Source organism: Pantoea ananatis LMG 2665 (assembly GCF_000710035.2).
In the GTDB taxonomy this organism is placed as follows: Bacteria; Pseudomonadota; Gammaproteobacteria; order Enterobacterales; family Enterobacteriaceae; genus Pantoea; species Pantoea ananatis.
Map to the genome: position 1 here is coordinate 459,341 of NZ_JMJJ01000006.1, position 57,518 is coordinate 516,858.

General features: G+C 54.5%; 54 protein-coding genes and 1 pseudogene (2 of these 55 running past the window's edge). 14 read left to right on the plus strand and 41 right to left on the minus strand.

Annotation, left to right across the window (positions count from 1 at the left end; genetic code table 11):
- The 15 genes from EL29_RS15655 to yihU all read right to left on the minus strand — a co-directional run.
- Nucleotides 1–1,027 carry the 5' portion of a DgaE family pyridoxal phosphate-dependent ammonia lyase gene (locus tag EL29_RS15655; protein WP_019104892.1) on the minus strand. Its footprint begins 89 nt before the window's first position, so only the first 1,027 of its 1,116 coding nucleotides appear in the window; its start codon is at nt 1,025–1,027; its stop codon lies off the left edge, out of view.
- Nucleotides 1,011–2,144: an EF_0837/AHA_3915 family putative deacetylase gene (locus EL29_RS15660; protein WP_013027352.1), complete on the minus strand. Its 1,134-nt coding sequence runs from the start codon at nt 2,142–2,144 to the stop codon at nt 1,011–1,013. The genes EL29_RS15655 and EL29_RS15660 overlap by 17 nt, the downstream gene beginning before the upstream one ends.
- 54 nt (nt 2,145–2,198) lie before the next feature.
- Entirely contained in the window at nt 2,199–2,843 is a 645-nt protein-coding gene (locus tag EL29_RS15665; RefSeq protein WP_013027353.1) for an EF_0833/AHA_3914 family membrane protein, read from the minus strand.
- A 13-nt stretch (nt 2,844–2,856) separates the two neighbouring features.
- Entirely contained in the window at nt 2,857–3,633 is a 777-nt protein-coding gene (locus EL29_RS15670) for a DUF4311 domain-containing protein (protein WP_014604922.1), read from the minus strand.
- A gap of 33 nt (nt 3,634–3,666) precedes the next feature.
- Entirely contained in the window at nt 3,667–3,963 is a 297-nt protein-coding gene (locus EL29_RS15675; protein WP_013027355.1) for a DUF4312 family protein, read from the minus strand.
- A 3-nt stretch (nt 3,964–3,966) separates the two neighbouring features.
- Complete coding sequence (locus EL29_RS15680; protein ID WP_013027356.1) at nt 3,967–4,323, minus strand: SFCGS family glycine-rich protein; 357 nt, start codon at nt 4,321–4,323, stop codon at nt 3,967–3,969.
- A 27-nt stretch (nt 4,324–4,350) separates the two neighbouring features.
- Nucleotides 4,351–4,695, minus strand: coding sequence for a glycine dehydrogenase (locus tag EL29_RS15685; protein WP_013027358.1), 345 nt, complete (start codon nt 4,693–4,695; stop codon nt 4,351–4,353).
- 294 nt (nt 4,696–4,989) lie between these two features.
- The gene (locus EL29_RS15690) at nt 4,990–6,426 is read right to left on the minus strand and encodes an MFS transporter (protein ID WP_014604920.1); all 1,437 of its coding nucleotides are present in this window, start codon (nt 6,424–6,426) and stop codon (nt 4,990–4,992) included.
- A 45-nt stretch (nt 6,427–6,471) separates the two neighbouring features.
- Nucleotides 6,472–7,866 (minus strand): MFS transporter, encoded by a 1,395-nt coding sequence (locus EL29_RS15695; protein ID WP_028715844.1) that lies wholly within the window; start codon nt 7,864–7,866, stop codon nt 6,472–6,474.
- Between the two features lie 46 nt (nt 7,867–7,912).
- On the minus strand, nt 7,913–8,806 hold the full coding sequence (locus EL29_RS15700) for a sulfite exporter TauE/SafE family protein (protein WP_014604919.1): 894 nt from the start codon (nt 8,804–8,806) through the stop codon (nt 7,913–7,915).
- A gap of 14 nt (nt 8,807–8,820) precedes the next feature.
- The gene (locus EL29_RS15705; protein ID WP_014604918.1) at nt 8,821–10,878 is read right to left on the minus strand and encodes an alpha-glucosidase; all 2,058 of its coding nucleotides are present in this window, start codon (nt 10,876–10,878) and stop codon (nt 8,821–8,823) included.
- Between the two features lie 35 nt (nt 10,879–10,913).
- Nucleotides 10,914–11,762 carry an aldose-1-epimerase gene (locus EL29_RS15710; RefSeq protein ID WP_015699439.1) on the minus strand — a complete coding sequence of 283 codons (849 nt, stop codon included), beginning with the start codon at nt 11,760–11,762 and terminating at the stop codon, nt 10,914–10,916.
- Between the two features lie 33 nt (nt 11,763–11,795).
- The gene (gene yihS, locus EL29_RS15715) at nt 11,796–13,037 is read right to left on the minus strand and encodes a sulfoquinovose isomerase (RefSeq protein WP_014604916.1); all 1,242 of its coding nucleotides are present in this window, start codon (nt 13,035–13,037) and stop codon (nt 11,796–11,798) included.
- 13 nt (nt 13,038–13,050) lie between these two features.
- Nucleotides 13,051–13,926 carry a sulfofructosephosphate aldolase gene (yihT, locus tag EL29_RS15720; protein WP_015699437.1) on the minus strand — a complete coding sequence of 292 codons (876 nt, stop codon included), beginning with the start codon at nt 13,924–13,926 and terminating at the stop codon, nt 13,051–13,053.
- A gap of 23 nt (nt 13,927–13,949) precedes the next feature.
- Nucleotides 13,950–14,846: a sulfolactaldehyde 3-reductase gene (gene yihU, locus EL29_RS15725; RefSeq protein ID WP_028715845.1), complete on the minus strand. Its 897-nt coding sequence runs from the start codon at nt 14,844–14,846 to the stop codon at nt 13,950–13,952.
- 165 nt (nt 14,847–15,011) lie between these two features.
- Here yihU and EL29_RS15730 point away from each other — a divergent pair, with 165 nt between their 5' ends.
- Entirely contained in the window at nt 15,012–15,908 is an 897-nt protein-coding gene (locus tag EL29_RS15730) for a sugar kinase (RefSeq protein ID WP_013027367.1), read from the plus strand.
- A 34-nt stretch (nt 15,909–15,942) separates the two neighbouring features.
- Nucleotides 15,943–16,740: a DeoR/GlpR family DNA-binding transcription regulator gene (locus EL29_RS15735; protein ID WP_128574250.1), complete on the plus strand. Its 798-nt coding sequence runs from the start codon at nt 15,943–15,945 to the stop codon at nt 16,738–16,740.
- A 36-nt stretch (nt 16,741–16,776) separates the two neighbouring features.
- Here the strand turns inward: EL29_RS15735 and cybC are convergent, their stop codons facing one another.
- Nucleotides 16,777–17,163: a cytochrome b562 gene (gene cybC, locus EL29_RS15740; protein WP_013027369.1), complete on the minus strand. Its 387-nt coding sequence runs from the start codon at nt 17,161–17,163 to the stop codon at nt 16,777–16,779.
- 95 nt (nt 17,164–17,258) lie between these two features.
- The gene (pmbA, locus tag EL29_RS15745; protein WP_013027370.1) at nt 17,259–18,599 is read right to left on the minus strand and encodes a metalloprotease PmbA; all 1,341 of its coding nucleotides are present in this window, start codon (nt 18,597–18,599) and stop codon (nt 17,259–17,261) included.
- A gap of 113 nt (nt 18,600–18,712) precedes the next feature.
- Here pmbA and yjgA point away from each other — a divergent pair, with 113 nt between their 5' ends.
- Nucleotides 18,713–19,258 (plus strand): ribosome biogenesis factor YjgA, encoded by a 546-nt coding sequence (yjgA, locus tag EL29_RS15750; protein WP_028715846.1) that lies wholly within the window; start codon nt 18,713–18,715, stop codon nt 19,256–19,258.
- Nucleotides 19,259–19,343: 85 nt separating this feature from the next.
- On the opposite strand, the gene mpl is transcribed toward yjgA, so the two are convergent.
- Nucleotides 19,344–20,699: a UDP-N-acetylmuramate:L-alanyl-gamma-D-glutamyl-meso-diaminopimelate ligase gene (mpl, locus tag EL29_RS15755; protein WP_014604911.1), complete on the minus strand. Its 1,356-nt coding sequence runs from the start codon at nt 20,697–20,699 to the stop codon at nt 19,344–19,346.
- Between the two features lie 167 nt (nt 20,700–20,866).
- Between mpl and fbp the strand changes: the two genes are divergently transcribed.
- A complete protein-coding gene (gene fbp / locus EL29_RS15760) occupies nt 20,867–21,874 on the plus strand; it encodes a class 1 fructose-bisphosphatase (protein WP_006118345.1) in 1,008 nt (335 codons plus the stop codon).
- Between the two features lie 34 nt (nt 21,875–21,908).
- On the opposite strand, the gene EL29_RS15765 is transcribed toward fbp, so the two are convergent.
- The gene (locus tag EL29_RS15765) at nt 21,909–23,468 is read right to left on the minus strand and encodes a methyl-accepting chemotaxis protein (protein WP_014594710.1); all 1,560 of its coding nucleotides are present in this window, start codon (nt 23,466–23,468) and stop codon (nt 21,909–21,911) included.
- A gap of 179 nt (nt 23,469–23,647) precedes the next feature.
- Here EL29_RS15765 and EL29_RS15770 point away from each other — a divergent pair, with 179 nt between their 5' ends.
- The 3 genes from EL29_RS15770 (at nt 23,648) to ppa (ending at nt 25,199) form a co-directional block, all read left to right on the plus strand.
- Nucleotides 23,648–24,058, plus strand: coding sequence for a lysozyme inhibitor LprI family protein (locus tag EL29_RS15770; RefSeq protein WP_022622415.1), 411 nt, complete (start codon nt 23,648–23,650; stop codon nt 24,056–24,058).
- 60 nt (nt 24,059–24,118) lie between these two features.
- Nucleotides 24,119–24,568: a DUF441 domain-containing protein gene (locus EL29_RS15775; RefSeq protein WP_028715847.1), complete on the plus strand. Its 450-nt coding sequence runs from the start codon at nt 24,119–24,121 to the stop codon at nt 24,566–24,568.
- A 100-nt stretch (nt 24,569–24,668) separates the two neighbouring features.
- Nucleotides 24,669–25,199, plus strand: a complete 531-nt coding sequence (gene ppa / locus EL29_RS15780; protein WP_013027376.1) for an inorganic diphosphatase — start codon at nt 24,669–24,671, stop codon at nt 25,197–25,199.
- Nucleotides 25,200–25,343: 144 nt separating this feature from the next.
- On the opposite strand, the gene EL29_RS15785 is transcribed toward ppa, so the two are convergent.
- From EL29_RS15785 to tamA, 4 genes are all read right to left on the minus strand, one after another.
- Entirely contained in the window at nt 25,344–26,825 is a 1,482-nt protein-coding gene (locus tag EL29_RS15785) for a glucosyltransferase domain-containing protein (RefSeq protein WP_013027377.1), read from the minus strand.
- 348 nt (nt 26,826–27,173) lie between these two features.
- Nucleotides 27,174–27,530 (minus strand): gamma-glutamylcyclotransferase family protein, encoded by a 357-nt coding sequence (locus EL29_RS15790; RefSeq protein ID WP_013027378.1) that lies wholly within the window; start codon nt 27,528–27,530, stop codon nt 27,174–27,176.
- A 2-nt stretch (nt 27,531–27,532) separates the two neighbouring features.
- Entirely contained in the window at nt 27,533–31,300 is a 3,768-nt protein-coding gene (gene tamB, locus EL29_RS15795) for an autotransporter assembly complex protein TamB (protein ID WP_028715848.1), read from the minus strand.
- Nucleotides 31,297–33,012 carry an autotransporter assembly complex protein TamA gene (gene tamA, locus EL29_RS15800; protein ID WP_176019129.1) on the minus strand — a complete coding sequence of 572 codons (1,716 nt, stop codon included), beginning with the start codon at nt 33,010–33,012 and terminating at the stop codon, nt 31,297–31,299. The genes tamB and tamA overlap by 4 nt, the downstream gene beginning before the upstream one ends.
- A gap of 163 nt (nt 33,013–33,175) precedes the next feature.
- On the opposite strand from tamA, the gene EL29_RS15805 reads away from it, so the two are divergent.
- Complete coding sequence (locus EL29_RS15805; RefSeq protein WP_155270047.1) at nt 33,176–33,343, plus strand: hypothetical protein; 168 nt, start codon at nt 33,176–33,178, stop codon at nt 33,341–33,343.
- A 182-nt stretch (nt 33,344–33,525) separates the two neighbouring features.
- Complete coding sequence (paeA, locus tag EL29_RS15810) at nt 33,526–34,845, plus strand: polyamine export protein PaeA (protein ID WP_013027381.1); 1,320 nt, start codon at nt 33,526–33,528, stop codon at nt 34,843–34,845.
- A gap of 32 nt (nt 34,846–34,877) precedes the next feature.
- On the opposite strand, the gene ytfK is transcribed toward paeA, so the two are convergent.
- Entirely contained in the window at nt 34,878–35,084 is a 207-nt protein-coding gene (gene ytfK / locus EL29_RS15815) for a stringent response modulator YtfK (RefSeq protein ID WP_003855513.1), read from the minus strand.
- A 313-nt stretch (nt 35,085–35,397) separates the two neighbouring features.
- Here ytfK and EL29_RS15820 point away from each other — a divergent pair, with 313 nt between their 5' ends.
- A complete protein-coding gene (locus EL29_RS15820) occupies nt 35,398–35,955 on the plus strand; it encodes a YtfJ family protein (RefSeq protein WP_024471139.1) in 558 nt (185 codons plus the stop codon).
- A gap of 37 nt (nt 35,956–35,992) precedes the next feature.
- On the opposite strand, the gene cysQ is transcribed toward EL29_RS15820, so the two are convergent.
- Nucleotides 35,993–36,736, minus strand: coding sequence for a 3'(2'),5'-bisphosphate nucleotidase CysQ (gene cysQ / locus EL29_RS15825; RefSeq protein ID WP_014604907.1), 744 nt, complete (start codon nt 36,734–36,736; stop codon nt 35,993–35,995).
- Between the two features lie 294 nt (nt 36,737–37,030).
- On the opposite strand from cysQ, the gene EL29_RS15830 reads away from it, so the two are divergent.
- Nucleotides 37,031–38,971 carry a bifunctional 2',3'-cyclic-nucleotide 2'-phosphodiesterase/3'-nucleotidase gene (locus EL29_RS15830; protein ID WP_028715850.1) on the plus strand — a complete coding sequence of 647 codons (1,941 nt, stop codon included), beginning with the start codon at nt 37,031–37,033 and terminating at the stop codon, nt 38,969–38,971.
- 36 nt (nt 38,972–39,007) lie between these two features.
- Here the strand turns inward: EL29_RS15830 and fklB are convergent, their stop codons facing one another.
- On the minus strand, nt 39,008–39,628 hold the full coding sequence (gene fklB, locus EL29_RS15835; protein ID WP_014604905.1) for an FKBP-type peptidyl-prolyl cis-trans isomerase: 621 nt from the start codon (nt 39,626–39,628) through the stop codon (nt 39,008–39,010).
- Between the two features lie 220 nt (nt 39,629–39,848).
- Between fklB and EL29_RS15840 the strand changes: the two genes are divergently transcribed.
- Complete coding sequence (locus tag EL29_RS15840; protein WP_024471140.1) at nt 39,849–40,514, plus strand: LysM-like peptidoglycan-binding domain-containing protein; 666 nt, start codon at nt 39,849–39,851, stop codon at nt 40,512–40,514.
- A gap of 15 nt (nt 40,515–40,529) precedes the next feature.
- Here the strand turns inward: EL29_RS15840 and EL29_RS15845 are convergent.
- The 6 genes and pseudogenes from EL29_RS15845 to yjfP form a co-directional block, all read right to left on the minus strand.
- Nucleotides 40,530–41,512 (minus strand): annotated as a pseudogene (locus tag EL29_RS15845) (EamA family transporter).
- A 125-nt stretch (nt 41,513–41,637) separates the two neighbouring features.
- Nucleotides 41,638–42,087, minus strand: coding sequence for a 50S ribosomal protein L9 (gene rplI, locus EL29_RS15850; protein WP_013027389.1), 450 nt, complete (start codon nt 42,085–42,087; stop codon nt 41,638–41,640).
- 38 nt (nt 42,088–42,125) lie between these two features.
- On the minus strand, nt 42,126–42,353 hold the full coding sequence (gene rpsR, locus EL29_RS15855; RefSeq protein WP_000135199.1) for a 30S ribosomal protein S18: 228 nt from the start codon (nt 42,351–42,353) through the stop codon (nt 42,126–42,128).
- Between the two features lie 4 nt (nt 42,354–42,357).
- Nucleotides 42,358–42,675, minus strand: a complete 318-nt coding sequence (priB, locus tag EL29_RS15860) for a primosomal replication protein N (protein ID WP_013027390.1) — start codon at nt 42,673–42,675, stop codon at nt 42,358–42,360.
- Between the two features lie 6 nt (nt 42,676–42,681).
- Entirely contained in the window at nt 42,682–43,077 is a 396-nt protein-coding gene (rpsF, locus tag EL29_RS15865; RefSeq protein WP_013027391.1) for a 30S ribosomal protein S6, read from the minus strand.
- A gap of 273 nt (nt 43,078–43,350) precedes the next feature.
- A complete protein-coding gene (gene yjfP / locus EL29_RS15870) occupies nt 43,351–44,100 on the minus strand; it encodes an esterase (RefSeq protein ID WP_028715851.1) in 750 nt (249 codons plus the stop codon).
- 156 nt (nt 44,101–44,256) lie between these two features.
- Between yjfP and EL29_RS15875 the strand changes: the two genes are divergently transcribed.
- Both EL29_RS15875 and bsmA read left to right on the plus strand, forming a co-directional pair.
- A complete protein-coding gene (locus EL29_RS15875) occupies nt 44,257–46,188 on the plus strand; it encodes a methyl-accepting chemotaxis protein (protein ID WP_013027393.1) in 1,932 nt (643 codons plus the stop codon).
- Nucleotides 46,189–46,245: 57 nt separating this feature from the next.
- Nucleotides 46,246–46,572, plus strand: coding sequence for a biofilm peroxide resistance protein BsmA (gene bsmA, locus EL29_RS15880; protein WP_014594721.1), 327 nt, complete (start codon nt 46,246–46,248; stop codon nt 46,570–46,572).
- Here the strand turns inward: bsmA and EL29_RS15885 are convergent.
- The 9 genes from EL29_RS15885 to hflX all read right to left on the minus strand — a co-directional run.
- Nucleotides 46,546–48,174: an isovaleryl-CoA dehydrogenase gene (locus EL29_RS15885; protein WP_028715852.1), complete on the minus strand. Its 1,629-nt coding sequence runs from the start codon at nt 48,172–48,174 to the stop codon at nt 46,546–46,548. The two genes, bsmA and EL29_RS15885, sit on opposite strands and share 27 nt — an antisense overlap.
- A gap of 85 nt (nt 48,175–48,259) precedes the next feature.
- Nucleotides 48,260–48,994 (minus strand): 23S rRNA (guanosine(2251)-2'-O)-methyltransferase RlmB, encoded by a 735-nt coding sequence (rlmB, locus tag EL29_RS15890; protein WP_028715853.1) that lies wholly within the window; start codon nt 48,992–48,994, stop codon nt 48,260–48,262.
- Between the two features lie 68 nt (nt 48,995–49,062).
- Nucleotides 49,063–51,498, minus strand: coding sequence for a ribonuclease R (rnr, locus tag EL29_RS15895; protein ID WP_013027397.1), 2,436 nt, complete (start codon nt 51,496–51,498; stop codon nt 49,063–49,065).
- A 16-nt stretch (nt 51,499–51,514) separates the two neighbouring features.
- Complete coding sequence (nsrR, locus tag EL29_RS15900; protein ID WP_014604899.1) at nt 51,515–51,958, minus strand: nitric oxide-sensing transcriptional repressor NsrR; 444 nt, start codon at nt 51,956–51,958, stop codon at nt 51,515–51,517.
- Between the two features lie 221 nt (nt 51,959–52,179).
- A complete protein-coding gene (locus EL29_RS15905; protein ID WP_013027399.1) occupies nt 52,180–53,478 on the minus strand; it encodes an adenylosuccinate synthase in 1,299 nt (432 codons plus the stop codon).
- A 166-nt stretch (nt 53,479–53,644) separates the two neighbouring features.
- On the minus strand, nt 53,645–53,845 hold the full coding sequence (locus EL29_RS15910; RefSeq protein WP_013027400.1) for a DUF2065 domain-containing protein: 201 nt from the start codon (nt 53,843–53,845) through the stop codon (nt 53,645–53,647).
- Between the two features lie 55 nt (nt 53,846–53,900).
- Entirely contained in the window at nt 53,901–54,905 is a 1,005-nt protein-coding gene (gene hflC / locus EL29_RS15915; protein ID WP_013027401.1) for a protease modulator HflC, read from the minus strand.
- A 3-nt stretch (nt 54,906–54,908) separates the two neighbouring features.
- The gene (gene hflK / locus EL29_RS15920) at nt 54,909–56,141 is read right to left on the minus strand and encodes an FtsH protease activity modulator HflK (RefSeq protein ID WP_013027402.1); all 1,233 of its coding nucleotides are present in this window, start codon (nt 56,139–56,141) and stop codon (nt 54,909–54,911) included.
- Nucleotides 56,142–56,307: 166 nt separating this feature from the next.
- Nucleotides 56,308–57,518, minus strand: partial view of a ribosome rescue GTPase HflX gene (gene hflX, locus EL29_RS15925; protein WP_013027403.1) — the 3' portion only. It continues 70 nt past the right edge of the window; 1,211 of the gene's 1,281 nt are visible here — the last part of the coding sequence; its start codon lies off the right edge, out of view; its stop codon occupies nt 56,308–56,310.

A 57,518-nucleotide genomic window follows, 5' to 3' on the forward strand; every position in this document is an offset into this window, starting at 1 on the left:
CGCCCTCATTGGCTTTGTAGCCACGGAAGTAAATGGCGATATCACCGTTTTTTAGCGCCTGCACCAGATCGCCGGTCTGATGCCCGATTGTGGTCTCATCGAATTTGATCTCTGCCCGGGCAATGTCGCGCCCGGCGGCATCCCATACAACGCGCGCACTGACGCCATCCAGACCGTTAAGGTTGTTGATGAAAGGCGTCATTTTTTCCACCATCTGGGCGCCGGTGGTTTTCGGCAGGGTCAGGTAGGATTCAATGGCCTGGGTCAGTCCCAGAATCCCCTCTTTGCCCACTTTCATGGTGCGGCCAATGCCGTTGCTCTGGCGCTTCACCCACTCGACAAGCTGATGTTTCCCGATAACCAGGCCGCTGGTGGGGCCTTCAATGGCTTTGGCCCCGCTGTAAATAACCAGATCGGCACCCGCCTGGTAATAGCACTGCAGATCTTCCTCAGCGGCGGCATCCACGATAAGCGGCACGCCATGCTTACGTGCCACCTCGGCGGCCTGCGCCACGCTCAGGTGGCTCTTTTGTACACAGTGATGGGACTTCACATAGAGAATGGCCGCCGTCTGGGCGGTGACTGCAGCGGAAAGCTGCTGTGGCGAGCACTCGTTACTGTAACCCGCCTCAACCGTCCGACCGCCGCCCAGCGCAATCATGCTGCCAACGGGCGCGCCGTAATTCACGTTATGCCCTTTTGGCACCACGATGTCGTGCGGCACGGTCAGCGGTGCGCTATGTAAATTATCCAGCAGCCAGTCGTCATCTTTCACAATGACGGCAGCCACGCTTTGGGCGATGCCCGCAGAAGCACAGGACACCACCAGCGCATTTTCCACCTGCAGCAAATTAGCGATGTAAGCCCCGGTCTTATCAACCAGGTCCTTCACTTCAAAATAGTGCTCCAGGCCGTATTTAACCGTATCAACCACGTCGCTGGCCGGTGTAGACACGCCAAGAATGGTCATGCGGCCAGAGGCATTAATGACCTGCTTCAGGCCATATTTCTCATACAGTGAAGACATTGTGTTTTTTCCCTTCTTCAGTCATCCAGCACTCACCGGCGACGATAGCCGCCAGAGGAATCAATTGGCGATCGCCCTGCTCCGCCAGCCCTTCCGCATCCACAAACGACACGGATTCGTGCGCCACGGTAAACAGGGTAAAGTCGGCATCAAGTCCGGGCTCAATAGCACCTTTGCTGCGTAATCTCAGCCCGCTGGCCGCCTGATGCGTTACGCAGGCAATAATCTGTGGCAGCGTCATGCCTACATTGAAAAATTTCGACATCACGTGCGCCAGGGTATAAACCGGTCCGTTCAGACGATTGCGGCAGTAGATGTCTGAACTGATGGTGTCAGGCAGAATGCCTTGGGCAATCGCCGCGCGCGCCACCTCAAAGCTGAAGCTGGCACTGCCGTGGCCAACATCAAGCCGCAAGCCCCTTGCCAGTGCCTGTTTTACCGCTGCACGCAGTTGCCCTTCGGGCGTCAGGATGCGGTTTGGCTTGCCGTTGTAGCAGTGGGTGATGATGTCGCCGGAGGTCAGCAACGCGGCGATTTCATCGAGGTTGGGGGGATTGTTACCAATATGCACCATCAGGGGCAGGTTGCCATTTTCCTGCTGAATCGCCTTCGCCAGCACCAGCGGCCGAATGCCGTTTTCGCCCACCACGCTGCTGCTCATCCGGGCTTTAAGCCCGACGATAAAATCGGGATGACGTCTTACCGCATCGGCAATCGCCGGGCGATCAATCTGGGTCATGTCCGCCAGTTCATTTTGGGTAACGATGCCGGTGCGGGCGATATTCAGCAGCGCAAAAACCTGGGTGGTGACCGCTTGCGTGCGCTGTCTGAAATCATCAATGTCGTCTGCACCTGTACTGCCTGCATCGACAACACAGGTGACGCCGCTTTCCACGCCAATCCGGTCGGGATGATCGTGATAGATGGGCGATTTTTCATAGCAGTGTACGTGGGAGTCGATCCAGCCCGCACTGAGATAGCAATCCACCGCCAGGGTTTGTTCCACTTTTGCCCTGCCGGTTACCTCACCCACGGCGGCTATTTTTCCGTCGAGTATGGCGATATCGATCAGACGTTCATCCGGCAGTCGCGCCCGACGCAGAATCAGATCGTACATAGGAATCTCCTTTGACTGCCCCGATCGGCCTTCACCAATCGGGCATTAACGCGATCAGATCGCGACCGGAAAAATCGCGCCGAGGATCATGGCACCGAGGATCGCCCCGCCGGTGATCGGTTTGTTCCACAGATAGAACACCAGCGCACCCAACAGCGAACCGAGACCGATAGGAATGGAGGCGCCCATGGCGGCCAGGATAATCAATGGCCCCAGGAAGCGTCCTGATGCATTGCCCGCGCCCATCATCACGTCCGCACCATAGGTGCTGTTGCTTTGATTAATGGTGAACTTACGCGCCAGAATGATGACGTAGCCTATCGCCACACCGATAACCAGACCGGTGACCAGCGAAGCCGCAAAATTCGCCACCGGGAAGACAAAACCGGCGCCCAGCAGCAGCGCGGGCACGCCCAACCCGACGCCGGTCTGGATGGCACCACCGATATCCAGAATCCCGACCAGCGATCCTTCAATGATGCGGGCGAACAGAAAGCTGGCACCGAAAGCGGCCACCGCGCCGTAAACGCCGGTATCGATGCCCGCCCGTAACATCGAGACGAAGGCCACTTCGTTAAAAGCGCCGATACCGTACAGGTAGTACATATGGGTCCCGGCAAACACGCCGGAGGAGAGCAGACCGACAAAAATCGGGAATGACCAGTCGGCATACCAGAAACCTTTGTTTGATTCTTCCATTGCAGACGCTCCGTTATTTGCCGCTCAGGCTGTTATGAATACTGTCGAGCCAGCCAGGAATGCCGAGCTGGAAGGATTGCAGCATCTTCATATCGAAACCGCGGAAGAAGGCGCTGAGAACAAACAGGGCGACGATGGCGGTCATCATGATTTTGGTCACTTTGTTCCAGCCGCTCTCTTCAACCCCTTTACCAATCAAAATGCCCAGCACCAGGCCCGGTACGGCATTGCCCATAATCAGCTGTGCCAGACCGCCGAAGATGGTGGCCCAAAAGCCCGATTTCTTACCGGCGTCAATTGCCGCCAGCCAGAAGATCACCGGCATGACCGTGTTCACCAGCAAATTAGCGGCCGGTACCAGCACCTTTACCGCCGTGACCTGCAGAGCCGCCGGAACAGCAGAGGCGGTCGAGTTGAGAAAAGCCACCACCACCATGCCGATGATGCCGCAGGCGATAGCCATCTTTTTCGGGTCGTGTAGCGTCTCTGCCACATTGCGGTTTTTGATCATGATCGCCGCCGCGCCCCAGTTGGGGATGATGCGATGATCCACGTCCTGCGTGAACGCACCCGCCGCCACGGAGGAGGCCCAGGCGTTAAAGAAGAATCCCAACCCAAAAGAGAAGTGAGAGGCAGGATCGCCTTCACAGGAGTTAAGTTCACCCAGTGTGCGAAAGGCGCCCATACCTTGTGTCGTCGGGGCATGGAACATGCGGGCGGCACCGGCGCCCACACCGACGCCCACGAGGCCGCCGATAATTAACGACTTGAGCAAAATGATGAGAAACATCCTCTTTCCTTATATGTGTTGTTTGAGGCTGACTTACACGCGGGTGAACTCGACCTTATCGCCGTCCAGGCAGGTCACGTTAATGGTGACCTCCAGGTCGACGCTGAAGAGCCTGCGCTCGCGTGCCAGGAAAAAGAAAAGGAATTTTTCGGTTGTGACGCGTTCCCGCGCGCGCACCACCTTTACGTCCTGCGGTTCAATGCGCAGCAGAATCTTATTGGCGTTGCGCAGGACTTCGTGCTGTACACGACTCAGCGCATCTGCGAAGGCTTTCGCCTTGGTGTCGCCCTTACCGCTTACGGCAACCGAGGTTGTAAAGGTCTCTTTCATTCCTTATCCACCGTGTTTTTTGTTCCAGGCCTGAACCAGACGTTCACCCAGCTCTTCTTTGTCCATAAAGCCGAAGCCCAGCACGTTCGCGCCTTCATTAATGGCGGTTACGCCTTCATCCACAGAGCGCATACCATGTTTGGCCTTATAGCCGTATTTGTTTTGCGCCGTAATCGCGCCTGCCCCTCCGCTGCCGCAAAAGGAGATACCGAAATCGGCATTCTCTGCTTTCATGACGTCGCCCAGCTTCATGTCTGCCGCGACGCCCGGCACCACAACGGCACGGCCACCGGCTTTTTCTACGCCAGCCGCCACTTTTTGTCCTTTACCTAAACGATCGCCGATCACTACGGTTACCATATGTCTGTTCCTCTCAGGGTTGGAAAATTAGTCGTTCTTCGCCACTTCAAAGTGGACAGAAAGCAGCCAGGCTTCTTCTGGTGGCAAATTGCCAAACAGGTCCACCACCTGCTGTGCCAGCGCCATCGACTCTTTGGAAATTTCGTCAAACAGCTCAGCCTCAACCTCTGGCAGACTCTCGCCGGTGACGGATCGCAATGCCATTGCCCGCACGTGCGAAGCCAGCATTTGTATCTGCACGGCATTCGGCTGGATGGCCCGCTCGGCAAAAAGCACCTCAATCTGCGCCATCACGCGATCCGTCAGGGCCTGAATCCTTTGCTGTTCGTCTTGTGACGCATTCATCGCTACCGCTCCCTTACCCGTACTCATCGTCTGCTTCCCATTTCGCGCTTAGCGTGATCTCAAACTAACCAGAGGCGGCAGCGCTGTGGAGAACGACTTTTTCCGTTTCGAAGTGGAAATCCGGCCCTTGTGAGTGATCCGGAACGCAAACTTGCGCGTTCGCTTAGGGGAAGAATTATTTTTAACAGATTAAACAGTGAGTTAAAAAAGGGATATCACACAGGAAAGGCGGCAGATGAGGAATAAACAGAAAACCGGGTTGCTGGTCAGCCGTCACAAAACTGGCAAACAGCAACCCTGAGGGCAAGGTAACAGAGAAACTTATGACTCAGCGTCAGTGGGCTGACGTAATGGCGTAACGCGGTTTTTGTCGTCAACGGGCTGGAGGCGATGCGTTTTACGTCGGCTAATGGCGGCCACGATCAGGGCAAAACGCGCTTCATTCAGCTTGTAGCAGAAGCCCATGATCAACGCCGCCGCAATCGCCAGCGAACAGGGCCAGATAAAGATCAGCTGCCTTAAACCTGCCAGCGTGCCATCGCTTTGTACGGCATTGGGCACGTAGCCTATTTGCGTCAGCATCAGACCGGGCAAAAATCCTGCCAGCGCGGCGGATATCTTGCGAAAGAAGGTGTAGCCCGTGTAACAGGCACCTTCTGCCCGAATGCCGGTTTTCCACTCCCCGTACTCTACGGTATCCGGCACCAGCGCCCAGTTAAGGCTATTAACGAATGCCGTACCGAAAAACGCCACGCAGGAGAACATGACGAACAGCAGAGAGCTGCTTCCCCAGAGAAAGTTACCCAGATCGCCCAAGGCCCAGAGGATGAGTCCCCCCAGATAAACCTGTTTCTTACCAAACTGTTTTACCGCTGTGGGCACCAGCAGTACGCCCACCAGAATACAGCCCATGCTGAAGAAGCCCATCCAGGAGAGCAAATGAACATCGTTCAGCACGTACTGCGTGTAGTAGACCTGAATGGCCAGCTTGATATTAAACGCCGCCAGGGTACAGAGGTTCGCGAGGCACAGAACCAGCAACGGCGGATTGTGAAAGATGGCGCGGAAGGCCGTTGCCACACCGGGTTTATGATGCGTCGGGGTGAGCTCAACATAGCGCTCTTTAACCCCGCTGTAACAGAACCACATGCACAGCAGCCCGGCGACCACAAAGACGGCGGCGGCAACCTGATAGCCCAGCGCACTTTTGCCAACAAACAGCGACTGAATGGGCATAAAGCACACGGTGCAAACCAGTAATCCCACCGTTGCCCCGCCCTGCCGCCAGGCGGCGAGGTGGGCGCGTTCGTGGGGATTTTTGGTTATGGCTGGCACCATTGCGCCATAGGAACAGTTCATCAGGCTGTAAAACAGACCAAACGTCATAAACAGGGCGGTCGCGATCGTTGTCTTTATCGTCAGGCTAAAGTCGTTAGCAACAAACTGTGCCGCAGCCACCAGCGCTACCGGCAGCGAGAAATAGAGAATAAAAGGTCTGAATTTTCCTCTCGTGCCAATATGGCGGCGTGAATCCAGCACAATGCCGGTGAACATATCGGTTAGGGCGGTAAAGAATTTCGCCACCAGGAAAATCACCCCGCCGTACCAGGCTGGCATGCCCAGCTCATCGGTGTAGAACTTGAGTAAATAAAGCGTCCCGATAGTCAGCATCAGGTTGGAGCCAAAATCACCGACGCCGTAAGCCACCTTCTCACGCAGCGGGAGTTTCAGCGTTAATGGATCGGAGCCTGTCTTCATAAGTGATCCTTTTAGCGCCGCGACCGGCGCAGTCACAAAGCCAAATTAGCGCTGACGCTTACGTGCATCGATCTCCTCAATGATACGGACATACATCTTCTCATTGAGATTGTAGAAGCACCCCATGGCCACGATGGTGATCACGGCCAGCGCACCGGGATAGATGAACATCAGCTGCTTCAACCCTTCTACCGTTCCGGACGACTGAATCACGTTGGGCACGTAGCCGATTTGTGTCAGCATCCAGCCGGGGAAAAAGCCGGCCAGCGCCTGTGAGACCTTACGGAAAAAGGTAAAACCGGTATAAACCGTACCTTCAGAACGAACGCCCGTCCGCCATTCCCCGTACTCCACCGTATCGGAAACCAGCGCCCAGTTAAGGCTGTTGACAAAGGCTGAGCCAAAAAAAGCCAGACAGGAATACGCGACAAAACTGACCGAACCGCCGCCGAAGAAATAGTTGAGCAGATCGCCCGCGACCCAAATCAGCAAACCGCCGATATACACTTTTTTCTTACCAAAGCGCCTGACCGCGCCGGGCATCATAAATACGCCAATAAAAATGCACCCCATGCTGAAGAATCCCATCCATGACAGCAGAATGGGATCGTTCAGCACGTACTGGGTGTAATAAACCTGGATCGCCAGTTTGACGTTAAAGGCGCCCAGTGTGCATAAGTTGGCAATGCACAGGATAAACAGTGGACGGTTGCCCGCGATGGCACGGAACGACGCTAACAGTCCCGGTTTCTGCGTGGGGCTGCTGGCGGGTTGCTCGACATAACGCTCTTTTACGCCGGCATAACACCACCACATAAAAAATAAGCCAAACGCCGAGAACAGCGTGGCCGCAACGACATAACTCAGCTGCGGATTGCCTTCAATCAGGTTCATGACCGGTACAAAACCCACGGTACAGATCAGCAAGCCCAGCGTTGCGCCGCCCTGCCGCCACGCGGCCAGTGCGGCACGCTCGTCGGGGTTTTTCGTCATCGCGGGCACCATCGCACCGTAGGAACAGTTCATCATGCTGAAGAACAGGCCATACATCATAAACAGCACTGTGGCGACGATCGTTTTTCCGGTGACGTCAAACGGCGTACCCACAAAATTGGCGATAGCTAACAGGGTTACCGGAAAGGCCGCGAACAGCACGAAGGGACGGAACTTGCCTTTCGGGCCAATCCGACGCCGCGAATCCAGCATGATGCCGGTGCCCATATCGGTAAAGGCGGTAAAAAACTTGGCCACCAGGAAAATGATGCCGCCGTAGGTTCCCGGCAGCTCCAGCACGTCGGTATAGAACTTCAGGAGGTAGAGCGTACCGATATCTAATAAAATATTTGAACCCAGATCGCCGATGCCATAGGCGACTTTCTCTTTGAAGGGCAACCGTAACGTCGCCGGTTCACTGCCGGAAGCAAGATGGTGTTGGCTCATGATTTCTCTCCGCTGCCCCACTGAACCTGTCAGCAGGGCCGCTTTTTCAGGATGGTTTTGAAGCGTTTTGTTGCTCGATTTCAGCGCGAATAGCGGCCACTTTTTTACCAAACAGCAGCTGCATGACGGCCAGCAGGCCAAATGAGGGCACCAGTACCTGCCAGGCCGGGATATCCAGAGCGCCTTTGATCAGCATGGAGCCCGAAGCAATCAGCAGGAGAAACACCATCAGTCGGAAAGCCCGCACGGAGATACGCTTGTGCACATACTGGCCCACTAACGATCCAAGGATCATGGTAGGAATGCAGAACATCACCAGCTTGACCGTTGAGACCGTTAAAATGCCGCTGGTGGTCAGGCCGCCAATAATGGCGATGTTATTCGCGGTAAAAAATGCATTGAGCGTGCCGCGAAAAGCAGCGGGTGCCAGATTCCTTAACATGCCGTAGATCACGACGGGCGGACCGTTGGTGGCAAACGCCGAGCCGAGCGCCCCGGCGATAATACCGGTGGGCATCACTATCCAGTTTTTGTCATAGACAGGCAGACGAGGAATAAACAGGCTGTAGAACGAATAAAGGATCAGGAAAACGCCCAGCCCGGTTTTCATCACGTCGTCCGGAAAATTGGACAGCGCGTAAATGCCCAAAGGGATACCGGCAAAGGAGAACAGGATCAGCACCAGGGCTGACTTCCAGTTGGTTTCCTTGCGAGACAGCCAGGTGGCATACAGCGCCGTTGCCGTCCCCACAATCACCGACATCGGTGCAGCCATTTTGACCGGCAGCAGCAACGTCACCAGCGGCATCGTAACCAGCGCGCCACCAAATCCAGCACAGATGCCAATAAAGGTGTACAGAAACATAATGGCAATAATGATGCAGACGACCTCAGTGGTGATTTCCAGACCTTCAGGTGTAAGTAGCGTAAAGAAATCCATAATCCTTTCTCCCGCTACTGTGGCAATATCTGACTGCCAGCAAGCCGTAATGAAGCAAACAATGACTGCCATTCGCTGTCTGCCCGATAAAATACCGGCGGCTGCCCCATCGGCGCGGCGACAGTGATATCCCCGCCGTTTAACGTTTCTCCGGTCCACATGTTGACCCAGCGGTCTTCAGGCAGATAGAGCGACCAGTCGCGGCGGCCCTCTTCATAAACCGGTGCCACCAGCAGGTCACGCCCCAGCAGATATTGGTATTTGAGCGTGTAGGTGCGGGCATCCGCTTCATAGTGCAAAAACAAAGGGCGCATAACGGGTAAGCCCGAGTGGGCATTCTGCGCGACAGCCTGCTTGATATAAGGTTTTAAGGTGGTGAAGATCGTGGACATGCGGGCAAAGTGGGCAATGGTTTCTTCATCGCTGTCAAACTGCCAGTTATCGCCAGGACGGTTCCCTTCATGGGTGCGCATCATCGGGGTAAAAGCATTGAAGTCACACCAGCGAAGCAGCAGTTCTTTACTGCGTTTCATGCCGTACAGCGTGGTGTAGCCACCGATGTCGCTGTGATGCAAACCGTGGCCGCTCATCGCCAGTGACAGCGCGGCGGGCACCACCGAGGCCAGGCCATCGTCCAGGCTCCAGTCAACATTTTGATCCCCGGCCCACATCATCACGGAGTATTTCTGACTGCCGGTGTAACCCGCACGCATAAAGAACAGCACGTCACCGAGTTTGCCGGTTTCTTCCAGCGCCTCGTAGTTACACTTCGCCCACAGCGCGGGCCAGGCATTGTGCATGATTTCGGCGCTGACGCCGTTGTGCAGATACGTGTCCGTTGGCAGGTACTCCCCAAAATCCGCCATCCAGCCGCGACAGCCCAGGGCAATCAGATTGTCTTTGATGACGCCTTTGAACCAGTGGTAAGCCTCCGGATTCGTGAGATCGACGACGCCCGCATAAAACTCACCAAATTCGACGTGGTAATCGTCCCCAGCCGCATTTTTGGTCAGATATCCTTTCCGGGCGGCCTCTTCGCACAGGTTACGGTCGCTGGCAACGTAAGGGTTGATATAAGACAGGAACTGTACGCCTTCCGCTTTCCACTGCTGAATGCGCGCGTCCAGTTGGGGATAAAGCTCGCTGTCCCACTGCCAGTTCCACATCACGCGTTTGCCGAAGGAGGTCATCCGGATGCCGGACCAGTCCTGCGCCCAGATGCCATTCACTTTCACGCCCGCCTGACGCATTTTGTCCAGCTTCTGCTGGCAGATGTCGGTGCCGCCCTGGATCCCCAGCGTGACGCCATCGTAAACCCAGTCCGGTAATACCGGCTGACGCCCCAACAGGGCACTCATTTTTTCCAGCAGGGCGATGTAGGTATCGGCACATTCAAAACGTAACGTGGCGTTATTTTCCCAGAAAGCCAGTTCATGATAATCCGCTGCGCTGAAGTCAAAATTCATGTAGCCGCTGTTATCCACATGGCAGTAATACTTCTGGCTGCTGACAAAGGTCGGCTGTGGGAAAAAGGTCCAGTAGTAATCTCCGCCGGCATTCTCTGCACAGTCAGCCTGCCAGGTGACCACGCTTTTCTTATTGCGCCCGACGCCCTGTTCGCTGGTCCAGAGTGGAAAAGGTTTCCCGCGCAAATCAAAACAGGAAAACTGCTCGCCACAGCCGTAGATATGATCGTCGTCCAAGGCTGACAGCCTCAGCCAGATACGGTTAAGCCTGTCGCTGTCGTTTGTCAGCGTAAGCAACAGGCGGCCGTTTTCATCTGTGCCGATGATCAGCGTGGCGCTAAATACCTCTCCGCGTGAGAAGCGCACCGTCCAGCCGGTGTCCTGCGCAGTCACAACGGCCGAGGTTAACGCCAGTTTTTCATTCAACCGGTCTTTAATACTGAAATTGCCGCGAAACATGTCGATATCGGCGTTGCCATTGCCTATCCACAGACAGGGTTTTTCCTCGCTGTGGCTAAGAATTTGTCTGTTTTGATAAGTCAGTGAAAAGCCGTTACCGGCGGCAGTCAGCTTTACGCCTGCCGTCTCAGGATGTTGTAAATGCATTCTGACCTCTGCGTTGTAGGATAAAAAAATAAGGTTTAGCGTGATTCGTGCTGGTCACAGCCAATCGTGAACGTCATGAGATGGCGCGCCTGTGGCGCAAGAAAAATCACATCAATGCCAGAATTGAACGCGTCAGGTGGACAACTCATCGGCTCGGCTGCCAATCCCGTGCGGCCAAGTTTTTCGCCGCTGTAAATTTGCAACCAGGGTTGATCGCTGCGTAAAAAAACCGAAAGTGCCTGCTGTGGACAAGTTAATCTCACCTCCCATTCGCGTCCGGCTGCGCGGGTGTTAACACTGCAGTCGATCTGCGTCGACGCCAACCGACGCGGGGTAAGAAAATCCCCTTCTGCAATCGCGGCCGGTAGCGTAAGCAGGCAGTGATCCACCAGGGTCATGTTGCAGGTCAGATAAGGATGCGAACCGACACCGTAGGGCGCGGGTTGATCGCCTACGTTCTGGCTGCTGATACTGACCTGCAGGCCCTGTGCGGCATCAAGCCGGTAAGTCACTGCCGATAGCAACGCAAACGGATAGCCGTAACTGGGCGGCAGGAAAACCGTTAAGGTCGCCTCGCTGTCGGTGTGTTTGGCGATCTGCCAGTCACGCCAGGCCAATAAGCCGTGAATGGCGGTAACGCCTTCGTGGTCATTGATGGGTAGCTGAAGCAGCTTGCCGTTATGTTTCCAGGTTCCTTTCGAGACGCGATTCGGCCAGGGAATCAGGACTTTGCCCATATGCGCCAGCGGCATTGCCTCCGGAGGATGTGGGAGCACCAGATGGCGGCCCGCGTGCGTCAGCTCAGCCAGGCCAGCGCCTACGGTGACGATTTTTGCCTGATATTCTCCAGCGTGAAGAACAAGGGTTTGTCCGCTGCTGTGCATAGCTGGTACTCCCGTTAGTCTGTTTTTCAGGGGTTATTTCGCATTACAGTCCAGTAATCCTGCCGCTACGGCGGGTGCCAGCCCCGGTGCCAGAGGAAGGCGCGGGATCACCAGGCAATGCAGCAGGTGATAGATATCCTGTTTGCCGTCCCACACTTTGGTGGTCACCTTGTTTTCGCAATCCAGCTCTTGCCACCATGAGCCATTCTCGAAATCCATCATGTAAGTGATGCAGTAATCCCACCATTTCTGGTACCAGGCTTCGTATTGCGCCTCGCCAGTGACCGCATACAGGGCGTAAGCCGTGCCCATTGCCTCAACCACGGGCCAGCGCACTCTTTCACTCACTACGGGCTTGCCATCCCAGTCCACGGTGTAAACAAACCCGTCTGCGCCATCGGGCGCCCAGGCATCGCGGATAGTGGCGTCGAATAAGCCTTTCGCATCTTCAATAAGCCAGGCCGGCGGCGTTTCGAAGCGCGCTTCCAGCGCAGCATGCAGATGCAGCATCAGACGTCCCCATTCAATCCAGTGTCCGGGCGTGCCGCCATAAGCCCGGAAGCGGTGAGCGGGATTCTCTTTGTTGTAATCGCGTAATGGGTTCCAGTCAGTGTCGAAGTGTTCATTGACGCGGTACTCACCGCTGCGCGCGACGTCGTGAATAATCACCGAGGTGACACGCAGCGCGCGATCCAGCCATTTCTTGTCGTGCGTGACGTCATAGACAATCAGGAAGGCTTCAACGGCGTGCATATTGGCATTGCCGCCGCGGTAGTCTTCTGTCTTGCTAAAGGCTTCATCCCAGGACTCCAGGCACATCTGTTCGTCTTCACTCCAGAAGTAGCGATCGATCACGTCGATCGCGTCATCCAGCAGTTGGCGGGCGGCAGGATGCCCCGTAGTGACCGCACTGGCAGCGCCCAGCAACACGAAAAAGTGCTGATAACCCTGTTTGGACGCATCAACGACGCCTTCATCGTTTACGCAGGCATACCAGCCGCCGTACTGTTTATCGCGCAGCGCACCATTCAGGGCGTTAATGCCGTGATCGACCAGTTGATAAGCTCCCGGCCGTCCCATCGAGGCCGCAACGGCATAGACATGCAGCATGCGTGCGGTAATCCACAGGTGCGTGCCCATCTCGGGTTTTACCTGCCCGGTATTCCCCAGCCAGCCAAATCCGGTGGCGACCGCTGCGTTTTTACCAAAGTCGAGAATCCTGTCCGTTTCCTGTTCGAGCCAGCGGTTATGACTCAGCGTGTTAAACCATTTCATTTGCGTTGCCCTCTTAGCGTTTAGCCATCATTTCATCTACGATCTCACCCAGCCGTTGCAGCCTGGGGACGGAGACATCCCGCAACATCAGGTCGGTATCCGGTAAGCCAATGACGGAAGACCAGACGGCTCGCCCGGCCAGGAAGCCCGATGCGCCCGCCTGCATCGCCACCCGCACGGCGCGCGGGAATAATTTTTCATCAATGCCGGACGAGAGAATGACCCACGGCATCGCGATCCGATCGTTGAGCTTTTGCGCGGCCGCCAGCAGATCCGACTGTGTACCTTTGCCGTACAGGGGCATTTCCACCTTGTAGAGATCCGCGCCGCTGTTGCCCAATTCTGTGGCCGCGTCCAGGATCGCCTGCTCGCGATCAAAGCGATCGCCACGGCGCGGTGGCCTGACTACCGGTTCGATAATGCTGAGCAGGCCATGGCGGTGGCAGCGGGTGTTGAAGGCCTTAACCATGTCGAGACGTTGCTGCGGATCTTCATCGCTGCGCCACAGCACCAGCAGCTTCAGCGCCTTCGCGCCGTCACGCTTCATCGCCACCGGATCGACGTTGTTATCGATCGCCACGCTGTCCACCGGAATACCATTGCCCGGAATGAATTCATCCGCCGCGACGATAAGGCCGCAGCCGGGGGCAACCGCTTGCCGTTCGACGATGTGCGGGAAACAAAACTGTTGATCAATCAGGATCGCCGAGGCATAGGGCGATAACACGCTGGCGGCATTGACTTTAAACTCGGTCAGCACGCGATCGCTGACGGGTAGTGACGCGCCAGCGGCCGCGAACATCAAACGCATGGCCTCACGCTGATCGACTGCGAGCATGGCGAAACCACCTGAAGGTCGGGTGATGTCTTTAAGGGTGTAATGAGTCATGCTTCTTTCCTCTGAATTAAGCGTCACACTGTGTGGGGAGAAATTAGGCCCGAGCTGGCGCGAACATGTTCAAGGATGGCGGTCCAGTCCTCGCGTCCGCGTCCGGCAGCGCGGGCCTGGTTGTAAACTTCACGTGAGGCAGCCCCGAGCGGCATCGGTACATGCAGCTGGTTGGCAACATCCAGCGCAATCCCCAGGTCCTTATGCGCCAGATCGATCATGAAGGCCGGTGAGCGATCCCCTTTCAGTACCTTGTCAGGCCAGGTCGTGGTGAAATGCCCTTTGCCCGCAGGCGTGCCGTTCATCACCTGCAACGCCACGTCAAACGACAGCCCCAGACCTTCACACAGCACCGCCGCTTCCGCCGAGAGGGCATTCAGGGCGATGCTCATGTAGTTGTTGATCAGCTTGACGCGAATCCCCATACCGGGGCCGCCTGCCACGACCAGCTCATTGCCCATCGCCATAAGCACGGGTTTTGCTCGTGCAACCTGTTGCGGCGTGCCGCCTGCCAGTAGCAGCAGTGAACCGGCTATCGCATGGTCTGACGTGCGGCCGACGGGCACGTCCATCATGCTGAAACCGCGAGCGGCCATCTCACCGATCAGCCGATCGGTTTGCAGCGGATGGATCGTGGACATATCAATCACCAGCGCAGTGGATGCCAGCGTGCTACACACACCTTTGTCGCCAAGCAGTACGGAACGCACTAACTCGCCGTTGGGCAGCATGGTGATAACAAACTCGGCCCCGGTTGCCGCCTCCGCAGCAGAAACGCTCGCCCGGGCGCCCTTATCAACCAGACGCGCGACGGCCTGAGGATCCACATCAAAGACGTTGAGCTGATGGCCCTGCTTCAGCAGATTGCTCGCCATCGGCGCGCCCATTTGTCCCAATCCAATAAACGCAATTACCGACATACCGCTCTCCCAACCCCGTTATTGTCATATTTTGTCATTAAAGACGACTTTTACTGTCTGTTTTAGATCATATTTGTAATTTATGGTCAAAAAATTGACAGGTGTCACTTTTAAAACATTTGATGAAATTAAAATGACAACACCAACAAAATGTGAGGAAGCGTTATGACGCGTATTGCTTGTGTAGGGATCACCGTATTAGATCGCATTTGGTATCTGGATACCTTGCCGTCTCAGAGCGGAAAATATGTGGCAAACAACTATCGGGAAGTCGGCGGTGGTCCGGCTGCTACAGCGGCCGTTGCCGCAGCTAAACTGGGTGCAGAGGTGGATTTTATTGGTCGGGTTGGTGACGATGACACAGGGAAGAGACTGCTGTCTGAGTTAAATGAGTACGGCGTAAAGACCCGATATACTAAGGTTTTCGAGGCCGCCCGCTCTTCACAATCCGCGATTCTGGTGGATGCCGAGGGGGAACGGATGATTGCCAACTACCCTAGCCCGGACTTAGCAGAATGCGCAGACTGGCTAACAGAGATCGACTTCTCACAATGGGATGCGGTGCTGGCAGATGTTCGCTGGCACCAGGGTGCCAAGTGCGCGTTTACCCTGGCCCGCCAACAGGGCGTTCCCACCATTCTGGATGGGGATGTGACCCCGCAGGACATTGGGGAGCTGGTGGCGTTAAGCGATCATGCGGCATTTTCAGCGCCGGGTTTACAGCGCTTAACCGGGCTGGAGGGGGAAACGGCGGCGTTAAAAAAAGCACAAATGCTCACAAATGGTCATGTCTATGTTACCCAGGGCGCTCAGGGCTGCGTCTGGCTGGACGCCGGCACGCTACAGCATCAGCCCGCCTTTGAGGTACAGGTCGTCGATACCACCGGCGCGGGCGACGTCTTCCACGGGGGGCTGGCCGTGAAACTGGCGCAGAAGGGCTCTGTCACAGAGGCCGTGCGCTTTGCCAGTGCGGTCGCGGCGCTAAAATGTACGCGACCGGGCGGGCGAGACGGGATCCCTGATTATGATCAAACCTGTTCTTTTATGTCGGTAAATGTATAAACTGTGTGCCATGGTGGTATTCAGAGAACAATCCATGATCCTCACGGACGTAACCGGTAATCCTCGCCACGATCGTTTGCTCAGGCTGATCGCTGAACGTGGCTACATGAATATTGATGAACTCGCCTTGCTGCTCGACGTTTCCACACAAACGGTCAGGCGCGATATTCGTAAACTCAGCGATCAGGGATTAATCACGCGTCATCATGGTGGTGCGGGCCGTGCATCCAGCGTAGTGAACACCGCTTTTGAACAGCGCGAAGTCTCACAGACTGAAGAAAAACGTGCGATTGCGGAAGCCATTGCGGACTATATTCCCGATGGATCAACGGTATTTATCACTATTGGCACTACGGTTGAACACGTCGCCCGGGCGCTGGCAAATCATAAACATCTGCGCGTTATCACCAACAGCCTTCGTGTCGCCCATATTCTGTATAAATGCCCACAGTTTGAAGTGATGGTGCCCGGCGGCACGCTGCGTCCCCACAACGGTGGCATTATTGGCCCGGTCACGTCCGCGTTTGTGGCCGGTTTTCGGGCAGATTATCTGGTTACCAGCATGGGCGCCATTGAGAGCGATGGTGCGCTACTGGAATTTGATGTTAACGAGGCCGCCGTGGCGCAAACCATGATGGCGCATGCGCGTCATATTTTGTTAGCGGCAGACCACACCAAGTTTCAGGCATCGGCAGCGGTAGAAATGGGCAGCGTTACCCAGGCGACCGCCCTGTTTACAGATCGGTTGCCGGCAACGGCGTTGCAGAACGTGCTTAAAGCACATCAGGTGGAAATCATTCAGGCGACGCCAGGCGGCGATGAAGAGCCCTGAGCAATTAACCCCGGCAAGCCGGGGTTATCGGTAAAATTAGCGGAACTTCTTGTGGTTTTCGTTACGGATAGCCGCCAGCTTCTGCGCTTCTGCTTTGGCTTCATCCAGTTTACCCTGCTTAGCCAGCGCATCCGCTTTATCAATCTGGGCGATCAGGTCATCCATACCTTTGTGAAAGTCTTTCATTTCCGGGCTGTCCGGGGCTTTGCCTTCCAGCTTGTCCGGCGTGCCTTTTTTGGCATCCTCTGCTTTAGCACGCAAATCACTTAACATCTTGTGCAACTGGTCGGCGCTTTTCGCCCCGTCCAGTGACTTATAGATACCCGACATATCTTTCATATCGTGCTCAAGAGAGGCAGCACCGGCGGTCACGCTCACGGATAACACGGCTACAGCTAACAACGACATAAGCTCTTTACGCATGCTCAGCTTCCTTTTTATTGTGGGAATGCTTTTTATAAAAAAACGGAGGGTCGATGCCCTCCGCTTGCTATCGCATAAACAACTTAAAAGAGATTTTACTGTCCGGCAATATACATTTCGGGGAGTAAGACCGAACCGCACTGAATATTGCTACGGGTTTCAATGTCATCGCCCACGGTGACAATGTTCCGCCACATGTCACCTAAGTTACCGGCGATAGTAATTTCGCTTACCGGATACTGGATTTCACCGTTTTCTACCCAGAAACCGGCTGCGCCGCGTGAGTAGTCGCCCGTGATCGCACTGACGCCCTGCCCCATCAGTTCTGTCACCACCAGGCCGGTGCCCATCTGCTTCAGCATAGCGTCGAAGCTGTGCCCCTGACCGGCGATGCGCCAGTTGTGGATACCGCCCGCGTGGCCGGTGCTGGTCAGGCCCAGCTTGCGCGCCGAATAGCTGGTCATCAGCCAGGTTTGCAGCACGCCATCTTTGATAATGTCGCGAGCCTGGGTGCGAACGCCTTCGCTGTCAAACGGCGTTGACGCTAAACCTTTCAACAGGTGCGGCTGCTCCTGAATGGTCAGCCACTCAGGCAGAATCTGTTTGCCCATGGCATCCAGCAAGAAGGTGGATTTCCGATACACGCTGCTACCGCTGATGGCGCCCACCAGGTGACCGAACAGACCCGTTGCCACTTCGGGGGCAAAGATCACCGGCGCTTTCATGGTGTCGAGCTTGCGTGGCGCAAGACGCGACAGCGTACGGCGCGCGCATTCTGCGCCGACCCAGTCCGGGCTTTTTAAATCGTCGATTGCCCGGCCGATGGTGTAAGCATAGTCACGCTCCATATTGCCGTCCTGCTCAGCAATTACGCAGCTGGAAAGCGAATGGCGGCTGGAGCAGTAGCTCTGTAACATGCCGTGGCTGTTACCGAAGACTTTAATCCCGATGTGGCTGTTAAAGCTGCCGCCTTCGGTGTTGGTGATGCGTTTGTCCGCCTGCAGCGCCGCCTGTTCTGCCTGGGCCGCCAGTTTGATGGCGTGATCGGCATCGATCTCCCACGGATGGTAAAGATCGAGATCCGGAGCCTCATAAGCCAGTAATTCTGCATCCGCCGGTCCGGCAAAAGGATCGGGTGACGTATAGCGTGCAATATCGATCGCCGCCTGCACAGTCCGTTTGATCGCATCCGGGCTGAGATCGGTCGATGAAGCACTGCCTTTACGGTTTTGATGATAAACGGTAATACCCAGTGCGCCGTCGCTGTTGAACTCAACGTTTTCTACCTCGCCGTAGCGGGTACTCACACCAATACCGGTCGTCTTGCTCACCGCGACTTCCGCGCCATCCGTACTTGCTTTTGCCAGTTCAAGCGCCTGCGCAATTGCCTGTTCCAGTGCTGTTCGCTGTTCTGCAACTTGAGTTGATACGTTCATCGACCTGCCGTCTAATCTTATGGTTGAATAATTTGAGTCTATCAGAGTCAGAGAACAATTTCGCAGTCACCCGATAAACTGGTAGGATTAGCCTCTTTTTTTTGGAGCCAGATATGACTAAGCAGCCTGATGAGTGGCTCGACAATGTACCCGATAATCACGAAGAAGAAGATGAAGAGATTATTTGGGTTAGTAAGAGCGAAATAAAACGTGATGCTGAAGAGCTGAAACGCCTGGGTGCCGAGCTGGTCGATCTGGGTAAAAACTCTCTGGATAAAATTCCGCTGGACGAGCGTTTACGTAACGAGATTGAACTGGCACAGCGCATCAAGAAAGAAGGTCGCCGCCGTCAGTTACAGCTTATCGGTAAACTGTTGCGCAGTATGGATGTTGAGCCGATCCGCATCGCACTCGACAAACTCAAGAACCGTCACAACCAGCAGGTCGCCCTGTTCCATAAACTGGAAATGCTGCGCGATCGTCTGATTGATGAGGGTGATGAGGCGATGGCGGACGTGATCGCCCTTTATCCGCAGGCCGATCGCCAGCAGCTGCGTAGCATGATCCGTAATGCGCAGAAGGAAAAAGCCGGTAACAAACCGCCAAAATCTGCCCGTCAGATTTTTCAGTATCTGCGTGAGTTAGCCGAAACCGTCTGACCTTTCCGCTGATTTGCGGCTGAGCAGCGCCCAGCCGCAGGGTTTTCTTCTCCCGTCTGAGGGAGAGGAACGGGTCCGCTAGTGATCAGCGCGCCAGACGATCCAGCAGCTTCTGATGAATCCCACCAAAGCCCCCGTTACTCATGACCAGGATGGAATCGCCCGGCTGGGCCGTTTTCGCGATCGTCTCTACCAGCGTATCGATATCCGCGCTGCAGTGAGCGGGCTGCATGCAGGCTTCTGCGACGTCCGCGACCTGCCACGGAATATGGCTCGGCTGGAACAGGAACACTTCGTCTGCGCGCGCCAGCGACGGTGCCAGCTCATTTTTATTCACGCCCATTTTCATGGTGTTTGAACGCGGCTCCAGCACCGCCAGAATGCGCGCGGTGCCGCCCACTTTACTGCGCAGTGCGCTCAGCGTGGCCAGAATCGCCGTCGGGTGGTGGGCAAAATCATCATAGATCTTGATGCCGTTGACCTCACCGCGCAGCTCAAGACGGCGACGGGCATTAATAAAGCTGTCCAGCGCCTGGCTTGCGTCCTCAGGTTTTACGCCGACATGGCGCGCTGCCGCAATCGCCATCAGGCCATTGTGCATGTTGTGCTCGCCGACCAGTCCCCAGTTCACCTCGCCCACTTTTTCACCCGCCAGCAGCACTTCCCAGCGGGAGGCATCCGGCGTCAGCTTCTTCGCCTGCCAGTGACCGCCGTCGCCCACATGCTCCTGTTCGCTCCAGCAGCCCATTGCCATCACCTGCTTCAGGTTATGATCGTGCTCTGGCAGCAGGATCTTGCCCTGACCCGGCACAATGCGTACCAGATGATGAAACTGTTTCTGGATGGCCCGCAGATCGTCAAAAATATCGGCATGATCGAATTCAAGATTATTCAGAATCAGCGTACGTGGGCAGTAATGGACGAATTTCGAGCGCTTGTCGAAAAACGCGCAGTCATATTCATCAGCCTCAATGACAAAGAATGGGCTTTTTCCTAATTTTGCAGAAACATCGAAGTTACCGGGTACGCCACCAATAATAAAGCCAGGTTCAAGGCCGCAGGCTTCCAGAATCCACGCTGCCATGCCTGCTGTGGTGGTTTTACCGTGCGTGCCCGCCACGGCCAGCACCCAGCGATCGCGCAGCACAAAATCGTGCAGCCATTGGGGGCCAGAGAGGTAAGGAATGTTGCGTTCCAGTACCGCTTCCACGCAGGGGTTACCGCGCGTCATGGCGTTGCCAATAATGACCAGGTCCGGTACGGGCTCAAGCTGGCTCGCATCGTAACCCTCTGTTAATTCAATGCCTTGCTGCTCAAGCAACGTGCTCATCGGTGGATAGACATTGGCGTCAGAGCCTGTCACCTGATGACCAAGGGAGCGGGCCAGCATAGCCAGTCCGCCCATAAAAGTGCCACATATCCCGAGGATGTGAATGCGCATAACGAGGTCCATAACTCAAAAGTTCGGCGCACAGTGTAACCTCGCTTGCACACGGAAGAAACGGATTAGGACTATGGTTTTTAAAGTTCAATCGGCTAAACTGCGTACGCATCCACGGGCAGTTAAGTATGCCGCTGCCACTCCATCGATGATTCAGGGAATGTGTTATGAAAACGTTGGGCGAATTTATCGTCGAGAAGCAACACGACTTTCCGCACGCCACAGGTGAACTGACGGCACTTATCTCAGCCATTAAGCTGGGTGCTAAAATTATTCACCGTGATATCAACAAAGCCGGCTTAGTCGATATTCTTGGTGCCAGCGGCGTTGAGAATGTTCAGGGTGAACAGCAGATGAAACTGGATCTGTTCGCCAACGAAAAACTCAAAGCCGCACTGAAAGCACGCGGCATTGTTGCCGGTATCGCTTCTGAAGAAGAAGATGAGTTTGTTATCTTTGAAGGCGAGGAAAACGGAAAATACGTCGTATTGATGGACCCGCTCGACGGTTCGTCGAACATCGATGTTAACGTCTCCGTCGGCACCATTTTCTCCATCTATCGCCGCGTCAGCGAGCCAGGTACGCCAGTTGTCGAAGCCGACTTCATGCAGCCAGGCAACAAACAGGTTGCCGCCGGTTACGTCGTTTATGGCTCATCCACCATGATGGTGTACACCACCGGCTGTGGCGTCCATGCGTTTACCTATGATCCCTCTCTGGGCGTGTTCTGCCTCAGCCATGAACGCATGACCTATCCGGAAGTGGGTTACACCTATTCCATTAACGAAGGTAACTACATTCGTTTCCCACAGGGCGTGAAAAAGTACCTGAAATTCTGTCAGGAAGAGGATGTGGCGACGCACCGTCCTTACACATCACGCTATATCGGCTCTCTGGTCGCGGATTTTCACCGTAACCTGCTGAAGGGCGGTATTTATCTTTATCCCAGCACCGCCAGCCATCCAAAAGGCAAGCTGCGCCTGCTGTATGAGTGCAACCCAATGGCTTTCCTGGCGGAGCAGGCCGGCGGTAAAGCCAGCGACGGTCAGAACCGTATCCTGGATATTCCCCCGGTCACGCTGCACCAACGCTGTCCGTTCTACTGCGGTAACACCGCCATGGTTGACGATGTAGAGCGTTTCCTGGCTGAATTCCCCGAGTGCCGTCAGGGCTAAACATCAAGGGCGCGCGTGACGCGCCCTTTTTGCGTTACGACTGCTGCAGCCTGAACTGCGCCATCGCCGCCTGGAGCTGCTCGGATTGCGACTCCAGTGAATGGGTCGCCGCCGTTGCCTGTTCTACCAGCGCCGCGTTCTGCTGCGCCGCTTCATCCATCTGCGTGACCGCGTGATTCACCTGATCGATTCCCCGGCTCTGCTCTTCTGACGCCATGGAAATCTCTTTCATCAGGGCCGTAACCCGCATAACTTCAGCGGCAATCTCATCCATTGTTTCACCCGCACGCGTCGCCATTTCACTGCCCTCTTTGACGCGCGTTTGTGAATCACCGATCAGCGTACGGATCTCTTTCGCCGCACTGGCACTGCGCTGTGCCAGCGTACGAACCTCGTTGGCGACCACGGCAAATCCGCGCCCCTGCTCTCCGGCCCGTGCCGCTTCCACCGCCGCGTTCAGTGCCAGGATATTGGTCTGGAAAGCAATGCCGTCAATGACGCTCAGGATATCGCCGATACGGTTAGCGCTGTCGGTGATTTCATGCATTTTTTCCATAACATAATTCACCACCTCTGCGCCGCGATCGGCACTGTCAGACACGGCGTTAGCCAGCTGATGGGCCTGCTGGGCATTGCTGGCGTTAAGACGGACCGTTGCGGTTAGCTGCTCCATGCTGGCCGCCGTTTGCTCCAGCGATGCCGCTGACTCTTCGGTTCGTTGGGAAAGATGGACATTGCCGGCGGCCAGTTCACGGCTACCGATATCAATTTTCAGGCCGGCTTCGCGCACCTGATTAACCGATTCGCGCAACGCATGCTGCATGCCCGCCAGCGCATTGTTCAGGCGCCCCAACTCATTATTGCCCGCCAGCGGCAACGTCTGGGACAAATCGCCCGCCGCAATCTGCTCAAGATGGATGATCGCGTTGTTTAGCGGAATCAGCAGCATGCGGCGCAACAGCACCCAGGCCAGCACCAGCAGCAACAACGAGAGTCCGACGGCCACGGCTATCAGCACTTTCATCATGATTTCATTGCGCTGGGCTTCAACTAATTGCGCCTGGGTAATCTCATCGGCTTTTTTACCGAAGGTTTCTACCGCTTTGCTGTATTTCGCCGAAAGCGGCTCCAGCTTGCCTTCCAGCAGCTGGTAGTATTCATCGTTGTACTGTTTATCCAGCGCCTTCATCATTGGCAGGATGCCCTGATCGAGGTAGTCCTTATAGCTGGATGCGATGGCATCGGCCATAATTTTCCCTTCAGCGGTCACGGTACCGGCATCGACAAATCGCTTAAGATTCTGCTGCGATGCCGCGACATCAGCCTGCGCCGTTTTGGTGACCTGCGCGCCCTCATCCAGTAAACCAATCTCAATTTTACGCACCGCCAGCGCAGCACTGGCCCGTGCGCGCATTAAATCGGCATTACTTTGATACAAGCTGTTTAACTCGATTCCCTGAATGCGGTTGATCACATCCAAAGAACGGTTACCTTTATTAATGGCCACAATGCCCATCACACTCACCGCCAACAGCAGCAGTGTCATGAATGCCAGCAACGCCAGCAACCCCGTGCGTAGTGATAACTGTTTCATCTTGATCGTTTCCGTATGAGTAGTAAAAGGCGAAAAAAATTTCGACAACCCTTAAACGGAGAAAGTATCGGCACTGCGATTCGTAAACTTTAGCGCCAGTGAATGATTAACCCATTCATTACCGCTAATCTGTTAATGAATCTGAAGGTATTGTGTTAAAAAAACAAAAGGTGAAATCCATGAAAAGAGGATGGGTGTTGCTGTTACTCTTAAGCTGCAACGCAGCAGTTGCGGAGCAGTCCACTATTGATGTCACATTAAATCAATGCCTTAATCAAGCTGACACCACGCTGGCCTTGATGCAATGCCAGGATGCGGCGACCCAGGAGTGGGACAAGGAAATGAACACGCAGTACAGTGCATTGATGAAAAAATTAAGCGGACAGCCCAGAGAAAAACTGCGTGCCGCACAGCGCGCATGGATGAAATACCGTGAGGCATGGTTAGCGGCGAGCCGCAGCCAACTGAATACGCAGGGCACCCTTGGTCCCGTTGCGCTGGCGGCGCAGAGTACAGCCCTGGTACGCAATCAAACGTTACAACTGCAATCTTTGGCCAATGGCAGTTGCGCTAACCCCGATGATTGTTGATTAATGTCAGTCCGTTGTTGGCTTTTTGCCAATGTTGTCTTTTACCTGCAGGGAAAAATCATGGCTGCTTATGCCTCTACGCTGATATTAATCGGCCTTGCCATACTGAGCTATTTTGTCCACAACACCGCCGTCACCCTTTCTATATTGATTCTGCTGGTCATCAAACTGACCCCGTTGGCGCAGTTCTTCCCTTACGTGGAAAAACAGGGCATTACGATAGGCATTATCATCCTTACGGTGGCGGTCATGGCCCCGCTCGCCAGCGGTTCGTTGCCCGCCTCCTCCCTGGTTAAGTCCTTTGCCAGTTGGCAATCCATTGTGGCGGTGCTGGTGGGTATTTTTGTCGCCTGGCTGGGCGGCCGTGGCGTCAGCTATATGAGCGTGCAACCTTCGGTCATTGGCGGGTTGTTGATGGGCACGGTGATTGGTGTAGCGTTTTTCCGCGGCGTCCCGGTAGGGCCATTGATTGCTGCGGGCATTGTTTCCCTGTTCATCACGGCCAAATAGCGTTGAGGAGCATTCCGAAACGCCAAAAAGGGGGCGTACTTTCACAGTCAGTTGGCTATAATAGCCAACACTCAACACACGACGACTGAAGGAATTCCCGATGAGTTTGAACCAGGTGCCAGCAGGTAAAGACCTGCCAGAAGATATCTACGTAATTATTGAGATCCCGGCCAATGCCGATCCGATCAAATATGAAGTTGATAAAGATTCTGGAGCCCTGTTTGTAGATCGCTTCATGTCCACTGCGATGTTCTATCCGTGCAACTATGGTTACATCAACCATACCCTGTCACTGGATGGCGATCCGGTAGACGTGCTGGTCCCTACCCAGTACCCACTGGAGCCAGGCTCAGTGATCCGTTGCCGCCCGGTTGGCGTATTAAAAATGACCGACGAGTCAGGTGAAGATGCCAAGCTGGTTGCCGTTCCGCATACCAAGCTCACCAAAGAATACGATCACATTAAAGATGTGAACGACCTGCCAGAGCTGCTGCGTGCGCAGATCACCCATTTCTTTGAGCACTACAAAGATCTGGAAAAAGGCAAATGGGTTAAGGTTGACGGCTGGGATAACGCTGAAGCAGCGAAAGCTGAGATCATCTCTTCTTTCGAGCGTGCGGCGAAGAAATAAATCCCCTTGAGCTGAAACGCCCTACCGCTTTTCAGCACAGGACAAAAGGCAAACGACGTTTTCCTTTGTCATACATACAGGCCCTGCTACGGGCCTGTATTTTTTTGTCGTTATTATGTTGCTTCGTTGCGGGCTGGCCGCCTGTTAGTGCTGGCATCCCTTTAATGTGAAATCGACGGTTAAACGATCGCGATACTTATACAGGTCATAGTCCTGATTATGCGCAATGCGTTCTCCATGGCACATCGACATGACCACATCCTCATGGCTTACCGTAATATCGTCCTGTATGGGATTGGACGCTTTAAAGCCTCTTATTGCCATATAGGGAAACGGAAACCACCAGTTGGCAAAATATTCAGGAATCAGCGCACTGAGCACAGGATAATTATTAAGAGAATTGAGATAGACAGGTGAACGAGGCGCGGTCCCGTTAAACTGCATATAGAGCGCTCCCACAGACAATGCATTTGTGTCCCGTTTTAACTGATTCGTAATCCCGGCATTAATTACGTCCTGTTGATGAACCGCATTACCGTACACATATATGCCCGTAAATGCATAGAGCAAAGGAATCGCGATAATGACGTTGACGAAGGCGCCTTTTCCCTTCATTGCCCATGCCAGTAATGTTGCACTGAACAGCATAAACCCACTCACTGCCAGCATCACCCGAGGAGCAAGAAGGGGATTCTGTAAAATAAGCAGACTCCCCGGAATAATCACGAAGGCAGCGAAGGGGAACAGCAGCGCCAGTATGGCAACCATAATACGGATGGGATTACGCTGTTGTTGTACATAGCGTAGGGCAATTATTGCTGCGGACACGACAGCCACGACCAGAACTGAAAGCAGCACTGCCATCCCTTTGCCATCTTTATAGAAGGTAGCATCAATAAAATGCCAGTAGGCCAGCGCATTGTTGCAGAGAGTTCCCCATAGCTGGTTACTGGCAATACCGGGATGATTGGCAGCATGCTCACCAGAGAAGGTTAGCGGTAACAGGATCTTAAGGTAGATAACAGACGCGACCAGAAACGCTGCACCTCGCTGAACAAGATCGCGAATAATCTGTAACGGCGGCGTATTGTTCACCATCTGACCAAATGCCACAACAAAGACCATCATGACCGCAATATTGATGGCTATTTGATAAAGGCAATAAATAGCGAGAAGAACAAAGACCGCTGTCAGGAACTGGATAATCGTTTTTTGTACCGGAAATAATACCCAGGCCAGGCTCAACACGAGCGCAGAACCGATAGTGAGCACATCAAAACGATAGGAAAATATTTCAGCCAGATACGGATTAGCAAAAAAACTCAGCGTGGCTAACACGCCAACCCAGGTTTTCGACGCGGTGAAGTGGCGATGATGGTAGTGTGCCAACGTTACAGCGATAAGAACGGCAGTGATAATGAGCGGTAAAGGAAAAATATCTGAAACATGGGAACTGAGGAACAGCGCTTTCATTAGCAGGTCAGCTAATGGCCTTCCGTCTCTCCCCCAGAGTGCATTGCCCGTTATTGCTCTGCCGTTGTCATCAATATAAAAAGTATTGGCAAGTAACAGCGGTAAAGAAAATATAAAAGCAGCGATAAGATAAATATTGATTGTTTTTTTCATTACTCTTCACTTTGATGATATCTGTACGGTCATTCGCTGAGTGAGTGATAACCGGGCGTTCATGCGACGCATTTACCCGCCCGTAAGCTTACCGGAAAAGGTTTTGTATCATTAACGACATTAACCGCCCTTTCCACACTTTTTCATAAATTGCCCATGATTAAATCCTGTCTTGCTTACGGCCGCACGACACCGAAGACATTACGTCTCGTCTTAAAAGCCCTGAGAAGACACGATAATGAGGCAGGCTGGAGAGTCGCCTGAAAACAGGAATAAAAGGGTTCATCAAGATCATGAACCCTTTTATCTGAATGGCATTCAGCTTAACTGGCTGGTGAGTCCAACGAACTAATCGCTTTCCTGCTCCTCTTCACGTTTCAGCCAGTCGCCGCTCATAATGCGCTGACGTCCTGAAACTGAACGTTGATAAACATAAAGCCACGCGCTCCCAAACGGCGTCTGAATCAGAAAACGTTTGTATTCTCCGCCTTTGGTGCGAAGCGCATCTAACTCGGCGAGGATGGAGGCATCAATTCGGTATACTTCGCAATATACCGTTCCTTCGCCAGTAATCACGCCGGGATAGTGACCCAGACTGTAAAGCTCATAGCCCTCAATCTGATGGTCACCCAACCATTGCGCGTGTGTCATCCAGTGACTGTTTCCCTGTTTGCGCCGTAAACTGCCATAGACAATTATTCGCATTGCTAAAACTCAAACTGATAAAGCAAATCAAGAGCCTGATCCACACCGGACACGGCTTCCAAATAGAGTTTGGGCATCAGGCGGTAACGCAAGGTTAACGTTGCCAGTGAATCAAAAATGCCCACTCCGTATTTTACTTGTAGACCCGGCAGTACATAGCCGCTGACCTGCACCTGTTGACTGTCGCCAACGCCGGTGGTGTCGAGAGCAAGGTTACTTACACCGAACGTCTCGCCGATTTTACCCACAACCTGCCCACTTTGTGCAACCCCTAAGCCGACTAACGCCGAAGTTAGTGCGTTACCGTCACCGTCGCTTTTCAGTCCCTGACCCCGTAACAGGTATGAAAGGGCTTCCTGCTGTGACATCGCCGGATCGGAGAACACTTCTACTTTTGGCTCGTCTGCCAGCCCCGTGACGCGCAATCCTGCGGTTACGCCATCCTCTGTTGCATCCGGATTACGAATCGCCTCCAGGTTGAGATAAGGCTGGTCTGGCGGGCCTGCAAACTGCAGTTCACCTTTGCGTACGATCAAGTCCTGGCCATAGGCATGGAAACGGCCGGATGGAATGTTGATCTGTCCATTAAGCCCCAGTCCGGATTTATCCTGCACCATTTTCAGATCGCCATTGAGCCGGGCTTTTAGTCCAAAGGCCGACAGACGTACGTCGTTTCCGACGTGAATGGTCAGGTTACTGTTAATCGGTATTGAGGCGGTTTTAGGCTCAATCGGTTTGAGGTTCTTATCCAGCATCACCTCGTCAGAGGAGACGCCCACGGCGCTCTCTGGCACCTCTTGTACCGTGATGCGCGCCCATGGGATATCAACCCGGCCGTCAAGGTTAAAGGCGGCTGGCGTAGCCTCAAAGACCACATCCGGGGAAACGTCCATGCGCACCATGGGCGGCACGGTGACGCGAACCCGACTGCCTTTAGCGGCAACGCGCGCACGCCAGTTATCCAACTGACTCCAGTCCGCATCGCCACTCAGGTTAATGTTGCCCTGTGCGGTCTGGAGCAGGCCATTCAGCGTCGAACTCATGCCGTTAAACACCATATTCAGGCTGGCACTGGTCAGATCCACCGGCATGAAGTTGCCTTTTACGTTCACATCTTTGAGGCCGAGTTGACCAAAAATCTGCGGCTGCTGTGCCGTTCCTCCCAGACGCAGATTACTGTTCAGATTGCCTTTGATGCTTTCGCCCTGCATCAACGCCGGGTTGATCATTGCCAGCGAGATGTTGCGGATATTCACGTTGCCGCCCAGCGTACGGCGCTGCTGCGGATCGGTAATCTGCACATTGCCGTCCAGCTGACCGTTATTCACGATGCGAATCAGCCAGTCGAGCTGAGCCCGTCCGTCCCGCAGTGCCGCATTAACGTTAATCGTGTTAAAGGCGATGGGCAGCGTATTGCCCTGCACATCCTGCGCGACTTTCACGTTGTTACTCTTCAGCGCCAGCGTGCCGACGGGCAGTTTACCCTCCGCCGTCCAGTTGACGCGGGCATCGCCGCTGAACACGCCGCTCAGCTGCGTTTGATCGGTCAGGAAGGGTTTCAACATTGCCAGATCGAAGCGGTTTAACACCACGTGAGCATGACCACTGGGGCCGGCTTCAATGGGCTCTGGCACACAAAGCTGTGCATTGGGGTTTTGCCAGCAGTGGGGGCCGATCGTCGCGCTCTGTTTCTGATTAAAATAGTCAATGGTCATCGCACGCGTCAGGCGCCATTCACCCACCGGCGTGTCAAAACGCGTGTTATTAAGGCTGCCTTTCCACGTCTCTGTCTGACGGTCAAAGCTGCCGTTGAGCGCAAGCTGTCCTGATACCGGCTCACCCTGTACGTTGAGTTTGAGCTGGTGCTGCTTTTCATCACCCTCGGCATTGAGCGTCAGCAGGCTGATGTTGAGTGCATCCTGTTTTAGCTGTTCAACCCGCAATTGAAGTTTACCGGCGATCTGATCGCTGGAGCGCACGTCGCTTTTCAGGGTGATGCGGCGGACAAGCAGTTGCTGCCAGCGTAACCCCGTGGCGGTAAGATCGGCCAGCAACTGTGGCGCTTTCAGCGTACCGCGTGCTTTGATATCCCCTTTCACCACGCCGCCCAGGCCCGGAAGTGCATTATCAAGACGGGGCGCATCAACGTTGGCATCCAGGTTCAGGCTATCTGCCAGACTGCCTTTTATCTCCAGGTGATTGCGTCCCAGCGCTATTTTGATGCCGGGGATATCCCATTGGTTGTAGCTGTTGCCCCTTAAGGTCCCCTCTGCGCTGACCGCATTCTGCTTAACGTTACCTTTTAGCATCAGTTGCGGTACGCTGACCTGCCAGCTGCCGCCATACAGGCTGCCGCGCGTGGTAATGTTGCCGTTCAGCTTTGCCGGCCAGTCAGGATACTGGCGTGCGGTATTGATGCCGTCCAGCGTCAACTCACTGCGCCAGCTGATCGCTTTGCTCCAGTCCACCAGCGCTGTCAGATCAACGTTGCCCTGCAACACCGCCACACGCAGCTTATCCAGACTGAACTGCTGAACGTTGCCTTTCCCCTCCAGGGCGACCGTCGCAGGCGGCACCGACTCCCCTTTGACCGACGTACGGAGCGACATGACATAGTCAGTCGCCTTGCCGTTGAACTGGTAGTGAAGATCGTCGGCCTGATACTGAACCGGCCCGGTCAGGGGCCAGCGTAACTGCGGACTGGTCAGGTTGAGCGCCAGCGGAAGCCCAATAACGGCGGGCTGGGCGCTGGCATCGAGCTGCGCGCGCACCGGGCCTGAAAGCGTTAGCGCCAGTTTCAACTCGTCGCGCATCGCACCTTTTACTGTCAGATTTAGCTTTTCGCCTTTCACCGGATCAACGTTCACGTCACCGTTTAGCGTCAAATCAACGGGCCAGTTGTCGGCCAGCGTCGCCTGACCGCTGCCGTTCAGCTTGCCCAGGTTTGAATCCACCGCCAGCGTTTGCAACTGCATATGCCGGTCGAGGGTTTTTGCCTTCACCTGCAATCGGCTTACCGTAATATCGGTATCCCCAGTAATCCGCAACTGCTCGCCCACAATGTCCTGTACATCAATGTCCAGCGGAAGCTGAAAGTCGGGCAGTTCAGGCAACAGCGGTTTGGCAAACATCGCCTGTAAGGTTTCGCCCAGCGGCTTCTCGTCGGGCTTCGGCTGCTGTATTTTGGGCTGCACCACCTGCTCTTTTGCCACCTGCGCCGCTTTCGGCAGCGCAATCAGCAGGCTTTGAATATGGGTGGGATTGAGCGTCAGCGCACGATCCTGCCACTGCAGGCCGGTGGTAAAATCCACCAGCGAAATAGCGGTATCATCCACTTTCACGTTTATATTGTGCAGGCCCACGTGGCGCAGGGCGATCGGATAGGGCGTGCTGAGGTTTGTCTTGCCGCTTTCTTCTTCCGGCGGCGCGGTGGAGGGCGTCATCTTTTTGCTGTCGACCACCACGCTGATATCCTTCAGCGTAAGATCGTTCACACAAACAGACGAGTGCAGCAGGCAGTTAAGATCCACGGCCAGATGGATATTGCCCGCGTTCACGCTGACGCCAGGCATCTCATAGCGCAATCCACTGAGGGTAAGATTACGCCAGCCACCGTCCACTTTGTTGATGGATAGCCCCGGCACCCAGCGCGTAGCGCCCTTCAGCACCAGATATAATCCCGGCGTTGTACCAATCAAAAATGCCAGGCCGGCAAACAGCAGCACTAAAAAAATCAAAAAGCCAATCAGGACCTTTTTCCAGCGCGTCATAATTCAGGCCCCAATCCTACGTAAAATTGCACACCATGCTCCTCGCTGTCGCCAATAGGGCGGGCAATATCAAACTTAATGGGCCCCACGGGTGATGCCCAGCGTACGCCGATACCGGCACCGGTTTTGATATTGCTTTGACTGATGTCATTAACGGCCTCACCGGAGTCAATAAACACCGCACCCCACCATTTGCCGCTGACGTTGTATTGATATTCCAGCGAACCGGTGGCCATTTTCGAGGCCCCGGTCAGTTTGCCGTCACTGTCACGGGGCGAAACGTTTTTGTATTTATAACCGCGAATGCTGCGATCCCCGCCGGCGAAGAAACGCAGGTCCGGCGGCACCCTGTCGAAGTCGTTGGTTTCAATCCATCCCACCGTGCCGCGCGCGATAAAGCGGTTCTTTTCGCCCAGTGTGCGGATCCAGACGTTTTGCGCCTGCAGGATCAAGAAATCGACATCCGATCCCCAGGTGGTATCGGACACATCGGCGGAATAACGCTGCGAGTCGCCCCAGGTGGGCATTAAGCCCCCGCGCGAACGGGTGCGGTTGAGACTGACGCCGGGATAGAGCAGCATCGTGGTGTTAGTGACGTTACCCTGTGTAAAGTGGTCCAGGCTCCAGCGCAGATTAAGGGCTCTTTGCCAGCCGCTGCTGCTGTCCCAGTTACGTGATACCGCCAGCGTACTGGTGTCCGCCTTGGTATCGTTGAGGTCGGTGCGCTTCAGGCCGCCCGAGAACGTGTAGTACTGCTCCAGGGGGCTTTTCAGCAAGGGGACTTTATAACTGAGATCGACCTGCTGCTCGGGGGCAGAGATATAGGCACTGGCGACCATGCTGTGACCGCGATCGTTAACCCAGGGCTTTCTCCACGTTCCTTTCAGGCGCGGTCCGACATCGGTTGAATAACCGACACCGGCTTCGATGGTGTTTTTAGCGCGGGGCGATACCACCGCATTCAAAGGCAGGACTTTGGTTTTACGTCCCTGCTTAAACTCAGGCGCAACCACAACTGACTGGAACCAGCCGGTCGCAGAAAGACGGCGGTTAAGCTCAGCCAGATCGCGCGAGCTGTAGTAATCGCCCTCTTTAAAAGGGACTAAATTTTGCAAATAGGCTTCGCGAATCTGCGAACCTTCAAAGCTGACATTGCCAAAACGATAGCGCGGGCCGCTGTTGTAATCGAGATCCCAAAAGGCTTCGTGGCGCGCAACGGAAACGCCCAGCTCGCTTTTCTCAAACTCACCGTCGAAATAGCCGTTACGGAGGGCAAGGTTAGTGAAGCCGCTTTTGAATTTGTCGTACTGCCCGTGATTCAGCACCGTTCCGACTTTGGGGCGCCCCTGCGCGATCCAGTTTTTATAGTCCGCATCGTTTTTAGCCTGGCCGGTGACGATAATCGTACTGCCCGCAATTTTTACCGGCTGACCGGGCGTGACGCGGGCGATTAACACCGGACGGCCGCCCTGAGGTGGCGCGGGCCGCGATACGAAGTCGATATCCGGCTCATAATAGCCAAGCGCACGCAGCCCCTCTTTTATTGCCGCGGATACCCGGGAGCGAAAGCGGCCATCGTTGGTGACTTCATCGCTGCCAATAGTCGACAGGCGTGCCCTGACGTTTTTTTGCAGTTCTCCGGTTAGCCCTTCCAGCTGTAGTCGAACCGGCGCTGCCCCGAAGGCGGGCGCGACGAGTAGCAAACCCGCCATGCAATAAACATAAAATCGTGGCACCTGTACTCCTGTCTGTCATGCCTGCCCCATTCCACAGGGCGCGTGTTAATCCTCGTTACCGATACGATCGCGACGGCAACTCACTCATCATAGCCGCACTTTTTGCTAACTGGCAGTGTACAACGAGTTATAAGTCAAATTGAGCATTATTGTCGGCAAAACCCACTTACGTTACAACGATGTTGTTACGTCGCAGGCGCCATTGCCGTTTGTACGCCTGACCGGGCGGTTGATGACAGACTGCCCGATAGCCTCACAGGACGCCACCGATTGCCCTCTGGCGGCGGCATCGTCGCTGCTGCTATAATCACCCACCACAGGCATCCCGCCTGTCTTCATTTCTGCCCCGACGCTCACGCATTGTGTTAAATGGGCGCAGACATTTTTGGCACGGATAGCTCCCCTTGCGTCACCAGCACAGGGAATGACCGCCTAAACCGCACGCTGCCCAGGCCAAAAATGACAAGTGAATAACTCTTTGGATCTCATATGCTTGATAGCTTACTTGTCATTCTGCTACTGATCGTAATCAGTGCTTTTTTCTCTCTTTCGGAAATCTCGCTGGCCGCCGCCCGCAAGATTAAGCTGAAACTTCTGGCCGACGAAGGCAACATCAACGCTCAGCGCGTTTTGAAAATGCAGGAAACCCCCGGCATGTTCTTTACCGTGGTGCAAATCGGCCTGAATGCCGTGGCGATCCTCGGTGGTATCGTCGGTGATGCGGCGTTTTCGCCCGCGTTTTCCAGCCTGTTTAACCGCTTTATGTCGCATGAACTTGCCGAACAGCTTAGCTTTATCTGCTCGTTTACCATCGTGACCAGCCTGTTTATTCTGTTTGCCGACCTGACCCCGAAACGCGTCGGTATGATCGCGCCCGAAACCATCGCCCTGCGCATTATCAATCCCATGCGCTTCTGCTTGCTGGTGATGCGCCCGCTGGTGTGGCTGTTCAACGGTCTGGCCAACGTCTTCTTTCGCATTTTTAAACTGCCGATGGTGCGTAAAGACGATATTACCTCTGACGATATTTATGCGGTTGTCGAAGCCGGTGCGCTGGCCGGTGTGCTGCGTAAGCAGGAGCACGAACTCATTGAGAACGTGTTTGAACTGGAGTCGCGTACCGTCCCTTCCTCCATGACCTCACGCGAAAACATTGTCTGGTTCGATCTGCACGAAGATGAAGTCAGCCTGAAAACCAAAATCGCTCAACATCCTCACTCTAAATTCCTGGTCTGTAATGGCGATATTGACCACATTGTGGGCTATGTCGACTCTAAAGAGCTCCTGCTGCGCGTGCTGGGAAATCAGAGCATGGCGCTGAACAGCGGGGTTCAGATCCGATCGGCGCTTATTGTGCCCGATACGCTGACGTTATCTGAGGCGCTGGAAAGCTTTAAGACGGCGGGTGACGATTTTGCGGTCATCATGAACGAGTACGCGCTGGTGGTGGGCATCATTACGCTTAACGACGTCATGACCACGCTGATGGGCGACCTGGTGGGCCAGGGCATGGAAGAGCAAATCGTCGCACGTGACGAAAACTCCTGGCTGGTGGAAGGCGGTACGCCGATAGATGATGTCATGCGCGTGCTGGATATCGATGATTTTCCGCAGTCAGGTAACTACGAAACCATTGGCGGCTTTATGATGTATATGCTGCGCAAAATCCCGAAGCGCACAGACTTTGTGAAGTTTGCCGGTTACAAGTTCGAAGTTGTGGATATCGACAGCTACCGAATTGACCAGCTACTTGTGACGCGGATTGATGAACGCCCGCCGATGCTGAATGTGGCAAAAACCGAAGAGTAGAAACACTAAGGGCGCCAACGGCGCCCTGTTATTTAGTTGAACTCTAGCTTGAGACGAACGACCTGGCGGTTAATTTCTGACATCACGCTCAGGTGCTGTTTGTCTTTGACCCGTGGGATCAGGACTTTACCTTTATCAAACTCGAATGCGCCAACATCCTTGATGTACAACCTTCCTTTAAACAGCGTCTTAACATATTTTGCTATCTGTAGTGGATTATAGCGCTGGAAGATTTTCATAGTGATTAACTCCTTAATTTTTAAGCACGCTTCACCGTTGCCAAATTCGGTACGGATCCATGAAGCGCGAATTCGAGATAAACTATAGAACACTCTGTTTGCTTCGCACGATAAGAAATAAATTTTTTTACCGTTCTGACACAACATTACAGAATACTCTGTTATTTACTTTTCACTATTCAGTATAAACCTTCATTGGTTAAAGAATTGTGTTGTCGATAGCAAAGCTGACAGCTTTTTGAGACAGCCGCATCATCCCTACTTAATATGACAGTGGAATGACTAACTGGTCTGATCACTGGAGAGAATGATGATGCGTGCAACACTGGCAGCACTGGCTTTATCGTTGTTGATTCCCGTTAGCGCGCTGGCGCATAACATTGAGCTGGGCAAACGTGTGCCAGCAGTGGGCGTCAACGACAAAGGCGAGCTGATTTTACAGCAGGAAAAATTCAGTTATAAAAACTGGAACAGCGCTCAGCTGAGCGGAAAAGTCCGCGTAGTACAGCATATTGCCGGGCGCTCATCCGCGAAAGAGATGAACGCGGCGCTGGTTGAAGCTATCAAGGCAGCGAAATTGCCTCACGACCGCTATCAGACCACCACCATTGTTAATACCGATGATGCCATTCCTGGCACCAGCATGTTCGTACGCAGCAGTATTCACAGTAATAAGCAGCAGTATCCCTGGTCGCAGTTTATCGTCGACAGCAATGGCAATGTGCAGCACGCCTGGCAATTACAGCAGGGCGGCTCGGCTATTGTGGTACTGGATAAAACGGGTCAGGTTAAATACGTTAAAGACGGGGCGCTCTCTCAGCAGGAGGTGCAGCAGGTGATGAGCTTATTAAAATCGCTGTTGCAGGACTGAAGGCGGAAAGCGGGAGGGCTGCGCCTCCCGCACTGGGTTAAAACAGCGAGACGCGAAAGCCGGGATTAAGAAAAGATTCACGCGGTGCATAGTCCAGTGTTCTTCCCTGCCAGTCGTGAACGTGAGCACCCGCGGCCGCGGCAACGGCATGACCCGCTCCGGTATCCCAAATATTGGTTGGCCCAAAGCGCGGATAGAGCTGTGCTTTCCCTTCTGCCACCAGGCAAAACTTCAGTGATGACCCGGTTGCCACCGTCTGATGTTCCCCCAGTTGCTTGAGGTACTCTTTCATCTCGTCGTCGTCGTTGTGCGAACGGCTCACCACCACTAACGGTGGACGCGCATCAAGCACATGAATCTGTTGTCGCTCGCCGTTCTCTTCTTTCCAGGCTTTGCCCTCTGCGGCGGAATACATCACGCCCAGCGCGGGAGCATAAACCACGCCCATTACCGGTTTGCCCTGCTCAATCAGCGCAATATTCACGGTAAATTCGCCGTTACGTTTGATAAATTCTTTGGTGCCATCCAGCGGGTCAACCAGCCAGTAACGTTGCCAGTGCTGGCGAACCTCCCAGCCGGGCGGATCTTCCTCTGACAGCACCGGAATATCCGGTGTCAGCTGTTTTAAGCCCGACACAATCACATCATGAGCGGCCAGGTCTGCCGCCGTGACAGGAGAATCATCCGCTTTGTGAGAAACGTCTGTCGGAACGGAACCGTTGTAGACCTGCATAATCGCGTCGCCTGCTTCACGCGCCAGTTGGCTTATTTGCTCTAACATTTTCCACCTCATGTATGAGAATGCTACGCGTTAACTGTCATACCCGTTGGAATACAGTCTAGCAGCTTCACGTTCATCTCTGATTTCAGGCAAACATTCTGAATCATTTTTCAGGTATATCAACATAATAGAAAAAAATGGCAACGATATCCTTTTACAGAGCCTGCAACGCGTTTCGCCCGACCCCAGCGTGCGGCTGACTCAAAACGTTATCTTCATCACGATTTAATCTGCCCTTTCATCAGAGTTTTACATTATTTTTGTAGCCTTGATCTATTAGCTTTGGGAGCGAGCATGTTTAAGGCGGGAATGATGTTACTGGCGTTGAGCGTTTCAGTTGCAGCACAGGGAGCCACCGTGGATTTACGCGTGCTGGAAACGACCGATCTGCACAGCAATATAATGGACTTCGACTACTACAAAGATACGCCCACGGAAAAATATGGTCTGGTGCGCACCGCCTCGTTAATCCATGCGGCGCGTCAGGAAGCCACCAACAGCGTTTTGGTAGACAATGGCGATCTTATTCAGGGCAGCCCGCTGGGCGACTATATGGCCGCAAAAGGGCTCAAACAGGGCGACATCCATCCTGTCTATAAAGCCATGAATACGCTTGATTACAGCGTCGGTACGTTGGGCAACCATGAGTTTAACTACGGCCTGCCGTACCTGCAAAAAGCGCTGGCTGGCGCGCGCTTCCCCTATGTGAATGCGAACGTTATCGATCTGAAAAGCGGTAAGCCTCTGTTTACGCCCTACCTGATTAAACCGACCCGCGTGACCGATCGTGAGGGTAAAACACATACCCTGCAGGTGGGCTATATCGGCTTTGTCCCGCCGCAAATTATGGTGTGGGATAAAGCCAACCTGCACGACAAGGTGCGGGTGGATGACATCACAGAAACCGCACGTCGCTATGTCCCAGAGATGCGCGCTAAAGGCGCGGATGTCGTTATTGCCCTTGCCCACTCCGGTCTGAGTAGCGAACCTTATCAGGCCATGGCTGAAAATTCTGTTTATTACCTCAGCGAGGTCGCAGGCATTGATGCCATTATGTTTGGCCATGCGCACGCCGTTTTCCCAGGCAAGGAGTTTGCACGGATTAAAGGTGCGGATATTGAGAAAGGAACCCTTAACGGTATTCCTGCGGTGATGCCGGGCATGTGGGGCGATCATCTGGGCGTGGTGGATCTGGCGCTGAGCAACGCAGGTGGCCGCTGGCACGTTACTCAAGGCACCGCACAGGCGCGCCCTGTCTATGACACCGCAAACAAGACATCGCTGGCCGCAGAAGATCCGGCACTGGTTAACGTCCTGAAAGACGATCACCATGCCACCCGCGAGTTTGTCGCTCAGCCCATCGGAAAATCCGCCGACGTGATGTACAGCTACCTGTCGCTGGTTCAGGACGATCCCACCGTTCAGATTGTGAATAACGCTCAGCGCGCCTACGTGGAGCATTTTATTCAGGGCGATCCCGATCTGGCGACGCTGCCGGTGCTGTCGGCCGCTGCGCCGTTTAAAGCCGGTGGACGTAAGAACGATCCTGCCAGCTACGTGGAAGTGGAGAAAGGTGACCTGACGTTCCGAAATGCGGCGGATCTTTATCTCTATCCCAATACGCTGGTGGTGATGAAAGTGAGCGGCGAGCAGGTAAAAGAGTGGCTGGAATGCTCCGCAGGCCAGTTTAATCAGATCGATCCGACCAGCACCCGTACGCAATCGTTAATTAACTGGAATTTCCGCACCTATAACTTCGACGTGATCGACGGTGTGAGTTACCAGATTGATGTGACACAGCCGGCCCGTTATGACGAAGAGTGCCAACTGATTCATCCTGATGCCTCACGTGTTAAGGATCTTCGCTGGCAGGGGCAACCCATCGATCCTAAAGCAACCTTCCTGGTGGCGACCAATAACTACCGGGCCTACAGCGGTAAATTCGCGGGTACGGGCGACAAGTACATTGCTTTTGCCTCACCGGATGAAAACCGCTCAATCCTGGCGGCCTATATCAGCGCAGAAACCAAAAAGCAGGGGGAAGTGCGCCCTCAGGCTGACAATAACTGGCGGCTGGCGACGATCAAGGCTGCACAGCCTCTTGATATTCGCTTTGAAACCGCGCCCGGTGATAAAGCCACGCACTTTATTCAACAGCATGCGCAGTATCCAATGAAGGCAACAGGGAATGACGAGACGGGATTTGCTCTCTGGCAGGTAAATTTACAGCAGTAAGAGGGCTAAGGGCGGCATCGCGCCGCCCTTTTATCCTTACAGGATTTCCAGCAGCTCAACTTCAAAAATCAGGGTGCTGAATGGCGGGATGGACGCACCCGCACCGCGCTCGCCGTAAGCGAGGTTGTGTGGAATAACCAGTTCCCATTTGGAACCCACCGGCATCAGCGTCAGCGCTTCGATCCAGCCCGCAATCACGCCGGTAACCGGGAATTCAGCCGGTTCGCCGCGAGCGACTGAGCTGTCAAAGACGGTGCCGTCGATCAGTTTACCGGTGTAATGCACGCGTACGCGGTCCTGGCGCGATGGAATCGGACCTTCCCCCTGCGTCATCACGCTGAACTGTAAACCTGACTCGGTGCTGCTGACGCCTTCGCGCTGGGCATGGTCCTGCAGGAAAGCCTGGCCTTCTGCGGCCATCGCTTCCACGCGCTCACGACGCACGCTTTCCGCACGCTCATGGACTTCACGCAGCGCGCGATGGACCACATCAACAGGCACCGCGGGTGAGTTCCCTTCCAGCGCGTCGCGCAGGCCCGCGAGCAGTGCTTCTGGCTGCAGCCCCTGCAGACCAGACTCCAGCAGCTGCTGGCCAACCTGTAAACCAATACCGTAACTTGCTTGTGCTTCGACGCTGTCGAAAGAAGGGGTAGTCATCTTCGTTCCTTTCACTCTCGGATATAGTAAGACGGGCAGCATAGCAGCGCAGGCCGCTGGCGTAAAATCCACAGCGCCGCAGATGACTTTTGCTGGCGAAAGAGAAACAATACGCAGGTCAAATTTATCAATGCTGGCAGGCACTTCGCGTCCACATTGCCCATACTGTATAAGTGACAAGTTTTTCCTTGTCAGTGGCACTATAAGAAAGAGAGAAAATATGGGCCAGATTGCCCCTCGTCGCCGCAGGACGCACGCACTGCGTATTTTAACCCGGTTACAGGCCTGGCTGCCGCAACGAACGCGGCCGCAAGGTGCCGGAGCGGAGGAACCTGATATGCCTTCAAACGTCTCGTCTCGCCTGCCTCACTGGCTTTATCGAATCTGGCATTTCACAGACGATATCCGCTGGATGGACCCGCTGCCGGCTTTCCACCGTCGTGGGATCGTGCTCGCTTTACTCATCCTGCTGCTGGCCTTTCTCTGGCCGTCCAGCACGCCACAGTATCCGGTAGAACGGCCTGTGACGCCTTCGGCAGAAAAAGAGGTGCCGATGCAGGCGGACATCTACAATAACAAACCGGCTCAATCCGCGTCTCAGCCAGAGGCAAAGGCCGATTCTCAGGGTGACTGGCATAGCTACCAGATTGCGTCCGGGCAGACGCTCGCGCAGCTGTTCCGCGACAATAATCTTCCGGTGAATGACGTCTTTGCGATGGCGCGCGTCGAAGGTAACGATCAGCCGCTCAGCACATTAAAAGAGGGCCAGCAGGTGAAAATCCGTCGGGATGCAAAAGGCGTCGTGACAGGTTTAACGCTGGATGGCGCGAACGGCCCGGTGCTGTTTACCCGCCAGCCGGACGGCAGCTTTTTACGGGTAGAATAAGCGATAACCGGTGGCTCACGTCACCGGCTGTCCGTTATCCCGCTTTTTGATTTTATTGACCAGCACGATCCCCGAACAGACCAGCAGCAGGGCAAGCAGATACTTGATGCCCAACATATCTTCACCCTGGAAAACGGCGAAGAGCACCGTGCCTGCTACAGGCATCACGACGTTAAACGGCGCAATCATGCTGACGCGGTTATATTTCAGCAGCACGCTCCACAAGGCAAAGGTCACTGACGAGATCAGCGTCAGATAACCCAACACCGCCCCAGCACCGATACTGTTGATCTGCAGCGTCTCACTCGCCAGGCCACCGCCCATTACCATGACGCCCCTGCCCAGAGCCAACTGCCAGCCGGTCATCACCCTCGGATCGATAGTGTGAGAAATGCGTTTTCCCTATCGCGTGGCGGCAGAGAGGAGAAACGCGGCCAGCACCACGAAGCCGTTACCCTGCCAGACAAACTGAAAATCACTCAGTCTACTTTCGAGGTTGACCAGCATCACGCCGCTAAAACCCAGAAGGCAGCCAGGCGATTTGTTGTCACTGAGCCTGTCATTTTGATAGATAAAATGCGCCAGCATGATGCTAAAAAATGTGTCCGTGGCGTTCATGATCGACCCTTTTACCCCTGTGGTAAACGCGAGCCCGATTTAGAAAAACGTGTATTGAAGGGCGGTTTGCATGCTACCCAACAGGGCAAGCTGACTAAACTGGCGGGGGGATAAACGGTAAACCGGTTTGCGCTGCACCAGGGCAAAAAGAAACAATATCAGCCCCGCTAACAAAAAACGATAACCGGCAAAAACTACTTTCGAGGCAATATCGTCTGGGCGATTCGATACAGCGCGTATCCGCTTTTGATCGCGGGGTAAGAACGTCCCCAGAGCAAACAGCACCGCGTTGCGCAGGCAAAAACCCCATTTCGACGGGTGAACACGGACTCGACAGAAGGATATGCATGGGCGTAGCCAATAATAAAATCGCGTTTCATTTTATATTCAACATGCCCGGAGGAGCCTGAATCTGCAAGACAGAGAAGGGAATTCTGTTACGTCGTTAAAACAAAAACGCCGACACAAGTAGTGTCGGCGTTCAGGTGTGGCAGGTAACTAAAAATTAGCCTGCTACTACGTTCACGATCAGTTTCGCGAAGACTTCGCTGTGAACCTGGAAGTCCACTTCGTGCTCACCGGTGGTGCGCAGAACGCCGTTCGGTAAACGAACTTCGCTCTTAGCGACTTCAACGCCAGCTGCAGTAACTGCATCAGCGATGTCGCGGGTACCGATGGAACCGAACAGTTTACCTTCATCGCCTGCTTTAGACGTGATGGTAACGGTGCCCAGTGCGTTGATTTTCTCTGCGCGAGCATTAGATGCTGCCAGAACGTCAGCCAGTTTGGCTTCCAGTTCTGCACGACGTGCTTCGAAGAATTCAACGTTTTTCTTGGTAGCAGGAACAGCTTTACCCTGTGGAACCAGGAAGTTACGAGCGTAGCCCGCTTTAACATTAACCTGATCACCCAGGCTGCCCAGGTTTGCTACTTTATCAAGCAGAATAACTTGCATTACCTTATCCTCTTAAAGTCGTTAATGGACAACAGCCGTTACTGATGACGATCAGTGTACGGCAGCAGAGACAGGTAACGCGCGCGCTTGATAGCACGAGCCAGCTGACGCTGGTATTTTGCGCGAGTACCAGTGATACGGCTTGGTACAATCTTGCCGCTTTCAGTGATGTAGTTTTTCAGCGTTGCGATATCTTTATAATCGATCTCTTGAACGCCTTCCGCGGTGAAACGGCAGAACTTGCGACGACGGAAATAACGTGCCATTTGGCTAGTCTCCAGAATCTATCAATTCAATCTGCTCGGCATGTAACACCATTTTACTCTGACCATTTCGCGCCTGATGGCAGCTGATAAAGCCTTCGAGAATGAGTTGCGTGCCGACCGTTATATGTTGAGTAATCACCTGATGGGCGCTGCCGCTAATAATAACAGGCATTCGACACCAGGCTTGCCGGTGAAATCCGGCCTCCTCCTGCACCGAGTTGTGCTCAAGCACGAACTGACAGTGCGGAATTCCTGACGGGCTAATTTTACGGACTGGCGTCTTGCACACCGTGCCAGACAAGCGCAGCCGATTAACCGTCACGATGGATTACTCTTCAGAATCCCCAGCATCTGAGTCATCAGCGGATTCGTTAGCAAAATCTTCGCGGCGCTCACGACGCTCGTCTTTCGCTTTAACCATCGGTGATGCTTCAGTTACCGCGTTTTTAACGCGCATAACCATGCTACGGATAACGGCGTCGTTGAAGCGGAAGTTCGTTTCCAGCTCGTCGATCACTTCCTGCGGCGCTTCTACGTTCAGCAGAACATAGTGTGCTTTGTGCAGTTTGTTGATCGGGTAAGCCAGCTGACGACGGCCCCAGTCTTCCAGACGGTGGATCGTGCCTTCTGCACCAGTGATAGCACCAGTGTAACGCTCGATCATGCCCGGAACCTGTTCGCTCTGGTCAGGATGAACCATAAATACGATTTCGTAATGACGCATCGAAATTGCTCCTTACGGATTATTCAGCCTCCTGTCAGGGTCAGCTGCGGCCCACGGAAGCAAGGAACGTTATAGGTCGTGGGTCACCGTAATGACACACACCTCTGAATGCAGCTGAAAAATTGACGCGTAATCATACTGGCGGCAACGCACAAACTCAAGCGGGGATTTCATTTAAATTGTCGGGAGACGCCCGCTTTCCGCCCTTGTGTGCGGAAAGCGGGAATGCAGAGGCAAACAGAGGCTGAAACGGAAGGCGCTGTCGTTTACGGGCTAGAGTTGGCGCTTAAAAAAGCTGACCAGCGCCGTCAGGCCCGACGGCGTAATTTTGTGTCCGATATGCTTTTCGGACAACGAAACAAGATGGGTATCCAGCCTCTGCTCATGCAGAGCCCGTTCCAGCCGCTGGGTTTCTGCGAAAGGGACGACCTCATCGGCCTCACCGTGCCATAGCAGGAGGGGGCGGTCCGCGAGATTATGTAGCCGGGCAGCGGGATCGTAATCCGCCAGCGGCGCCATCCGTTTTGTGAACTGTGCCTGCTGTTCCGGGCCCGTTACAGTGACAGGCGGGAACAGCGTGTGGCTGAGTTGCATAAAATAGCCGGACCCCATCATGCAGGCGACGCTGTGAATATGCGCATAGCGCGCCATCACCCCTAACGCCGTCATTCCGCCCATTGAGGCCCCGGCGACGGCAAGACGGTCGCCGGCAATCAGGTCATCAGCGCGTAACGCGCCCTCTATCAACGGGAATTCATCAATGTTTTGTTTGAGGATGTCCCAAAAATGGCTAAACCGCGCGTCGGCATCGCCGTTATAGCGTGCGCCATGCATATCGGCGTCGGGCATCAGGGTACGAAACCCCGCCTGGGCCAGGGCCACCGCAAAGTAGGCATAAACCTCTTTCGACGAGGTAAAGCCATGATAAAACACGACCGTTGGCAGCCGCTGCTGGCGCTGGCCTGCGGGTGCTGCATGCAAACATTCAATACCTGCCAGCCTTTCCGTGGTGAGTTCAATCATATTTTCTCCTGAAGCAGGGGCGGCCTTTAGCGCCTCGCCAACGACGATAACCTGGGTAATGGTTTACAACATTACAATAGTAATAATTTCTAAACTAAATATTTCCGCTGCGCTGCCGTTGTTAATGCATATTTGACAAGAAAACAAAGGTAATCTATGAAACGTTTCTCTCTTAGCAGAACGAGCCTTGGAGTGAAGCTATGCGTCATCACTTCCTTCAGCGTAGGCGTTTTGTTATTGGCGTTAACCCTTATCCAAAGCCAGAATGCCTCACGCCAGTTGGAAAGTCTTGCCGTCGATGACATGGTTAATCAGGTGCAGGGCATCACCGAGATGGCATCCATGTTTAATGCGACGCTGACGCAGGAAGTCGGCAACTATACTCAGCTCTTCGTCAGCTTTTTACCTAAACGCTTCAGCCGCGATGAAACCGCACGTGTTCAGGTCGGCGAATTTTCCACACCGACCCTGCGTGCCGGCCTTAAAACCCTTAACCTCGATCAGATCGCCGTCGATGATTTTACGGATCGCACCTCGGCTGTCGCGACGATTTTTGTCCGCGATGGTGACAATTTTATCCGTATTTCCACGTCCCTGAAGAAACAGGATGGCAGCCGGGCGATCGGTACCCAACTTGATCCTGCCAGCGCCGCCTGGAAAAGCGTCATGAAGGGGGAAACCTTCCGGGGCCTGGCCACCTTATTCGATCACCGTTACATCACGCAGTATCAACCGATTAAAGACGACAGCGGTGCCGTCATCGCGATTCTGTTTGTCGGCGTCCAGATCGATAAGCAGTACGGCCTGATGCGCGAAAAAGTGCTGGCTCGCCGCCTGGGCGACAGCGGGCATTTCTATGTGCTCAATGGCTCGCCGGGCGCGGCGCAGGGACAATATCTGTTTGATAAACAAAATGAAGGCAAGCGTCCAGACTGGCAGGATAGCGTCATGAAGCAGATGCTGGCGCAGCCCGAGGGTGTTCAGCAAGTCGAAATCGACGGTGAAACGAAGATGCTCGCCTGGCAACAGCTGCCCGGCTGGAACTGGATTGTGGTCGGTGAAGTTAATCGTGACAGCCTGCTGGCTCCGGTTATTCACAGCCGAAATCTGTTTCTTATCACCGGCCTGATTCTGGTGTTGCTGTTTGCCCCCTGCTTTGTCTGGTACAGCCGCCGCGCCATCACGCGACCGTTACAACAGGTTATTCACTTAGCTGAGCAGTATGCCGCCGGCAATTTGCTGGAGCATCTGGACACCACGCGTCATGACGAAGTGGGTCAGTTGATTAACGCCATTAACGGCATCGGCGAGGGGCTGGAGAAGATTGTTGCCCAGGTTCGCCGCGCCGCGCAGGAGATCAGTGACGGCACAGATACCATTGCAGCCAGCAGCCACAACATCAGTGAGCAGATTGGCCGCCAGGCCAGCAGCGTTGAAGAAACCTCTGCCAGCATGGAGCAGTTTGGTGCGACCGTTGAGCACACCGCCGATAGCCTGCGTCAGGCCATGTCGCTGGTCGCGGAGGCTAGCGGTATCGTGAGTAATGGCAACCAGACGGTGACGCGCTCGGTCAGCACGATGTCGGCCATTAACGTGTCTTCGCAGAGCATTGCCGAAATTACCCACGTTATCGAGTCCATCGCGTTCCAGACCAATATTTTGGCCCTGAATGCCGCTGTCGAAGCCGCGCGTGCAGGTGAGCACGGTCGTGGATTTGCCGTAGTGGCAGCCGAAGTGCGTGCGCTGGCACAGCGTTCGGCACAGGCGGCAAAAGAGATCGATACGCTGATCGCGACCTCGATACGTCACGTTGCGGAGGGACATACACTGTCGGAGCAAACCCGTGACGCGATGAGCGATATCGTGACGCATATTGAGCAGGTTCAGGCATTAATGGGTGAGATTAACGTTGCTGCACAACAGCAGACGGCGGGCATTGGTCAGGTCAATCTGGCGATGAACCAGATAAGCCAGGCTACCCATCAAAACAGTGAACTGGTTGCACAGGCAGAAAACACAGCCCAGAGCCTGAGCGACAAGGGGCATCATTTGACGCAGCTGGTCAGTGTTTTCTCGATCAAATCGTGAAGATAACGGGCGGGTAGCTTACACTTATCCACTTAACCTGACGGCGAGAAATCTGCTATGCGTTACGCTCTGTTACTGACGTTAAGTTTGTTGTTAAGTGGCTGCTCGCTGTTCCAGGTGACGCCAAAGGCCCCGCCCGCGCCAACAGGTCACGCGCAGTCTATTACCCGTGCCCAGAGTGGCGGTTTACCGAAGCTGGGCACCATTAGCGCCAGCGTAAGAGGCTCGCCTGACGACGCGCAGCGTGCCATTGCTGCGCGCGCGAATCAGGCCGGTGCCGTTTATTATCAGATTTTGATGGTCGACGAAACGGTTACCCCCGGGATCTGGTACACAACTGCCATCCTGTATGGCGCCTCACCTGCCGCTGGCGCGCGCCAGTAAGCGGTCGGTCAGTGGCCCCTCGATTTTGCGCGTGCCGCGCGGGTCGAGCCACTGACTGCACCATGCATCCGCCACTAACGGCTCGGCGTGCTTCAACAACTGTGCCGCCGTCGCCAGTTGCAGCAGCCTGTCGGTAAGTTCACGGGCCTGCGACTCATCCATTTTGCTCAGGTGCAGAGCCAGCTGTCGCCAGCTGCGATCGAAATGGCGGTTACAGCCTTTAACGGCGTCAAACGCCTGCCTGAGCATGTCCAGCGTGCCGCTCTGGCGGCCCACCACTCTTAATACGTCAAGGCACATCACGTTGCCCGATCCTTCCCAGATACTGTTAACCGGAATATCACGATAGAGGCGAGGCAGTTCGCTGTCTTCGCAATAGCCCACGCCGCCCAGTATCTCCATGGCCTCAGCGATAAAGGGGGCACCTGCTTTACAGATCACATATTTCGCCGCCGGGGTGAATAACCGGGCGAAGGCGGCTTCATGGACGTTGGCGGGAGAAGACCAGGCACGAGCCAGGCGTAGCAGCAGTGCCGTTTGCCCTTCTAACTGCAAGGCCTGACGCGCCAGCACCTGACGCATGATCGGTTGATCCACCAGAGTTTTGCCCATGACCTGGCGCTGATGTGCGTGGTACAGCGCAACGGAAAACGCCCGGCGCATTTGGCCGTGGCTGCCCAGCGCGCAGTCAAGACGCGTCATGCCCGCCATTTTCAGGATCAGACGAACGCCTTCGCCCTCTTCGCCCAGCAGCCAGCCGGTCGCATCCCTGAACTCCACCTCACTGCTGGCGTTGGATCGGTTACCGAGCTTGTCTTTTAACCGCTCAATGACGATGGCATTTCGTGAACCGTCCGGCAGCAGCCGTGGCAGAAAGAAGCAGCTGAGCCCCTGCTGCGTTTGCGCAAGAATCACATGCGCATCGCTTTGCGGCACAGAGAAAAACCATTTATGCCCGACGATACGATAGGCTTCACCGCTTCCGCGCCTGTCCAGGGGCTCTGCGCGCGTCGTGTTGGTCAGCACATCGCTGCCGCCCTGCTTTTCAGTCATGCCCATGCCAATCAGCAGACCGCGCTTCTGATCGCCCGGAACCGCATGCGTGTCGTAACGATCGCTGAGTAAGGGTTCAAGCCAGGACTCAAACCGGGCAGGCAAATAACGCTGTAGTAAAGGGATTGCCGCGTGGGTCATGGTCACCGGACAGAGCGTTCCGGCCTCAACCTGAGCATGCAAGATAAAGCGTGCCGCACGGGCCACGCTGGCATTTGGCTGTACGTCAGGCTGCCAGCTGAGGTTATGCAGACGGCTGGCGCAAAGGCCCTGCATCAGTACATGCCAGGCTGGATGAAAGCGGACGTCATCCAGCCTGACGCCGCGTGCATCATAACGGTGGAGTTCAGGCGGACTGGCATTGGCGAGCCTGCCCAGCTCCAGCGATTCTGCACTGCCCAACTGCCTGCCGACTGACGCCAGCCACTCGCTGTCCCAGCCGCCGCCTTCACGCTGCAGTGCGTCACACAGCGGAACATCAGACAGAAACAGATTGCTGTGACTGAGGGGAAAAGGTTGGTTGAAAACGGTGTGAGTTGTCCAGGTCATAACGGCTCCTCGCGGATATCACTCACTCAGTATGTAAGGTGAGCCACCATTATGACCGGACAGAAAGACTAAATTGCGGCAGCGATCACGCGTTACGCTGACGAACCGCTTCAAACAGGCAGACGCCAGTGGCCACTGACACATTGAGGGACGAAACGCTGCCTGCCATAGGGATACTGATTAGCTCATCGCAGTGCTCACGCGTCAGGCGACGCATCCCTTCACCTTCAGCCCCCATGACAAGCGCCATCGACCCGGTCATCTTGCTTTGGTATACAGTATGGTCGGCTTCGCCAGCGGTGCCGACGACCCAGATGTTATATTCCTGCAGCAGGCGCAAGGTGCGTGCCAGATTGGTTACCCTGATGAGGGGAACGTTTTCTGCCGCACCACTGGCAACCTTTTTCGCCGTCGCGTTCAGCGGTGCGGAGCGATCTTTGGGAACGATCACGGCATGGGCGCCTGCGGCATCGGCGCTACGTAAGCAGGCACCGAGGTTGTGGGGATCGGTAACGCCGTCGAGCACCAGCAGGAACGGCTTTTCCAGGCTCTGCAGCAGATCCGGCAGATCGCCTTCCTGATACTGGCGGCCCGGCTTCACACGCGCCACGATCCCCTGATGTACGCCGCCTTCCACCTGGCTGTCCAGCCATTTACGATCGGCCAGTTGAATCACGATCCCTTGAGCTTCTAACGCGGTCACCAGCGGTTGCAGGCGACGATCGTCGCGGCCTTTGAGAATAAAGACTTCCTGGAAACGCTGAGGATCGCGTTCCAGCAGCGCCTGCACGGCATGGATACCAAAAATAATTTCGCTCATCAATCTGCTCAGTGGTTGGAAATGAATGGATAACAGCCCCTGCATGCACGCAGGGGCTGATGTGCGCATCAGGCCGGCTTCGCCTTCTTCGCGGCACGCTTAGCCTTGGTGGCGGCGGCGATTTTACGGGTTTTCTCGGAAACTTTTTTACTTTTTTTCTCAGTCTTTGCCGCAGCAGGCTGACTGCTGCTGTTGCGGAAGGCTGAATCCGGCTCGAAATTCGTTTTGCGACCGGCCTGGCGGCGATGCTTCGTCGGTGCCTTAGCGTTCCGCTTCGCCTTATCCCGTTCCGTTTTGCCTTCGCCACGTACCTGGCGCTTGCTGGAAACCAGCGCAAAGTCGATTTTACGCTCGTCCATATGGACCGCTTCGACCCGGACTTCAACGGTATCGCCCAGGCGATAGGTACGACCGCCAGATTCGCCAATCAGTCGCTGCCCTACCGGATCGAAACGATAGTAGTCGTTGTCCAGCGTAGAGACATGAACCAGCCCGTCGATAAAGAGATCGCTCAGGCGCACAAAGAAACCGAATCCGGTCACGCTGGAGATCACGCCGTTAAAGACGTTGCCTACCTGATCCTGCATAAAGTCACACTTCAGCCAGTCTGCCACATCGCGAGTGGCCTCATCGGCACGGCGCTCTGTCATGGAGCAGTGCTGGCCCAGCTGCAGCATCTGTTGCATATCGTAATGGTAGCCGCCGGTAGCCGTGGTCAGGCCTTTTACTTCGCCCTGCTCTTTTGCCAGCAGATACTTGATGGCGCGATGCAGTAACAAATCCGGATAGCGGCGGATTGGCGAAGTGAAGTGCGCATAAGAGGCCAGCGCCAGGCCAAAGTGGCCCCGGTTTTCCGGATCGTACACCGCCTGTTTCATGGAACGCAGCAGCATGGTTTGCAGCATTTCCGCGTCGGGGCGATCGGCAACCTGATCCAGTAGCGCGGCGTAATCGATCGGCTGCGGTTTGTTACCGCCCGGTAAGCTCAGACCCAACTCATTCAATACCGTGCGGAAGCTTTTGATACTGTCATCGCTGGGACGATCGTGATCGCGGAACAGTGCCGGTTCCTGATGCTTCTCGACGAAACGCGCGGAGGCAATGTTTGCCAGAATCATGCACTCTTCAATCAGCTTGTGGGCATCATTGCGTGAGGTGCGCTCGACACGTTCAATTCGACGTTCCGCGTTGAAGATAAATTTCGCTTCTTCGGTTTCAAATGAGATGCCGCCGCGCTCTTCACGGGCCGTTTCCAGCACCTGATACATGTTGTGCAGTTCCTGCAGGTCTTTCACCAGCGGCGCATATTGCTCACGCAGTTCCGGATTGCCCTGCAGAATATTCCAGACTTTGTTATAGGTCAGACGTGCATGGGAGTTCATCACGGCTTCATAATGCTTAAAGCCGGTGAGCTTACCTTTTGACGACACGGTCATTTCGCACACCATACACAGGCGATCGACCTGTGGATTCAGCGAACACAAGCCGTTCGACAGCACTTCCGGCAGCATCGGCACCACCTGCGAAGGGAAATAGACCGAGGTACCGCGCTGCTGCGCTTCGTTGTCCAGCGGTGTGCCGGGACGAACATAATAACTGACGTCCGCAATCGCGACCCACAGCCGCCAGCCGCCGCCGCGTTTTTTCTCGCAGTAAACAGCATCATCGAAGTCGCGCGCATCTTCACCATCAATAGTGACCAATGGCAGATCGCGAAGGTCAACACGGCCTTTTTTTGCCGACTCCGGGACCTCTTCATTCAGTTTGCCCACCTGAGCCTCAACCTCTGGCGGCCAGCTGTGCGGAATTTCATGCGTGCGCAGCGCCATATCGACCGCCAGGCTGGTGCCCATGTCATCGCCCAGAATCTCTGCGATTTTGCCGATCGCCTTCGAACGACGCGTCGGGCGCTGCAACAGTTCAACCACCACCACGGAGCCCATTCGGGCATTCATGGTTTCGTCAGGGCCAATCAGGATGTCGAAGCTCAGACGGCTGTCATCAGGCACCACAAATCCCACGCCCGCGTCCGTAAAGTAGCGGCCGACGATTTGATTGTTACGCGGTTCCTGTACCCGCACCACACGGGCTTCACGGCGGCCTTTGCGATCCGCACCCAGTGGCTGGGCCAGAATCACGTCGCCGTGCATGCAGAATTTCATCTGTTCCGCAGACAGGTAGAGATCGTCTTTTTGTCCTTCTGCGCGCAGAAAGCCATAGCCATCACGGTGGCCAATGACTTTTCCACGGAGCAGATCGAGACGTTCTGGCAAGGCATAACACTGGCGGCGGGTAAAAACTAACTGACCGTCACGCTCCATCGCACGTAAACGACGGCGCAAGGCTTCGAGGTGTTCTTCTTCCTGCAGGTTCATCTCTTGTGCCAGCTCTTCACGGCTGGCCGGTTTTTCTCGTTTTTCTAATAACGCCAGAATAAATTCACGGCTTGGAATAGGGTTTTCGTACTTTTCAGCTTCTCTGTCCAGAAAAGGATCTTTTGACATTACGGTTCCTCCGATGTCATTTAATATTCATTGCCACCGGCGGTTCGGACAATATAATTTCATATAAAGGTGTATTACCTTCTACTAAGTCTGCCAGCGTGTAGCCATCCAGCTCCTGTAAAAACAGCTGCACGGCGTCATGTAAGGCCTTTTTAAGGCGGCAGGCGGGCGCGATAGAGCAGTTCGAGCAATCCACTAACTGTAGTGGCTCCATTTTGCGTACCACTTCACCTATCACGATGTCCCTGGCGCTCATGCCCAGGCGGATACCACCATTTTTACCACGAATGGCGGAGACGAATCCTGCACGACTAAGCTGATTGATAATTTTGACCATATGATTACGCGATACGCCATAGGTATCGGTGACTTCAGTGATATTGGTCAGCCTGCCTTCCGGCAAGGTGGCCATGTAAATCAGCGCCCGCAGGCCGTAATCGGTAAAACTTGTTAGCTGCACAGTGACCTCAGTCAATCATCCGGTGGCACGTCTATGCTCGCCCGTCCTGCTCTTTATTTCAATGTTGAACTGGCTCTTTCGTATCGAGCTACGATGATAAACCAGACTGTTGACGACTGTGTATTTTTTCAGCCAGTGAAGGGTTTGACAAGCGAAGGGGCGTTTAGTGGCATCAAATTACATAAAAAACAAAGGCCGGACAATGTCCGGCCACAGGATGATTATGCGTTGAAAGGATCGCGCAGAATCATCGTCTCGCTACGGTCTGGACCCGTTGAAATAATATCAATTGGCACACCGGTCACTTCTTCTACACGTTTAATGTAGTCACGCGCGGCCTGGGGCAGGCCTTCCAGCGTTTTCACGCCAAAGGTTGTCTCGCTCCAGCCCGGCAGGGTTTCGTAGATCGGCTCAATGCCTTCCCAGTTTTCCGCTGCCAGCGGCGTGGTGGTGACTTCGCTGCCATCAGGCATGCGGTAAGCCACACAAATTTTCACTTCTTTCAGACCATCCAGCACGTCCAGCTTGGTCATGCAGAAACCGGAGAGCGAGTTAATCTGCACGGCACGACGTACAGCAACCGCATCCAGCCAGCCAGTACGGCGGCGACGGCCTGTTGTGGCGCCAAACTCATTGCCCTGCTTGCACAGGAACTCACCGGTTTCGTCGAATAACTCGGTCGGGAACGGGCCTGCACCGACACGCGTTGAGTAAGCTTTAACGATACCCAGGACGTAATCCACGAAGCGTGGACCAATACCTGACCCCGTCGCCACGCCACCGGCAGTGGTATTTGAGGAGGTCACATAGGGGTAAGTACCGTGGTCAATATCCAGCAGCGTGCCCTGGGCACCTTCGAACATGATCAGATCGCCACGCTTACGCGCCACGTCTAACAGTTCAGAAACGTCAACAACCATGCTGGTGAGGATGTCGGCAACCGCCATCACATCGCTCAGCACTTTGTCGTAGTCAACGGCTTCTTCTTTGTAGTAATGCACCAGCTGGAAGTTATACAGGTCGATCACTTCTTTCAGCTTGGCTGCAAAGGTTTCTTTGTTAAACAGGTCGCTGACGCGCAGTGCACGGCGGGCTACTTTGTCTTCATAAGCAGGACCGATACCGCGACCTGTGGTACCAATGGCTTTTGCACCACGCGCTTTCTCGCGCGCCATATCCATTGCCACATGGTATTGCAGGATCAACGGGCAGGCTTCAGAAATCAGCAGACGTTCGCGTACCGGAATTCCACGCTCTTCCAGGCCTTTCATCTCTTTCATCAGAGCTTCGGGAGAAAGCACCACGCCATTACCAATGATGCTGGTAACGTTGTCACGCAGAATGCCAGAAGGGATTAAGTGGAGGACGGTTTTTTCACCGTTGATGACAAGTGTATGGCCCGCATTGTGGCCGCCTTGATAACGCACAACGTAATTAGCGCGCTCAGTCAGAAGGTCTACAATCTTACCTTTACCTTCGTCACCCCATTGGGTGCCCAGTACGACGACGTTCTTACCCATTTCTCAAAATCACCGATTGCTTAAAAAAGGATTCTACCATCTGATTTTTCGGTTTTCAGCACTTTTAGCATACGATTGCGCGCTTTTTTGCCTGAGTTTTGATCACTACAACATCCAGGGGTAAAATCGAGGCTGAGATACCATTCAGACGGCGAGGCTGAACGCATCAGAGTTCGCCATGCAGCCGCAACATACAGTAAATCACCATTCCTGCCACCACCAATCCCCCGCCAAATCGATGTAACAGGCGATCGGGCAATTGTGTCATGCTCAAAATCACACGTCGCCACAGACGTGGCATAAACATTGGCCCCAGGCCTTCCAGCACCAGAACCAACGCCAGTGCCATCCAGATATTCACGTTCATACTGCATCCAAAAAAAAGGCCGACAACATTGTCGGCCTGTTAGTTATATCAGTTCTTAACGCGTGGCGTTAGAAGGCGCCTTCATATAGCGGAAGAAGTCGCTATCCGGGCTCAGCACCATGACGTCCTGATTTTCATTGAAGCTGTTTTCATACGCGCGCAGGCTGCGGATAAAGGCATAGAAATCCGGATCCTGGCTGAATGCGTTAGCAAACAGTTTCGCCGCTTCTGCATCACCATCACCGCGGGTAATCAATGCCTCACGCTGTGCTTCTGCCAGCGTACGGGTGACCTGGTAATCGGCCTGGGCGCGCAGTTTTTCGGCCTCTTCCTGACCCTGCGAACGCTGACTACGTGCAACGGCTTCACGTTCTGCGCGCATACGGTTGAAGATCGCATCCGACACTTCCGTCGGCAGGTTGATCTGTTTGATGCGCACATCTACAACCTGAATCCCTAACGCCGCCATACTGTTTGGATTAGGCGCAGGTTCGCTGCTGTTGGTTTCACGCTCAACTCGCGCGGCTGCACTGGCGATAGCATCATCCGCAGCAGGCGTGGCAACTTCGTCGTCACCGCCCGCCGTACCGGTGTTCAATGCATCGCGCACGTCGGTGGTTAAACGGCCTCGTGAATCGGTCACGATGTCTTTAACGTCAAGACGTCCCATCTCTGAACGTAAACGGTCACTGAATTTACGTTTCAGCAGGACTTCGGCCTGAGAAACATCCCCGCCACCGGTCGCCAGGTAGTAACGACTGAAATCGCTGATGCGCCACTTGATGTAAGAGTCCACGATCAGGTCTTTCTTCTCTTTGGTTACAAAGCGATCGGCCTGGTTGTCCATGGTCTGGATACGTGCATCCAGCATCTTAACCGTTTCGATAAACGGAATTTTAAAATGAAGACCCGGCGCAAACACCTGCGGTTTGTTTTCGCTATCGCGTAACACTTTACCAAAGCGCAGAACGATACCGCGCTCGCCTTCCTGAACCACGAACAGCGACGCATAAAAGGCCACCAACGCGATAATGATTAGTACAATTACTGGCTTACGCATTGATTACTCTCTCCCTTCGCGCTGGGTATCGTTGCGCAGAGCATTGGCTCGACGCTGATCCATGATGCTGTCTGGACTGTATGACGACGTGTCATTGCGGCTGGCACTGCGATCGGAAAGCGAGGGCAATGTTGAGCTGCTTTTTTGTCCACTCTTCGCGGATGAAGACTCGCCGCCACGCATCAGTTGATCGAGAGGCAGGACCATCAGATTGTTACCGCGATCGTTCACCAGCACTTTACGTGTATGGCTCAGCACGCGTTCCATGGTCTCGATATACAGACGCTCTTTGGTGATTTCCGGCGCGGCTTTGTACTCAGGCAACAGCTTGGCAAAACGCGCGACTTCACCCTGTGCTTCCAGAACCGTACGCTCTTTATAGGCACGCGCTTCTTCCAGCACACGCTGTGCACGACCGTTAGCACGCGGCTGCACTTCGTTGGCATAGGCTTCGGCTTCACGTACGTACTGCTCACGGTTTTCCCGTGCGGCAATCGCATCGTCAAACGCCGACTTCACTTCTTCTGGGGGACGTGCCGCCTGGAAGTTCACGTCGAGAACCGTAATGCCCATATTGTAAGGACGAATGGTTTCGTCGATTTCACGCTGGGTTTCGCTACGCACGACCGTACGACCTTCGGTCAGAATACGATCCATGGTAGAGCGACCAATGACGCCACGCAGGGCGCTGTCGGTTGCCTGACGCAGGCTGTCGTCGGCGCTGGTCACCGCGAATAAATAGCGCTCAGGATCGGTAACGCGATACTGCACGTTCATTTCAACGCGCACGACGTTTTCATCAGAGGTCAGCATCACACCTGATGCCGCCAGTTCGCGAACGGCTTCAACGTTGACCGCGCGCACCTGATCGATAAAGGTCGGTTTCCAGTTCAGGCCCGGCTCCACCAGGTGGCTGAACTTACCAAAGCGAGTGACTACGCCCCGCTCGGCTTCTTTTATCGTGTAAAATCCGCTCGCGGCCCAGATGACGACGGCGGCTACGGCGACGATACCAAAGATTTTGCCACTACCACCGGAACTGCGCTGACCGTTATCACCTTTTTTGCCACCACCGAATCCGCCGAGCTTTTTGCTCAGTTTACGGAAGATATCATCCAGATCAGGAGGCCCAGATTCCTTACCTCCCTTATTTCCCCCAGAGTTGCCGCCTTGATTATTGCTGCTTCCCCACGGGTCGCGGTCCTGTCCGTTATTTCCGGGCTGATTCCACGCCATGTCATTACTCCATTTATAGTTTTAGCGGCTTACCCGTTGTATTCCGTATTGTCGCAACGCTGGCTACGCTCATTGCCCTGACCCTTTGCAAAGTCACTGTCAGAGAGCAAACCCCCAACGCCGCACGACAACATAAAATCCTCAGAGTAAGTTCGATTTGGCAATATCAAACAATATAACTGGTCAGCGACGGCTCCTGCTTGCACAAGCGGCGCCAGTCAATCACGGGCATACGCACATGCAACCCTACACAGCCGTCTTCTTCGTTCCACTCTTTTTCAATCGCCTGCAACTGATAGAAGCGGCTGCGTAAGCGACCCGCCTCCGGCGGCAGACGTAAATCATACTGCGCAATTTCACCGGACAACCGCTCGGAAAGCGCCTGCCACAATAAAGGAATGCCGACGCCGGACTGTGCAGAGAGCCACACGCGGACCGGCATATTTTCTTCATCACGGTCGATGCGCGGCTCAAAACCGTCCAGCATGTCGATCTTATTCATGATCAGTAACGTGGGGATTTCATCAGCGTCGATTTCCTCCAACACCTCATTAACCGCGCCGATATTTTCATTAACCCGGACATCGGCGGCATCGATCACGTGCATCAGCAGCGTGGCCTGACGCGTCTCTTGCAGGGTAGCTTTGAAGGCGGCAACCAGATCGTGCGGCAGGTGGCGAATGAAGCCAACGGTATCGGCCAACACCACTTCGCCCACATCAGCGACGTTTAGCCGACGCAGCGTGGGGTCCAGCGTCGCAAACAGCTGGTCCGCGGCATAGACATTGGCAGACGTAATGGCGTTAAAGAGAGTAGATTTACCGGCGTTGGTGTAGCCCACCAGTGAAACAGTCGGGACGTCCGCTTTGGCACGCGCCTGGCGGCCCTGCTCGCGCTGTTTTTCAACACGTTCAAGACGCGACAAAATCTGGCTAATGCGCCCGCGAAGTAAACGGCGGTCAGTTTCTAACTGGGTTTCACCCGGACCACGCAGGCCAATCCCGCCCTTCTGGCGTTCAAGGTGCGTCCAGCCACGTACCAGACGTGTTGCAAGGTGACGCAACTGCGCCAGCTCAACCTGCAATTTACCTTCGTGGGTACGTGCGCGTTGGGCAAAAATATCAAGAATCAAGCCAGTGCGGTCGATAACACGGCACTCGCACAGGCGCTCAAGATTACGTTCCTGAGCGGGCGTTAAAGCATGATCGAAAAGAACGACCGATGCTCCACTTGTTTTTACCGCATCGGCAATTTCAACGGCCTTTCCTTCACCGACAAAATACTTTGGGTGTGGCGCTTTACGACTGCCGGTGACAACCTGCAGTGCTTCAACGCCAGCAGAAGACACCAGGGTTTCGAATTCCTGTAAATCTTCCA

What these genes read in the sequence shown, in the direction of transcription:
- EL29_RS15660 (WP_013027352.1), bottom strand. Translation starts at nt 2,144, where the DNA reads ATGTACGATCTGATTCTGCGTCGGGCGCGACTGCCGGATGAACGTCTG.
- EL29_RS15665 (WP_013027353.1), bottom strand. Translation starts at nt 2,843, where the DNA reads ATGGAAGAATCAAACAAAGGTTTCTGGTATGCCGACTGGTCATTCCCG.
- EL29_RS15670 (WP_014604922.1), bottom strand. Translation starts at nt 3,633, where the DNA reads ATGTTTCTCATCATTTTGCTCAAGTCGTTAATTATCGGCGGCCTCGTG.
- EL29_RS15675 (WP_013027355.1), bottom strand. Translation starts at nt 3,963, where the DNA reads ATGAAAGAGACCTTTACAACCTCGGTTGCCGTAAGCGGTAAGGGCGAC.
- EL29_RS15680 (WP_013027356.1), bottom strand. Translation starts at nt 4,323, where the DNA reads ATGGTAACCGTAGTGATCGGCGATCGTTTAGGTAAAGGACAAAAAGTG.
- EL29_RS15685 (WP_013027358.1), bottom strand. Translation starts at nt 4,695, where the DNA reads ATGAGTACGGGTAAGGGAGCGGTAGCGATGAATGCGTCACAAGACGAA.
- EL29_RS15690 (WP_014604920.1), bottom strand. Translation starts at nt 6,426, where the DNA reads ATGAAGACAGGCTCCGATCCATTAACGCTGAAACTCCCGCTGCGTGAG.
- EL29_RS15695 (WP_028715844.1), bottom strand. Translation starts at nt 7,866, where the DNA reads ATGAGCCAACACCATCTTGCTTCCGGCAGTGAACCGGCGACGTTACGG.
- EL29_RS15700 (WP_014604919.1), bottom strand. Translation starts at nt 8,806, where the DNA reads ATGGATTTCTTTACGCTACTTACACCTGAAGGTCTGGAAATCACCACT.
- EL29_RS15705 (WP_014604918.1), bottom strand. Translation starts at nt 10,878, where the DNA reads ATGCATTTACAACATCCTGAGACGGCAGGCGTAAAGCTGACTGCCGCC.
- EL29_RS15710 (WP_015699439.1), bottom strand. Translation starts at nt 11,762, where the DNA reads ATGCACAGCAGCGGACAAACCCTTGTTCTTCACGCTGGAGAATATCAG.
- yihS (WP_014604916.1), bottom strand. Translation starts at nt 13,037, where the DNA reads ATGAAATGGTTTAACACGCTGAGTCATAACCGCTGGCTCGAACAGGAA.
- yihT (WP_015699437.1), bottom strand. Translation starts at nt 13,926, where the DNA reads ATGACTCATTACACCCTTAAAGACATCACCCGACCTTCAGGTGGTTTC.
- yihU (WP_028715845.1), bottom strand. Translation starts at nt 14,846, where the DNA reads ATGTCGGTAATTGCGTTTATTGGATTGGGACAAATGGGCGCGCCGATG.
- EL29_RS15730 (WP_013027367.1), top strand. Translation starts at nt 15,012, where the DNA reads ATGACGCGTATTGCTTGTGTAGGGATCACCGTATTAGATCGCATTTGG.
- EL29_RS15735 (WP_128574250.1), top strand. Translation starts at nt 15,943, where the DNA reads ATGATCCTCACGGACGTAACCGGTAATCCTCGCCACGATCGTTTGCTC.
- cybC (WP_013027369.1), bottom strand. Translation starts at nt 17,163, where the DNA reads ATGCGTAAAGAGCTTATGTCGTTGTTAGCTGTAGCCGTGTTATCCGTG.
- pmbA (WP_013027370.1), bottom strand. Translation starts at nt 18,599, where the DNA reads ATGAACGTATCAACTCAAGTTGCAGAACAGCGAACAGCACTGGAACAG.
- yjgA (WP_028715846.1), top strand. Translation starts at nt 18,713, where the DNA reads ATGACTAAGCAGCCTGATGAGTGGCTCGACAATGTACCCGATAATCAC.
- mpl (WP_014604911.1), bottom strand. Translation starts at nt 20,699, where the DNA reads ATGCGCATTCACATCCTCGGGATATGTGGCACTTTTATGGGCGGACTG.
- fbp (WP_006118345.1), top strand. Translation starts at nt 20,867, where the DNA reads ATGAAAACGTTGGGCGAATTTATCGTCGAGAAGCAACACGACTTTCCG.
- EL29_RS15765 (WP_014594710.1), bottom strand. Translation starts at nt 23,468, where the DNA reads ATGAAACAGTTATCACTACGCACGGGGTTGCTGGCGTTGCTGGCATTC.
- EL29_RS15770 (WP_022622415.1), top strand. Translation starts at nt 23,648, where the DNA reads ATGAAAAGAGGATGGGTGTTGCTGTTACTCTTAAGCTGCAACGCAGCA.
- EL29_RS15775 (WP_028715847.1), top strand. Translation starts at nt 24,119, where the DNA reads ATGGCTGCTTATGCCTCTACGCTGATATTAATCGGCCTTGCCATACTG.
- ppa (WP_013027376.1), top strand. Translation starts at nt 24,669, where the DNA reads ATGAGTTTGAACCAGGTGCCAGCAGGTAAAGACCTGCCAGAAGATATC.
- EL29_RS15785 (WP_013027377.1), bottom strand. Translation starts at nt 26,825, where the DNA reads ATGAAAAAAACAATCAATATTTATCTTATCGCTGCTTTTATATTTTCT.
- EL29_RS15790 (WP_013027378.1), bottom strand. Translation starts at nt 27,530, where the DNA reads ATGCGAATAATTGTCTATGGCAGTTTACGGCGCAAACAGGGAAACAGT.
- tamB (WP_028715848.1), bottom strand. Translation starts at nt 31,300, where the DNA reads ATGACGCGCTGGAAAAAGGTCCTGATTGGCTTTTTGATTTTTTTAGTG.
- tamA (WP_176019129.1), bottom strand. Translation starts at nt 33,012, where the DNA reads ATGGCGGGTTTGCTACTCGTCGCGCCCGCCTTCGGGGCAGCGCCGGTT.
- paeA (WP_013027381.1), top strand. Translation starts at nt 33,526, where the DNA reads ATGCTTGATAGCTTACTTGTCATTCTGCTACTGATCGTAATCAGTGCT.
- ytfK (WP_003855513.1), bottom strand. Translation starts at nt 35,084, where the DNA reads ATGAAAATCTTCCAGCGCTATAATCCACTACAGATAGCAAAATATGTT.
- EL29_RS15820 (WP_024471139.1), top strand. Translation starts at nt 35,398, where the DNA reads ATGCGTGCAACACTGGCAGCACTGGCTTTATCGTTGTTGATTCCCGTT.
- cysQ (WP_014604907.1), bottom strand. Translation starts at nt 36,736, where the DNA reads ATGTTAGAGCAAATAAGCCAACTGGCGCGTGAAGCAGGCGACGCGATT.
- EL29_RS15830 (WP_028715850.1), top strand. Translation starts at nt 37,031, where the DNA reads ATGTTTAAGGCGGGAATGATGTTACTGGCGTTGAGCGTTTCAGTTGCA.
- fklB (WP_014604905.1), bottom strand. Translation starts at nt 39,628, where the DNA reads ATGACTACCCCTTCTTTCGACAGCGTCGAAGCACAAGCAAGTTACGGT.
- EL29_RS15840 (WP_024471140.1), top strand. Translation starts at nt 39,849, where the DNA reads ATGGGCCAGATTGCCCCTCGTCGCCGCAGGACGCACGCACTGCGTATT.
- rplI (WP_013027389.1), bottom strand. Translation starts at nt 42,087, where the DNA reads ATGCAAGTTATTCTGCTTGATAAAGTAGCAAACCTGGGCAGCCTGGGT.
- rpsR (WP_000135199.1), bottom strand. Translation starts at nt 42,353, where the DNA reads ATGGCACGTTATTTCCGTCGTCGCAAGTTCTGCCGTTTCACCGCGGAA.
- rpsF (WP_013027391.1), bottom strand. Translation starts at nt 43,077, where the DNA reads ATGCGTCATTACGAAATCGTATTTATGGTTCATCCTGACCAGAGCGAA.
- yjfP (WP_028715851.1), bottom strand. Translation starts at nt 44,100, where the DNA reads ATGATTGAACTCACCACGGAAAGGCTGGCAGGTATTGAATGTTTGCAT.
- EL29_RS15875 (WP_013027393.1), top strand. Translation starts at nt 44,257, where the DNA reads ATGAAACGTTTCTCTCTTAGCAGAACGAGCCTTGGAGTGAAGCTATGC.
- bsmA (WP_014594721.1), top strand. Translation starts at nt 46,246, where the DNA reads ATGCGTTACGCTCTGTTACTGACGTTAAGTTTGTTGTTAAGTGGCTGC.
- EL29_RS15885 (WP_028715852.1), bottom strand. Translation starts at nt 48,174, where the DNA reads ATGACCTGGACAACTCACACCGTTTTCAACCAACCTTTTCCCCTCAGT.
- rlmB (WP_028715853.1), bottom strand. Translation starts at nt 48,994, where the DNA reads ATGAGCGAAATTATTTTTGGTATCCATGCCGTGCAGGCGCTGCTGGAA.
- rnr (WP_013027397.1), bottom strand. Translation starts at nt 51,498, where the DNA reads ATGTCAAAAGATCCTTTTCTGGACAGAGAAGCTGAAAAGTACGAAAAC.
- EL29_RS15905 (WP_013027399.1), bottom strand. Translation starts at nt 53,478, where the DNA reads ATGGGTAAGAACGTCGTCGTACTGGGCACCCAATGGGGTGACGAAGGT.
- EL29_RS15910 (WP_013027400.1), bottom strand. Translation starts at nt 53,845, where the DNA reads ATGAACGTGAATATCTGGATGGCACTGGCGTTGGTTCTGGTGCTGGAA.
- hflC (WP_013027401.1), bottom strand. Translation starts at nt 54,905, where the DNA reads ATGCGTAAGCCAGTAATTGTACTAATCATTATCGCGTTGGTGGCCTTT.
- hflK (WP_013027402.1), bottom strand. Translation starts at nt 56,141, where the DNA reads ATGGCGTGGAATCAGCCCGGAAATAACGGACAGGACCGCGACCCGTGG.